Source organism: Pseudomonas sp. G11, from assembly GCF_029457515.1.
Lineage (GTDB): Bacteria > Pseudomonadota > Gammaproteobacteria > Pseudomonadales > Pseudomonadaceae > Aquipseudomonas > Aquipseudomonas gorinensis.
Genome location: NZ_CP120377.1, coordinates 1,029,523 through 1,087,193 on the forward strand (window position 1 = coordinate 1,029,523; position 57,671 = coordinate 1,087,193).

Below are 57,671 nucleotides of genomic sequence, written 5' to 3' on the forward strand. Positions count from 1 at the left end.
GAAAGCGTCTTCGTAGGTTTCGGCTTGTTCTGGGCTGATGGCGAGGCGGACTTGCAGCCAAGGCATGGCGGGCACCTTTGAATAAAAATGAGTGTGCGACGAGCGAGGTCGCGAAAGCGCGCAAGTTTACGCCAGCGAACAGCAGAAGACGACACTACTGACTGCACGCCGGTCAAATGTGGGAGGGGGCTTGCCCCCGATGCAGTGTGTCAGTCTCAGTATCTGTCACTGATCCACCGCTATCGGGGTGCCCCCTCCCACATTTGGACTGTGTACATCTTCAAAGTAGAGGGCCCACAAACAACAAAGCCGCCCGAAGGCGGCTTTGTTGGGTGGAACACTTACTGGTTGGCCAGCTTGTGTTCCAGGTAGTGAATGTTCACACCACCTTCGCAGAAGCCTTCATCGCGAACCAGGTCCCGATGCAGCGGGATGTTGGTCTTGATGCCGTCGACCACGATTTCGTCCAGGGCGTTGCGCATACGGGCCATGGCCTCGTCGCGGGTGGCGCCCCAGGTGATCAGCTTGCCGATCAACGAGTCGTAGTTGGACGGGACCTTGTAGCCGCTGTACAGGTGCGAATCGACGCGAACGCCGTTGCCGCCTGGGGCATGGAAGTGCTTGACCAGGCCTGGGCTCGGGATAAAGGTCTTCGGGTCTTCGGCGTTGATCCGGCACTCCAGGGAGTGGCCGTGGATCTTCACGTCGTCCTGGGTGAAGGACAACACGTTGCCGGCGGCGATGCTCAGCATCTCCTTGACGATGTCGATACCGGTGACCATCTCCGAAACCGGGTGCTCTACCTGCACGCGAGTGTTCATCTCGATGAAGTAGAAGCGACCGTTCTCGTAGAGGAACTCGAAGGTACCGGCGCCACGGTAGTTGATGTCGATGCACGCCTTGACACAGCGCGCCAGGACTTCCTGGCGGGCTTTCTCGTCCAGGCCCGGTGCTGGTGCTTCTTCCAGTACCTTCTGGTGACGACGTTGCAGCGAGCAGTCGCGATCACCCAGGTGGATGGCGTGGCCCTGGCCGTCAGACAGAACCTGCACTTCCACGTGACGTGGGTTGGTCAGGTACTTTTCCAGGTAGACCATCGGGTTGCCGAACCAGGCGGCAGCTTCCGAGCGGGTCTGCTTGGCCGCTTCGATCAGTTCTTCTTCCTTGTGCACCACGCGCATGCCGCGACCACCACCGCCACCGGCGGCCTTGATGATCACCGGGTAACCGACTTCGCGACCAATGCGCAGGGCGGTTGCCTCGTCTTCAGGCAGCGGGCCGTCGGAGCCAGGCACGGTGGGTACGCCGGCGGCGATCATGGCGTCCTTGGCCGAGACCTTGTCGCCCATCAGGCGAATGGTTTCGGCTTTCGGGCCGATGAAGGCAAACCCGGATTTTTCCACCTGTTCGGCGAAATCGGCGTTTTCCGCGAGGAAGCCGTAGCCCGGGTGGATGCCATCAGCGCCGGTCACTTCAGCGGCCGCGATGATGTTCGAGACTTTCAGGTACGAGTTCGTGGCCAGTGGCGGGCCGATGCAGATGCTTTCGTCCGCCAGTTTCACGTGCATCAATTCGGTATCGGCCGTCGAGTAAACAGCGACGGTCTTGATGCCCTCTTCCTTACAGGCGCGCAGGATACGCAGCGCGATCTCGCCGCGGTTGGCGATCAGGACTTTTTGCAGTTTCTTCGCAGGTTTCAACATCGAAGGCGCTCCGCGGTTCAAACGATGGTGAACAGCGGCTGGTCGTACTCAACCGGCTGACCGTTTTCTACCAGGATGGATTCGACGACGCCGGCTTTTTCAGCGGTGATGTGGTTCATCATTTTCATCGCTTCCACGATGCAGATGGTGTCGCCCACTTTCACGGTCTGGCCTACTTCAACGAAGGCTGGCGAGGTCGGTGCCGGGGTGCGGTAGAACGTACCGACCATTGGCGACTTGACCACGAAGCCGTTCAGCGCTGGCGCGGCCGGTGCGGCTGGAGCAGCGGCAGCAGCAGGTGCGGCGGCCGGCGCGGCAGCAGGTGCCGGTGCTTGCATTTGTGGTGCGTAGAACTGTTGGGCCGGGGTCTTGCTGTGACGGCTGATCCGTACGGACTCTTCGCCTTCCTTGATTTCCAGCTCGTCGATACCGGATTCTTCCAGCAGTTCGATCAGTTTCTTAACTTTACGGATATCCATGAATCATCAACTCCCAAGGGTCGGTCAGGGGCGCTTGGCCTGTTCTTCAAGCTGTTCCAGGGCGGCCTCCAGGGCCAGTCGGTAACCGCTGGCGCCAAGGCCGCAGATCACTCCTACCGCTACGTCGGAGAAGTAAGAGTGATGGCGGAAAGGTTCGCGTTTGTGCACGTTGGACAAATGCACTTCGATGAATGGGATGCTCACCGCCAGCAACGCGTCACGTAATGCAACGCTTGTATGCGTAAAAGCGGCGGGATTGATCAGGATAAAGTCCACGCCTTCGCCGCGCGCGGCATGGATGCGATCAATCAATTCGTACTCGGCATTGCTTTGCAGGTAGAGCAAATGGTGGCCGGCATCACGGGCCCGTCGTTCCAGATCGAGGTTGATCTGATCGAGGGTCACTGCCCCGTAGACGCCCGGTTCACGGGTGCCGAGCAGGTTCAGGTTGGGTCCGTGAAGAACCAGTAAGGTCGCCATCGGCTGTTCCTTGTTATTGATGTGGGTACGGCAGAACCCGGCGACTATGCCGCAAAGCCTTTGTGACTGTCCAGTTCTATGCAGTAGGCGGCACGATTAGCGAGGATAGCGCAAAATTTATGACTGAGGCCTGGGATCCGGTCATGGGTAATACCGTCCTGAAACCTGTAGCGATCAGTAGCGATCAAATGTGGGAGGGGGCTTGCCCCCTCCCACATTTGATCTTCATATGATTTTGGATCTTCATGGGGCAGGTCAGACGCGGAACGCCTGGACGGCGGTATTGAGCTGCCCACCCAGCACCAGCAGGTGCTCACCCTGGCTACGTCCCTGGCCGATGCGCAGCAAATTATCCTCACCCAGTTGGTGAATCCGCTCGCTGTTATCGCGAATCTCACTCACCGCGCCACTCTGCTGCGCGGTCACATCGGCGATGCGCACGGCGGTGTCGGAGATGGTCTGGATCGCGCTGACGATTTCATCCAGGGCGCCGTCCGCTGCCTGGGCTTGCTGGGCGGTGGCCTCGGCGTGTTCGACCTGGGCGCGCATGCCCTGCACCGATTGGTGGGCCGCGGTTTGCAGGCCGGTGATCAAGCCCTGGATTTCGGCGGTGGCGCCAGCGGTACGTTGGGCCAGGGTGCGTACTTCGTCGGCGACCACGGCAAAACCGCGCCCGGCCTCACCGGCACGTGCGGCTTCGATGGCGGCGTTGAGTGCCAGCAGGTTGGTCTGGTCGGCAATCGAACGGATCACTGTCAGCACCCCACCGATAGTCGCGGACTCTTCGGCGAGTTTTTCGATCATCTGTGCGTTTTGCTGCACTTCGCCTACCAGCGCATGCAGTCCGGTCAGGCTCAGGCCGATCACCCGCTGGCCTTGCTCGACCGCCTGGCCCGCGCTGCGGCTGGCGCCGGCAGCCTGGCTGGCATCGCCGGCCACCTGCTGGATGGTCGCTTCCAGTTCGCCCAGGGAATCGCGGATCTGCGCGGTATCCCCGGCCTGGCGTTCGGCGCCATCGTGCAGGCCGCTGCTCAACTCGGCCAGGGCCCGGCTGCTGCCGGCCACTTCTTCGGCATTGCCGCGAATGGTGCCCACCAGGTCCACCAGATAGGCGCGCAGCCGGTTCAAGGACGCCTCGATATCGCGCAGTTCGCGGTTGGTCTTGCCCAGGGCAATTGGCTGGCTGAAGTCACCTTCGGCCCATGTCGACAAGGCCGGTGCCAGGTTGGTCAGCACCCTTGCCAAGCGCCGTTGGAGGGTGTCGATCAGCAGCGCGATCAACAGGATCAGGCCAATCATCACCCCTTGCATCAGGCGCACTTCGCCCTGGATCTGCGCATGCTGCGCGCGCACCACCGGTTCCAGGCTGGCGATGGCCTGCTGCACGGCGGTGATTTTCAGGTGGGTGCTGGCGGCCAGGGCGGTGCGTTGCTGGATCTGCTCGCGGGTGCGCTTGAGTTCGGCGGGGTAGCGGGTCAGCAGGCTGTTGAGTTCGCGCTTGAGGTCGACGCCCGTGTCCTGGGCTTCGGTTTTTTCGCTGTTTTCCAGGCCCATCAACGCGGAAAAGTCATCGGTGTTGGACTCGGTGCTGGCCTTGACGCCAAGCAATGGCAATTGCTCCAGCAGGTCTGCCTGGCTGCGGATATTGCCGACTTCACGCTCCACATCATCGGCCAGCTCCGCGCGACCGCTGCTCACCAGCTTGTCGCGGGCCAGGGACAGCTTGCCCAGGTGTTGGGCGGCGGCTAAAAGCGGCGGCAAGTAGCGCGCGGCGTCCGGCGTGTTGACGCCGATGGCGTACCGGCTCAACTGCTCCAGGTTTGCGCCCAGTTCGCGCTCGGCTTGCAGCAACAGGGCTTGTGGGTCGCCGGCCAGTTTGCCAGCGGCGAGCAGGTCGGTTTTGCTGAAGGCATCCAGTTCCACCAGGCTGGGCCGCAGGTTTTGCGCCAGTGCCGTCGGCAGTTCGTCCAGGTGTTTCAGCAGGTTTTCCAGGCTCTGGCTGGCGCTGCTCAAGCGCAGGGCATCGCCACTGGCCAGGTAGTCGTCGATATTGCGCGCGGCCTGGTTCTGGAAGGTCTGCGACAGGCTCAGGTAGCGTTCCATCAGCAAATAGGGCCGCTCAAGCGCTCGTTGCGACCACCACAGCGTCGCCCCAAGGGCCAGGCATACTGCCACCAGCAGGAGGGTATTGAGATTGGTCAGCAGCTTCAGGCGCATGCGTAATTTCAACCGACAGCGAAGATAAGTGCCTGAAGTTATTGCGTTTGCGTTACAGAGTTATGACGGAATCACTGGATTCCGGTGAAAAGATGGCACTTTGCTTTGATGTGCGCGCCGCTTGTACGCGATTGCGCCCGGCGTCCTTGGCGCGGTACAGCGCTTCATCGGCCTGGGCGGCCATCATCAGGCTGTCGGAGCCGTCGCACAGCTCCACCAGCCCGGCGCTGAAGGTGCACCACAAATCCTGTGGCTGGGCCGGGTAGTGAATTTCGGCAAAGCGGCCACGAATTTCATCCAGCACCTTGCAGGCCGATTCCAAGTCGGTGTCGGGCATGACAATCGCAAATTCTTCACCGCCATAGCGGCCGATGTAGTCGGTCTTGCGCAAACGTTGCTTGAGAAACAACGCCAGGCTCTTGATCACCCGGTCGCCCATGGGGTGGCCGTGGCTGTCATTGACTCGCTTGAAGTGGTCGATATCGAGCATGGCGAAGCTCAACGGCTTGTTCTCGCGGCGCGCGCGGAAGCTACAGTCTTCGAGCAATTGCAGGATGTGGGTGTGGTTGTACAGCCCGGTCAGGCTGTCACGCACCATCCGCGCCTTGAGGTTGCGCGCACGGGCGGCGCGGTTGCGCACCGTGGTGATCAGGTGGCGCGGCTTGATCGGCTTGGTGAGGAAGTCGTCGCCGCCTTCGCTCATGGCGTCCAGCTGTTTATCCAAGTCGTCTTCGGCCGACAGGTAGATGATCGGTACGCTGACATAGCGGTCATTGTGGCGAATCACCTTGGCCAGTTCAGTGCCGGTGCAGGCCGGCATATACATGTCGAGGATGATCAGGTCGGGCTGGAAGTCCGCCAGTTCGGCCATGGCCTGGATCGGTTCGATCAAGGTGCGGGTGACGATGCCGGCGCTGTTGAGCAAACGCTCGGTGTGCAGGGCCTGGGCCCGCGAGTCGTCGATGATCAACACTTTATAGGGTTCGTACTGGGCGACGCAGGTCAGCACTTCGATCTTTTCCAGCAGGCTCGAGGCTTCCAGCGTACCGGTGAGGAATTCCTGGCCGCCAGCGCGTACGGCCGCCAGGCGGGTCGGGGTATCGGTTTCGTGCAGGCTGAAAAACAGCAACGGCAGCTTTTGCTCCAGACCTTCCTGGGCTTCGGCGGCCAACTGGAGGCCCAGGCCCGGGCCGCAAAAATCCACGTCCATCACAATCGCCGATGGCAGGCGGTCGGCCATGCATGCGCGGAACGCTGCCACGCTGTCCAGGGACTGGGCGCTCAAACCGAAGAACTCCAGCTGCTTGGCCAGGCGTTCGGCGCGGTCATGATCGGCCAGCATTACGTAGATCGGCTTGCGCATCGGCGGCAGGAAGGTTTGTTCCAGCTGGTCGCCCTGGCGCAGGCCGGTGCGGGACAGACGTTGCATCAAGCGGTTGAGTTCGGTGATCAGTTGGCTGCTCAGGCGGCCGCGATTTTCGTCCACGGCCTTGAGTGACTCGCCGATATGGTGCGCCAGTTGACCGTGCTCCGGCTGTTCGAAGCGCTCGGCGAAGCGCAGCAGGCGCAGGTTGGCTTCGCTGAGTTCGGAAAGGTCGGCGCTGGACCATTCGCTGCGTTGCAGGCGCTGCCAGATCTCAAGAATTTGACGTGCTTGATGAATTACCCGCTGGGCAAAATGGTGCTTGAGGCGCTCACGGCTGGGATCTTCTGGCTCGGTCATATCCTGACTACTAGTTAGGGTGCATGCTGAGGTCGAACTGATGGCTCTATGCTAGCACCTCTTTTCCGTTCGATGAGTGTCATACGTCAATTAACTGCATGTCCCTGGTATTCAGTTACCGACCTATTAGTCGCGCAGCGGAAATGGCGTGCATCCTTTATAGTCGGAAGTTCGCCAACCGCCCGTTTGATTAAAAGCGCCGCACGCGCTGGCACGATGGGGTAGGGTTGTGGTCGTAGTTTTTGAACGCACGCCGTCGATTAGAAGTGCATGAACTCAAGTGATTGAAAGGATATCGCCATGCTGGACTGGAAAAACCGTGAAGGCAGCGCAAAGGGCCCGGCCCCTGCGCCCAAGTCGGCTCGCCGCGGCTACCTGGGTAACCTGTTGATGAGTCGGGCCTTGCTCTCCCTGGTTGGCCTGTATTTGGTCGTGACCGGTGCCCTGGGTTGGTACTGGAGCGAAGAACCGGCCTTGTTTCCGGTCCAGCAAAATGCGCAAATCGCCGCCGAAAAGGATGGCAAGCAGATGGTGGTGGGCTTTACCACCGTCGAAACCCTGAAGACCGTGGTCGGCACCTTGCTCAATAAGCCGGGTGGCTACATCTCCAACGACCGCTTCCCGCCGGGCCTGTGGATGGACAACATGCCCAGTTGGGAATACGGCGTGCTGGTGCAAGTGCGCGACCTGACCCGCGCCCTGCGTAAAGACTTCGCCCGCTCGCAATCGCAGTCGGCCGAAGACAGCGACCTGGCCAAGGCCGAGCCACGCTTCAATTTCGACAACAAGAGCTGGGTGCTGCCCTCCAGCGAGTCGGAATACCAGGAAGGCATCAACTCCCTGAGCCGCTATGAGGCGCGCCTGTCTGACCCGAACCAGAAGGGCGCGTTGTTCTATGCCCGCGCCGATAACTTGAACAACTGGTTGGGCGACGTCGCCACGCGCCTGGGTTCGTTGTCGCAACGCCTGTCGGCCAGTGTCGGCCGCGTCAAGCTGAACACCGCCCTGAAAACCGAAGCCCTGGCGCCCGGTGAAGTGCCGCAGGTTGATGAAGAAGTGGTGGAAACCCCCTGGATGCAGATCGACAACGTGTTCTACGAGGCCCGTGGCCAGGCCTGGGCCCTGTCCCACCTGCTGCGCGCCATCGAAGTCGACTTTGCCGACGTGCTGGCCAAGAAAAACGCCACCGTCAGCGTCCGCCAGATCATTCGTGAGCTGGAGGCGTCGCAGGAGCCGGTGTGGAGCCCCATGATTCTTAACGGCAGTGGCTTTGGCGTATTGGCCAACCACTCGCTGGTCATGGCTAACTACATTTCCCGGGCCAATGCGGCGGTGATCGATCTGCGCCAGTTACTCAACCAGGGTTGATGATGGACGCAACTCAAAAGGAGGCCGCGCACCGTGCGGCCTCTGATGCCGAACTGATCTGCTGGGTTGACGAGCAGGACAATCTGCTCGGCCACCTCGTCAGGTCCGACCTTCGCCAGCGCGGCCTGATCGGCCGTTGCACTTTTATCTTCCTGTTCAATTCGGCCGATGAGTTGTGTGTGCATCGGCGCACCCTGAGCAAAGCCCTGTACCCCGGATTCTGGGACACGGCAGCGGGGGGCATGGTCGCGGCCGGTGAGTCCTATGCATTGTCGGCGGCTCGCGAGCTGGAGGAAGAGTTGGGCGTCAGCGGGGTAGCGTTGACCGAGCACGACCATTTCTACTTCGAAGATGGCGAGAGCCGCCTCTGGTGCAAATCCTACTCCGCCGTGTGGGACGGCCCGCTGCAATTGCAGCCCGAAGAAGTCATGGAAGCACGCTTTTTGCCGATTGAAACGGTCCTGCAGGAAGCGGAACAAAAGCCCTACTGCCCGGACGCCCAGGAGGGCTTGCGCCGCTATCTGGCCCTGCGTCGCTAAAGTTGTATAAATTGGCGCCATTTGGCTCTTAGCAAGTCGGCTTTTTGCCGTTACACTGCGCGACTTTTCACCCGAACCGCCATTGTTTCACCCTGGGATCACTGTAGGAGCGAGCTTGCTCGCGAAAAACTCAAGAGCGCCGCGTGCATTCAGAATGCCCGCGTCATCGTTGACGATTTTCGCGAGCAAGCTCGCTCCTACAGGTGGGGAGCGTGACCTTGGCGGGTCGGTAGCGCTGCCCCTGCCTGAGTGGGGCTTCGCGGTCGGTGGCGCCTGGCGCGCCGATCAGTCTTTGTCCTCCCAAGAGGATTGCCGGTGGCCAAAAAAGCCGCATCCTTCGCCGCCCTTGGTGGCCTGGTATTTTCCACCGACGCAGGTCGACACTGCCCGGACTGTCGTCAGCCCGTGGACGCGTGTACCTGTAAACAGACCCTGATCCCCGAAGGCGACGGCATTGCCCGCGTGCGCCGCGAGAGCAAAGGCCGTGGCGGCAAGACGGTGACCACCATCACCGGCGTGCCCCAGGCTGAAGACGCGCTCAAGGAGCTGGCTACCACGCTGAAGAAGCGTTGTGGAACCGGTGGCGCGTTGAAAGACGGCGTCATCGAAATCCAGGGCGATCACGTCGAGTTGCTGTTGGCCGAGTTGATCAAGCTCGGTTACAAGGCCAAGAAGTCCGGCGGCTGAAAGCCTCTTCGCAACCTGTGTCTAAACTCTGTCCTGCGAGTGGGGTCTACCTCCCTTACAGGCAAATCGTCATTTTCATTCTTTAGACTGCGCCTGCCTCCACGAGGGGCAGCGCCTTCGCCTTCATTTATAGGGGACTTCGATGTCCGTACGACGCACACGCAAAGACGATGGCAGCCAATGGACAGTTGCGGACAGCCGCAGTGTTTACGGGATTCGCCATTGGGGGGCCGGGTATTTCGCGATCAATGAAGCCGGTCGCGTTGAAGTCCGTCCGAACGGCCCGAACAGCACGCCGGTCGACCTGTACGAGCAAGTGGACGAACTGCGCAAAAGCGGCCTGTCGTTGCCGCTGCTGGTGCGTTTCCCCGACATTCTGCAAGATCGCGTGCGCCAGCTGACCGGTGCTTTCGATTCGAACATCGAACGCCTGGAATACCAGAGCAAATACACCGCGCTGTACCCGATCAAGGTCAACCAGCAGGAAGCGGTGATCGAAAACATCATCGCCACCCAGAATGTGTCCATCGGCCTGGAAGCCGGCTCCAAGCCGGAGCTGCTGGCCGTGCTTGCCCTGGCACCGAAGGGCGGCACCATTGTCTGCAACGGCTATAAAGACCGCGAGTTCATTCGCCTGGCGTTGATGGGCCAGAAGCTCGGCCACAACGTGTTCATCGTGATCGAGAAAGAGTCCGAAGTTGAGCTGGTGATCGAAGAAGCCGCCAACCTCAAGGTCAAGCCACAGGTCGGCCTGCGCGTGCGCCTGTCGTCCCTGGCGTCGAGCAAGTGGGCCGACACCGGTGGCGAGAAGTCCAAGTTCGGTTTGTCCGCGGCGCAATTGTTGTCGGTGGTCGAGCGCTTCCGCGTGGCCGGCCTGGACCAGGGCATCCGCCTGCTGCACTTCCACATGGGTTCGCAGATTGCCAACCTGGCCGATTACCAGCACGGCTTCAAGGAAGCCATTCGTTACTACGGCGAACTGCGTAACCTCGGCCTGCCGGTGGACCATATCGACGTGGGCGGTGGCCTGGGCGTGGACTACGACGGTACTCACTCCCGTAACGCCAGCTCCATCAACTACGACATGGACGACTACGCCGGTGTGGTCGTGGGCATGCTCAAGGAATTCTGCGATGCGCAGAGCCTGCCGCACCCGAACATTTTCTCCGAAAGCGGCCGCTCCCTGACCGCTCACCACGCCATGCTGGTGGTGCAAGTCACTGACGTCGAGAAGCACAACGACGATGTACCGGTGATCGAGAACAAGGAAAACCTGCCGGAAACCGTGCAGTGGCTGGTGGACCTGCTCGGCCCGACCGACATCGAGATGGTCACCGAGACTTACTGGCGTGCCACCCACTACATGAGCGACGTGGCCACCCAATACGCCGACGGCAAGCTGACCCTGGCCGAAAAAGCCTTGGCCGAGCAGTGCTACTTCGCCGTGTGCCGCCGCCTGCACAACTCGCTGAAAGCCCGCCAGCGCTCGCATCGCCAGGTACTGGACGAGCTCAACGACAAGCTGGCCGACAAGTACATCTGCAACTTCTCGGTGTTCCAGAGCCTGCCGGACACTTGGGCCATCGGCCAGGTATTGCCGATCCTGCCACTGCACCGTCTTGACGAAGAACCGTTGCGCCGCGCCGTGCTGCAAGACTTGACCTGCGACTCCGATGGCAAGATCAAGCAATACGTCGACGAGCAGAGCATCGAGACCAGCCTGCCGGTGCACGCCTTGAACGATGGCGAGGACTACCTGCTGGGTATCTTCCTGGTCGGCGCCTACCAGGAAATCCTCGGTGACATGCACAACCTGTTCGGTGACACCGACTCGGTGAATATCTACCAGCGTGAAGACGGTTCGGTGTACAGCGCCGGTATCGAGACCCACGACACCATCGAAGACATGCTGCGCTACGTGCATTTGTCGCCGGAGGAACTGATGACGCATTACCGTGACAAGTGCGCGAGTGCGAAGATCAGTGCATCTGAGCGCACGCAGTTCCTCGATGCCTTGCGCCTGGGGCTGACGCGGTCTTCATACCTGTCTTCCTGACACCCATTGGTCTTTAACGGGGGGATTGGCAGCGTCTGCGGCTATCCTCCTAAACCATGTGTGGGGGCTCCTCCACGTCATATCGATCCCGCAGCGGTACGTTCATTTCTGCGCGCAGGGCGTTTTCGTTGAATGGCCAGGGGTTGGTTGTGATGGGAGGGGTCAGCGGGTTGTTGTCGTGATCGAAGGGCTGGCTGTTGGTTGGAAGGCCTACGGCTTGATACTCGCTGTTCTCCACTTGCAACTGCTGGCCCTGGTCCATGGCCGGGCTGCCATCTTTGTTAAATATCAGCGAAGTGCCTGGTATGAACTGCCCGGTGGCGCCGTCATAGGCATGACTCATCTCGTGGTACAGCACAATCAAGGGCGATAGGGTAAAGACCTTTTCGAAGTAATCGGGGTGAAAGGCTATCTTTGCATGTGTGGCGGGCGACCCGGCAACACCATCTTTTATATAGCCAAGCTCAGGCCGGTACTGGAATTTTTCATACTCCCCGTCAGGTATGTTGTCGCTGAACGCATTGGCGAATTGATAAGAGTTCAGCGCGATGAAGTCGGAGAGCATTATGGTCACCGGCCCGCCATTTTTCTCGGCAAGGCGGTCCATTTCCTGAAACATTTTCTGCCCCGCCGGCGACCCCCTGAGTTGCTCGAGATAGTCCTCTACCCGTTCAACGAATTCTGCGGGGCCCTCTATCTTGAAGCCTTGTTTGCCTGCGTTGGTGTATTCGACTGAGGCTGGTGTTACCTGTTCGGGGGCGTGGACCCTATCGGTTTTTTTGGCGTAGATCCGATCCTGAGTGTCGTAGGAGTGGACCGAATCCTGGCCCGCCCCGGTATAGATCGTGGTCTGGCGGTAGCCAACGAGTTTATCGTCGCCAAGTCCACCGTTTAAGATGCTTTTACCCGTCCCCGCATAGAGTTCGTCGTTACCCTGGTCGCCATTGAGGTACACCTGGCGCAGATCTGTCTTTTGTGCGGGGTAGCTGGCGTACAGCTTGTCATTGCCTTTGCCGCCCGATATCACGGCATTGCCGGCGCCTGCGATCATGATGTCGTCGCCGTCACCGCCAAACGCCACGACATGGCCGGTTCCCAAACGTATGTAGTCGTTGCCTGTATCGCCGGTTACGCTGCCCCTACGTCCATTCGCCACAATAAAATCGTCGCCGTCGCCACCGTGTATGTGCATTTCGATGTTGATCTGCTCGTCGACGTTAATACGGTCATTTCCTCCTGCAGTTTTGATTCTCAGCGAGTGCGCATCGTTATTGGCGGTCAGTGGGAGTTTGTAGTCTTTGCCATTTATACGCGCGTTGAGCTGGTGGTCTGCGCCTACGCTGATACTGACAATGTCGGCCTGGTCGTAGGTGGTAATCAGGACCCTGCAGATGTCCAGGACCTGCTCGCCTTTGGCATTCGTTTCATAGGTGGACAGGCTTCGGATCCTGGCGTTTCCATCGTCCGCCAGCACAGCGAAATGCCGAGTCTCGTCCGGTTTCGCCGGTGCTTCGGCGGGGGGAGCAGAGAGGAGGGACGCCGGTGGCGTCGTAAGTATGTTCATTCAGGGGCGACCTTAATTCGGGGGGTTGGATGTCTAGCCACGCAGCTATCAAGTGCTCTGTGGTTTTTGTGTCCCGAAAATGTCAAGCCGCTTTGTAACAATCCAATGATGCCTACTGTGCTCAGGGGGGGCTGAGCCATCGGTCCTGATCGTTAAGTCGCCAGGCGATCGCCCATAACGTGAGGCTGCGCAGCGCCATGAACAGCAGAAACGTGATCCAAAGCCCGTGATTGCCCAACCCCTGCAACGCCCAGGCAACGGGCAACACCAATATCACGGTCAGCAACATCCCGTTGCGCATCTCCCGCGCCCGTGTGGCGCCGATAAACAGGCCATCGAGCAAATAACTCCACACCGCAATCAACGGCAGTAGCGCCAGGTAAGGCAAGTAGATGTCGGCGGTTTCGCGCACGCTGGGAATGTCGGTTTGCATGGCGATAAACAGGTGGCCGGCGAAGGTGAACAGCAGGGCGAAACCGACGCTGGCGATCAGCGACCAGCCACAGGCCACCACCAATGAACGCCGCAACGATTGGCGATCGCGGGCGCCGATGGCGTGGCCGCACAGGGCTTCGACCGCGTGGGCCAGGCCGTCCAACGCATGAGCAGTGAGCAGCAGGCCGTTCAGCAGCAGCGCATTGGCCGCCACCGTGGCATCCCCCAGGCGGGCGCCTTGTACCGTGATCATGAAAAACACCGACTGCAACGCCAGGCTTCGGATAAAGATGTCGCGGTTCACCGCCAGCAGCGGGCGCCAGCTTTGCCACCGCTTGAGCGCGGCCCAGGCAATATGCCCAGGATAGGCACGCAGGGCTTTTTGCGTCAGGGCCAGGCCGAGCAGCGCACCGGTCCATTCGGCGATCACCGAGGCGCGGGCGGAGCCGACCACGCCCCAGTCCAGGCCAAGGACGAACCACAGGTTGAGGGCTATGTTGACCATGTTGGTGGTCAGCAAAATTGCCAACGGCGCCCGCGCGTTCTGCGTGCCGAGGAACCAGCCGACCAGGGCATAGCTGGCCAACGCGGCGGGCAGGCCGAACAGGCGGGTATGGAAGAATTCGCGGGTCAGTTGATTGAGTTCGGGGGAGGGCTGCATCCATTCCAGGGCCAGGTGGCTCAGCGGAATACCCACTGTGCCGAGCAACATCGCCAGGCCCAGCGCCAACAGCAAACCCTGCAACAGGATTTGCCGCAACGCCGCCCCGTCATTGCGCCCGGCGGCCTGGGCGGCGAAACCGGTGGAGCCCATGCGCAGAAAACCCATGGCCCAGGCCAGGAAGGTATACAGGCTGGCCCCGACCGCGACGGCACCCAGTTGGTGGGCATGGGGCAGGTGGCCGATGACCATGCTGTCGACCAGGGCCACCAGCGGTACCGAGATGTTCGACAGAATCATCGGCGCGGCCAGGGCCCAGACCCGGCGATGGGTGGGGCGGTGGCGCCAGTCGGTCAGTAGGGTGGGCATGCAGGCTCCTTGGTGGAGCGGCATTGTAACCGTCCCCTCGACCCGCCGCAGAACCAAACCACCCTCCGTCGGTCAATGTGACCAGCGCCACATCGGCTTGGCCGGCGCTGATATATAGTTCACCCCTCGGTTCCCTCTGACTACGAGTGCCCCATGCTTAACAAAGGACTGTTCCTGGCTTGCGCGCTGGCCCTGCTGAGCGCCTGTGATTCTTCCGATAAACCGGTTGCGCCGAGCGCACCTGCGGCGGCAACCAGCGTGGCGCCGAAACCGGCCAAGGCGGCGGTGGATGTGGCGGCGTTGAAGCAGCGCTATGCCGGTCGCGAGTTGAGCGTGGTGGACGTGTCCGAGGTGCAGTTGGATGGGGCCAGCACCTTGTCGGTGAGCTTTTCCATTCCGTTGGATCCGGAGCAGAAGTTTGCCGACAAACTCCATCTGGTAGACAGCAAGTCCGGCAAGGTCGACGGCGCCTGGGAACTGTCGGATAACCTGATGGAATTGCGCCTGCGCCACTTGGAGCCGCAGCGCAAGTTGGTGCTGACGATTGATCCCGGCGTGCGCGCGGTGAATAACAACCTGCTGCCCGCCGAGTACAGTGCTCGCCTGGAAACACGCGACCTGCAAGCCACTGTCGGCTTCGCCAGCCGCGGCACGTTGTTGCCGACGCGCCTGGCCGAGGGCCTGCCGGTGATCGCGTTGAACGTCGACAAGATCGACGTCGAATTTTTCCGTATCAAGCCCGAATCCCTGCCGTCGTTCCTGGCGCAGTGGGGGCGCAACACCAGCCTGCAAAGCTATGAATCGCGTGAACTGCTGCCGATGGCCGACCTGGTCTACGGTGGGCGTTTCGACCTGAACCCTGCCCGCAATACCCGCGAAACCCTGTTGTTGCCGATTGCCGGTCTCAAGCAATTGCAACAGCCGGGGGTTTACCTGGCGGTCATGCGCGCGTCGGGCACCTACAACTACTCGCAACCGGCCACGCTGTTTACCTTGAGTGATATCGGCTTGTCGGTGCACCGCTACGCCAATCGCCTGGATGTGTTTACCCAGGCTCTGGAAGGCGGCAAGGCACTGGATGGCGTGGACCTCGAGGTGCTCGATGCCGACGGCCGTGTGCTGGGCCAGGGCAAGACCGAGAAGGGCGGCCACGCCGAGTTGCCGTTGCCGAAAAAGGCCCAGGTGCTGCTGGCCAAGCAGGGCGAGCAGACCAGTCTGTTGCGCCTCGACAGCGCGGCGTTGGACCTGGCGGAGTTCGACATTGGCGGCCAACCCGCACACCCGTTGCAATTCTTTGTGTTTGGCCCGCGTGACCTGTATCGCCCCGGCGAAACCGTGTTGCTCAATGCGCTGTTGCGCGACAAGGACGGCAACGCCGTCAAGCCGCAACCGGTGAGCGTCGAAGTGCGCCGCCCGGATGAGCAGGTCAGCCGTAAGTTCGTGTGGGATGCCGACGCCTCCGGCCTGTATCAATACTCACTGCAACTGGCCGGCGAAGCGCCGACCGGGCGCTGGCAATTGGTGTTCGACCTGGGTGACGGCAAGCCGCAGTTGTATGAGTTCCTTGTCGAAGACTTCCTGCCCGAGCGCCTGGCGCTGGAGCTCAAGGGCAGCGACAGCGCGTTGAGCCCGGCCGATAACCCGGTGATCCACGTCAACGGCCGCTATCTGTATGGTGCCCCGGCGTCAGGCAATCGGGTCAGCGGGCAAGTGTATGTACGGCCGCTGCGCGAAGCGGTGAAGTCGCTGCCCGGCTACCAGTTCGGCTCCGTCACCGAAGAGGAGCTGAGCCAGGATTTCGAGCTGGACGAAAGCGTGCTCGACGCCAAGGGCCAGGAAGCCCTGACCCTGGAAAGCAAATGGGCCGAGGCCAAGTCGCCGCTGCAGCTGATCGTGCAAGCCAGCTTGCAGGAGTCGGGCGGGCGGCCGATTACCCGGCGCCTGGTGCAGCCGATCTGGCCGGCCGAGCAACTGCCGGGCCTGCGCGGGCTGTTTGACGGCAAGGAAACCAATGGCGATGGCCCGGTGGAATTCGAGGTGCTGGTGGCCAACCAGGAGGGGCAGAAACTCGCCGCGCAAAACCTCAAGGTGCGCCTGGTACGCGAGCGCCGCGACTATTACTGGAACTACTCGGACAGCGACGGCTGGAGCTATCACTACAACGAAAAATTCCTCAACCTCGACGAACAGACCCTCGACATCAAGGCCGGCGACACCGCCAAGGTCAGCTTCCAGGTGGAGTGGGGCCCGTACCGTGTCGAGGTCGAAGACCCGCAGACCGGGCTGGTCAGCAGCCTGCGCTTCTGGGCCGGCTACCAGGCCCAGGACAACACCGAAGGCGGCGCCGTGCGCCCTGACCAGGTCAAGCTGGCGCTGGATAAGCCGGCCTATGGCGACGGCGATACCGCTAACGTCACCGTGACCCCGCCGGCCGCTGGCAAAGGCTACCTGTTGGTGGAATCCAGCGAAGGGCCGTTGTGGTGGCAGGAAATCGATGTCCCCGCCGAGGGCAAAAGCTTCGCGGTGAAGCTTGACCCGAAATGGTCGCGCCATGATCTGTATGTGAGCGCCCTGGTGATTCGTCCCGGCGAGCGCAAGGCCAATATCACCCCCAAACGCGCGGTGGGCCTGCTTCACCTGCCGCTGGATCGCACCCAGCGCAAACTCGGCCTGACCCTCACCGCCCCGGAAAAAATGCGCCCCAAGCAGGCGCTGACGGTGAAAATCGCCGCCAGGAATGCCGACGGCAGCGTGCCCAAACAGGTGCATGTGCTGCTGGCGGCGGTGGACGTGGGCATTCTCAATATCACCGAATACCCCACGCCCGACCCGTACTCCAGCCTGTTCGGTCGCAAGGCCTATGGTGTGGACCAATTTGACATCTATGGCCAGTTGATCGAAGCCGGCCAGGGCCGTCTGGCCAGCCTGGCGTTCGGGGGTGACGCGGCGTTGGCCAAGGGGGGCAAGCGCCCGGACACCAGTGTGACCATCGTCGCCCTCCAGAGCGCGCCAGTGACGTTGAACGAGCAGGGCGAGGGCGAAGTCAGCGTCAATATCCCCGATTTCAACGGTGAGCTGCGCCTGATGGCCCAGGCCTGGAGCGACGACCGCTACGGCATGGCCGAAGGCAAGACCGTGATCGCTGCACCGCTGATTGCCGAATTGTCGGCCCCGCGTTTCCTCGCCGGGGGAGATGAAACCACCCTGGCGCTGGACCTCTCCAACCTGTCGGGCAAGGCGCAGAAGCTTGATGTGCAACTGACCGCCGAAGGGCAGTTGGAATTGGTCAACGCGGCGGCTCAAACCGTCGAGCTCAAGCAAGGCCAGCGCACCACCTTGCGGATCCCGGTGAAAGCCTGGGGCGGCTTGGGGCAAGGTAAGGTCAAGGTCAGCGTGAATGGCCTGGACCTGCCGGGCGAAAACCTGCCGCCGTTCAGTCGTGAATGGACCTTGGGCGTGCGTCCGGCGTACCCGGCGCTGCTCAAGCATTACCGCGCCGTCCTCAAGGATCAGCCGTGGAGCCTGCCGTCGGGCGCGCTGGATCAGTTCGATGCATCGGGGCGCCAGGCATTGCTCAGCCTGTCGAGCCGACCACCGTTGAACCTCGGCGCGCAGATCAGTGCGCTCAAGGCTTACCCTTATGGTTGCCTCGAACAAACCGCCAGCGGCCTTTACCCATCGCTGTATGCCGACGACGCCTTGCTCAAGCGCCTGGGCGTCAAGGGCGAGCCGGATGCCGCGCGCAAACGCAAGATCGAACTGGGTATCGAACGCCTGCTGGGCATGCAGCGCTACAACGGCAGCTTCGGTTTGTGGGGCGCCGATGGCGAAGAAGAATATTGGCTGACCGCCTATGTCACTGACTTCCTGCTGCGCGCCCGCGACCAGGGTTTTGCCGTGCCACCCGAAGCGCTGAAAAAAGCCAGTGAGCGTCTGCTGCGCTACGTGCAGGAACGCAACCTGATCGAAGTCGACTACAGCGACAACGCCGACCACACCCGCTTTGCCGTGCAGGCATATGCGGGCATGGTCCTGGCGCGCAGCCAACAGGCGCCATTGGGCGCGTTGCGCAGCATCTTCGAGCGGCGCAGCGATGCACGCTCCGGCTTGCCGCTGGTGCAATTGGCCATCGCCTTGCAGAAAATGGGCGACCAGCCGCGTGCCGATCAGGCGCTGCTGGCCGGCTTGGCGGCGCAACGCAATGCCAATGAGTGGCTGGCCGACTACGGCAGCCCGTTGCGTGACCAGGCGATGATCCTGGCCTTGCTGGAAGAAAATGATCTGGCCAAGGGCAAGCGTGAGGAGCGCTTGTTCACCCTGTCGGATCAACTGGCCGCCAGCCCGTACCTGTCGACCCAGGAGCGTAATTCCCTGTTCCTGGCCGGCCGCCTGGGCTTTGCCCAGCCGGAGGCCAACTGGCAGGTATCGCTCACCGGCAGTGGTGGCGTGCATGAGTTGAACAATCAGCAGTCGACGCTTGAGCTGGATGGCAAACAGTTGTCCAGCGACCTGAGCCTGAGCAATCAGGGCCAGGCGCCGGTGTACCAGCAGTTGACGATTTCCGGTTATCCACAGGTGCCACCGGCCGCAGGCGGCGACAACCTGAGCATCCGCCGTGAATACCTGGGCATGAACGGGCAGCCGCTGAACCTGCGCAATGTGAACAGCGGCGATCTGGTGCTGGTGCATGTGGCGGTGAGCGCCAAGCAACGGGTGCCGGATGCGTTGGTCGTGGACTTGCTGCCCGCGGGCCTGGAGCTGGAGAACCAGAACCTCGCGCAGAGTGCGGCGAGCCTGGAGAACGCCAGTAGCCAGGTGAAGGAGTGGCGTGAGTCGATGCAGAACGCGTCGCTCAAACATCAGGAGTTTCGTGATGACCGCTATGTGGCGGCGATCAACCTGGACGGCTCTGGCACCACGCATTTGCTGTATCTGGCGCGGGCGGTGACGCCAGGCACCTACCGCGTGCCGCCGCCGCAGGTGGAGTCGATGTATCGACCGAACTGGCAGGCGGTGGGTGAGACACCGGCGGATCTGGTGATCAAGGGGCGCTGATAGCCCGCTTGGTAAAGGCTTTTTGTAGGAGCGAGCTTGCTCGCGAAAAACTCACAGGCGCCGCGTTCATTCAGGACACACGCGTTATCGTTGACGTTTTTCGCGAGCAAGAACTAGGCGTCCCCCTCGCTCCTACAGAAGCCGATGTACGCTTGCAGGGGAATGGCTGCACGCTCGGGGTTAGTGGACGACCCAGCTGAGCAGCCACAGGCCGAGCATCAACCAGATGACGCCGACGATGATCGAGGCCCGCATAAAGGCGCGCACGGCCGAATACAAAAAGAGCAGGCCGACGATCAGGGTGATGATGCTGATGATTGAGGTGTCCATGCCCAATGCCCGGGACAGGCCTTCGACAAAATCGCCACCGGCGTTGGACAGCATATTGAACAGCCCGCTGAAGAACTCGACGATGTAATGGATGATCAAGCCCAGGGTGTGACCCAGCCATCCGAAAAAGTCTGCTTGCATAGGTGTGTCTCGATGAAGGAGTGGACAAAATTGCCAGGACTGAGCCTTTGGTCGTGCCTGGGGGCGGCTAGTTCCCTGAAGCATAGAGGTTTGCGGGGTTGAATTTGCGATTAATCTCCCATGGGGATGCGCCGACGAATGTGGGAGGGGGCTTGCTCCCGATGGCGGTGGGTCTGTGACCGCTATACCCAATGGCTCGCCGCCCTCGCGAACAAGCCGCCTTAAACGGGTACTGCGGTGGGCGTTGGGCGCTGTATTGCTGCTGGTTGCGCTACTGTGGCTGGCTGATCGCATCTGGCCTTTGCCCTTGCCCAAGGATGACCTGGCGCGCGTGGTGCTGGCTGAGGATGGCACGCCATTGTGGCGGTTTGCCGATGCCAATGGGGTGTGGCGTTATCCGGTGCAGACCAGCGAAGTATCGCCGTATTACCTCGATGCGTTACTCACCTATGAAGACCGTTGGTTCTACCAGCACCCCGGTATCAACCCGCTGGCACTGGCGCGCGCCACCTGGCAGAACCTGACCGGCGCGCGGGTAGTATCGGGCGGCAGCACCTTGTCGATGCAGGTCGCGCGCTTGCTGGACCCGCATTCGCGCACCTTCTACGGCAAGCTGCGCCAGCTATGGCGTACGGCGCAGTTGGAATGGCACCTGTCCAAGGAAGAAATTCTCAACCTGTACCTGAACCGCGCGCCGTTTGGCGGCACCTTGCAGGGCGTGGCGGCGGCCAGTTGGGCGTACCTGGGCAAGTCGCCGGCGCAACTGACCCATGCCGAAGCCGCTTTGCTCGCCGTACTGCCCCAGGCGCCAAGCCGCCTGCGCCCGGACCGTCATCCCCAACGCGCCCAGCACGCGCGGGACAAAGTGCTGCGCCGGCTTGCCGAGTTCCAGGTTTGGCCGCCCTCGGCGGTCGATGAAGCCCTTGAAGAACCGCTGCTGCTGGCGCCCCGCCTGGAGCCGAGCCTGGCCCCCTTGCTCGCCCGCCGCCTGAACCGCCCCGACAGCCCGCCGCTGATCCGCACCACCCTGGACGCCACCCTGCAACGTCGCCTTGAAGACCTGCTGCTGGGCTGGCGCGCACGTTTGCCGGAGCACACCTCGGCCGCGATCCTGGTGGTGGAGGAAGAGACCATGGCCGTGCGCGCCTACCTGGGCTCGGTGGATATCAACGACGCCAGGCGCTTTGGCCATGTGGACATGATCAGCGCGTTGCGATCGCCAGGCTCCACCTTGAAACCGTTCCTGTATGGCATGGCCCTGGATGAAGGGTTGATTCATTCCGAATCCCTGTTGCAAGACGTACCCCGGCGTTATGGCGATTACCGGCCGGGCAACTTCTCGATGGGTTTTACCGGTGCGGTGCCGGCAAGCACGGCGCTGTCCAGTTCGCTGAACCTGCCGGCGGTGCAACTGCTGGAAGCCTACGGGCCCAAGCGCTTTGCCGCGCAGATGCGCATCGGCGGTATACCGTTGGCGTTGCCTGCATTGGCCGAGCCGAACCTGGCGCTGATCCTGGGGGGCGCGGGTAGCCGTCTGGAAGACCTGGTCAGTGGCTACAGCGCGTTCGCCCGGGACGGCAGGAGCGCCACGATCCGCTTGCAGCCGGACGATGTGCTGAGGGAGCGGCCAATGCTATCGCCCGGTGCCGCCTGGATTGTACGGCGCATCCTCAGCGGCCAGGCGCGGCCGGACCGCGACCCGCGCGCCGAGCTGGTGCAACGGCCGGTGCTGGCCTGGAAAACCGGCACCAGCTACGGTTTCCGCGATGCCTGGGCGATCGGTGTGGGCCCGCGTTACTTGATCGGCGTGTGGATCGGCCGACCGGACGGCACCCCGGTGCCTGGCCAGTTCGGCTTGGCATCGGCCGCGCCGTTGATGTTGCAGGTGCACGATGTGCTGACTAACCGCGACAGTCAGCGCGGGATCACTGCGCCGGTTAAGGCGGTGCCGGCCAATGTCGGCGTGGCGGCCATCTGTTGGCCGCTGGGCCAGCCCATGAGCCGCAGTGATCCCAATTGTCGGCGCCAGCGCTTCGCCTGGACCCTGGACAACACCACGCCGCCAACCTTGCAGGCGCTGGATCAACCGCTGAGCGTGGGCTTGAAGGAAACCGTGTGGGTCAACGCCAAGGGCTTGCGGGTCGATGCCCATTGCCCAGGGGCGCTTTCCAAAGACATCGCCCTATGGCCCGCGCCGCTGGAGCCCTGGCTACCCAGGGCCGAGCGACGCGAAGCGCGTATCCCGGCAGCCGACCCGGATTGCCCGCCGCCGGCACTGGCCGCGTCTTCGCCGCTGTCGATTGTCGGTGTGCGCGAGGGCGATCAACTGCGCCTGCCCGCCGCCAGCCAACAGGCCCTGCGCCTGAAAATCTCCGCCTTGGGCGGCAGCGGCCGACGCTGGTGGTTCCTCAATGGCGCGCCGCTGGGCGACAGTGCCAACCAGGACAGCATCAACGCCAGTTTCGAGCAGTTGGGCCGCTACCAGCTCAGCGTGCTTGATGAAGCCGGCCAGACAGCCCGGATCGAGTTCAGTGTCGTCGACTAGGCGCTTATTGGGGGCAAGTGCCCCCGATGGCGTCTTTAAGAACACCCCCCGCTATTCACTTGCCTTCAAGGCCCATCCCCCCGAAGCTATACCCCTTCAGGAGCCTTTCATGAATATCGAACACCTCACCGAACGCTTGCACCGCATCCGCGATACCAATGCCTGGAAGCCGTTCCACAGCCCGAAAAACCTGGCCATGGCGGCCAGCGTCGAAATGGCCGAACTGGTGGAAATCTTCCAGTGGCTCACCGAAGACCAATCCCGTCAGTTGCCAGCCGACAAGCTTGCCCATGCCGGGCAGGAAGTCGGCGATATCGTCCTGTACCTGTTGTTGCTGTGCAGCGAACTGGGCCTGGACATGGACCAGGTCGTACGCGCCAAACTGGCCGACAGCGAACGGCGGTTCGCCCATGACTGATCGTCATTTCGACCAGTTGGCCACGCGCTTCGCCGAGAAGATCTACGGCGGTGCCAAGGGCGCGATTCGCCTTGCCGTATTGCAGGCCGACCTCAGCGAAGCCTTGCCGGACCGGCCCCTGCGCGTGCTGGATATCGGCGCCGGCCTGGGGCATATGTCGCTGTGGCTGGCCGAACGCGGCCACCAGGTGACCCTGGCCGAGCCCGCCGAACCCATGCTCGAGGGCGCGCGCCAACGCTTTGCCGACGCGGGGCAGAGCGCGACCTTTATCCAGGCACCCTGGCAAGACCTGCTCGGCCAACTCACCGAGTCCTATGACCTGGTGCTCTGCCACGCTGTGCTGGAGTGGCTGGCCGAACCCCATGCGATCCTGCCGGTGCTGCACCAGCTGACCGCGCCCGATGGCCTGTTGTCGCTGGCGTTCTATAACCGCGATGCGCTGATTTATCGCAACCTGCTCAAAGGCCACTTCCGCAAGATGCGCAAGAACGACATGGCCGGCGAAAAGCAGAGCCTTACGCCCCAGCAACCCCTGGATCCAAGGGCGTTAGCGGCGCAACTCGAAGGGCTTTGGCGGGTCGAAAGCCAAAGTGGTGTGCGGGTGTTCCACGACTATATGCCGGTGGAATTCCAGGCCCGTGCGGATTTGCAGGACTTGCTGGAAATGGAACTTGCTCACCGTCGTCACCCAAGCTTTGCCGGACTTGGGCGTTATTTGCACTGGATTTGCCGTCCGGTTTAAGCGGCCCAGTCTGCGGAGGTCGAAATGCGTCGTCTCTGTTTAATCGTGTTGTCACTCGGGTTGGGCGCTTGCTCCAGCCCCAATCCCTATGTCGCTGCGTCGGCCCCGATGCCACCGGCGCCGGCCCAGGCGGCGAACACCTTCGATGCCAGCGCTTATCCGGCGCCGGTGCGCGACTACGGCGCCTACCGCAACTGGGCGTGGCGCAACGGCCAGTTGCCGGCGGGGACGGCCTGGGCGGACTCGGCACAGGTGGCCGAGGCGGTCAGTGGAGCGTTGGACCAGCGCGGCTTGCGGCCCCTGCATGACAATCGCCCGCCGGACCTGCTGGTCAGCGCCGATGTGCACCTGGAGAAGCGCCTCAAGCAAGTCCAGGATGACTATGGCTACGGTTACGGTGGTTATAACCGTTATGGCAATGGCTACGGCATGTACAACTCGGTGCCGATCGTGCGCACCTACGAGGTGCAGGTCGTGGTGGTCCGGGTCAATCTGTTCGACGCCCGCAGCGGCCAGCCGGTATGGAGCGCCAGCGCGGAAACGGGCAGCCAGGGCAGCCTCAGCGAGCGGGGAGACGCGTTGCGCCAGGCCGTGCAAAAGGCAATGAGCGCCTATCCGCCCAGTTAACAGCTATTCTCATTAAAGTGCAGGTCGCGCCTTGGAGAACCACCATGTTCCGTCGTATCGCTACGCTCGCTGTTGTACTGCTGCTGGGCGGTTGCCAGACCAACCAGGTCAATCACGATTTTGACGCCAGTCGAGACTTCGGTGCCTATCGCAACTGGGCCTGGAAAGACCCGGCCCTGCAGTACCGCCCCGATGATCCACGGATCAAAAGTGATCTGACTGAACAACGTATCCGCCAGGCGGTGGGCGAACAACTTGACCAGCGCGGCTTGCGCCCCGCCGCACCAGGCACCAAGGCTGACCTGAACGTACAGGCATACCTGATCGTCGAAGACCGTCAGCAACAGGTCACCACCAACTACGGTGGGGCCTGGGGCGGTCCATGGAACGGTTACTGGGGCGGCCCGATGTATAACGAAACGCGCAACATCACCTACAAGGTGGCGACGATCCAGATCGACCTGCTCGATGGCAAGGACGGCAAGCTTGTGTGGCGGGGCAGTGACGAACAGATGATGGCCAACTCGCCTGAACCCCAGGATCGCAGCAACGCCATCCGCACCACCGTCACCAAGATCCTCTCCAACTACCCCCCGCACTGACCGATCCGGCGCCGGCACATGTCTTCAGGCAATCGGTCGCCACGTGCCGACCATATGTTCAATATCGCCCGCGCCTTTGAGTAACAACTCGCCACTGGAACCGGCAGCGCTGGCATACAAACGCACTTCACTGGGCAGGCGCACCGGTTTCTTGAACTCGACCTGGATGTCGATATTGGCGGCGGGCAGGTGTTCGGTGAGGGCGGCGAGGGTGCGTGCCTTGTTCCACAGCCCATGTGCAATGGCTTGGGGGAAGCCGAAGAGTTTGGCGGTCAGGGCACTCAAGTGGATCGGGTTGTAGTCGCCGGAAACCCGCGCATAGCGCCGTCCGATATCGGCAGGGGCTTTCCAGTGCGTCAGCTCACTGACTTGGCTGGGCGCTGGCAAGGTGTCGTCTGCCGCTTCGCCTTCGAGTTTTACACCGCGGCAGAGCATGCGGCTTTCCGCTTCCCAGAGCAGGCCGAGGGCGTCTTCGATGCGGGTGACCAGGTCAAAGGTTGCGCCCTTGGCGTGGGGTTTGAGGTTCTGGGTGTGCACGCTGAGGGTCAGGTCACTGATGGCGCCCAGGGGCCGATGGATGCGGATGCGATTGCTCAGGTGGATCAAACCCAGCAGTGGGAACGGAAATGCCTTGTCCGTCAGCAGTTGCATCTGCAGGCCGAACGCCAGGATGTGCGGATACGTCGCCGGCAGGATGGGGCTGTCGGCAAAACCGCACACCGTGCGATACGCCGCCACGTGCTGGGGATTGACGTTCACCCGGCAGCGCAAGCCCTGCTCGGGCAAGCGACTGCCGCTGATCTTGCGCTTGAGTGCCGCGCGCCAGTACAGCGGTGGAAGAAACGGCGTGTTGCCCAAGGTTCGCCATTGCATGCTTATGCTCCCAGAAGACTTTGCCCGCACACCCGCAGTGCCTGGCCGCTGACTGCTCCGGAACCCGGCTGGCCGAGCCACGCCACCGCTTCGGCGACGTCCTGGGGCAAGCCACCCTGGCCCAGCGAGCTCATGCGCCGTCCGGCCTCGCGCAGGGCGAAGGGGATATGCGCGGTCATCTGGGTTTCGATAAAGCCCGGTGCCACGGCATTGATGCTGATCCCGCGTTCCTTCAGCAGCGGCGCCCACGCTTCGGCCAGCCCGATCAGCCCGGCCTTGCTCGCGGCATAATTGGTTTGCCCACGGTTGCCGGCGATACCGCTGATGGAGGCCAGCAGCACCACGCGAGCGTTGTCGTGCAGGGTGCCGCTGTCGAGCAAGGCCTTGGTCAGCACCTGCGGCGCATTGAGGTTGACCGCCAGCACGGCGTCCCAGTACTCCGGGGTCATGTTGGCCAGGGTTTTGTCGCGGGTGATACCGGCGTTGTGCACCAGGATGTCGAGGCCCGCCGGCAGGTGTTCGATCAATTGGGCGGCGGCATCTTCGGCGCAGATATCCAGCACGAGGGTGCGCGCACCCAGGCGCGCGGCCAGGGCTTCGAGGTCGGCTTTCGCCTGGGGAACGTCGAGCAGGATCACTTCGGCGCCATCGCGGGCCAGGGTTTCGGCGATGGAAGCGCCAATGCCCCGGGCGGCGCCGGTGACCAGTGCCTTGCGCCCGGCCAGCGGGCGCGTCCAGTCCTCCACCGGTGTGGCGCAGGCTTGCAGGCGAATCACCTGGCCGCAGATATAGGCGCTCTTGGGCGAGAGGAAGAACCGCAGGGCGCCTTCGAGCTGGTCTTCGGCACCGTCGCCGACGTACAGCAACTGCAACACGCCGCCGTTGCGCAGTTCCTTGGCCAGAGAGCGGCTGAAGCCTTCCACGGCACGCTGTGCGCTGGCGGCGAATGGGTCGCTGAGGCTTTCCGGGGCGCGGCCGAGGATCACCAGGTGGGCGCTGTGATCGAGGTTTTTCAGCAATGGCTGGAAGAACTCGCGCAGTTGCTTGAGCTGGTCGGTGTGCTGCAAGTCGCTGGCATCGAACACCACGGCTTTGATTTTGGGGCCATGCCCGGGAATCCAGGTCGTTGCTTCCAGCGGCTCGGGGCCATAGTGGTAGGTGGCATCGGTGAGTTTGTTGGCAAATGCCAGCACCTTGGCCGCCAGCGCGCCGCCGCCCAGCAACAGTGCGCCTTCGACCGGGCGCAGGCGCCCGGCTTGCCAGCGCTCCAGACGTACCGGTGACGGCAAGCCAATGGCGGCGACCAGGCGATGGCCGAGGCTTGAGTTGGCGAAGTCGATATAACGGTCAGACATGGAACGCTCTCCGAAGGCTGGGGTTCAAAGGGTTGACCACCCCGGGGCGGCAGTCGTTCGATTGAGCCTAGGCTAGTCTGAGAGACTTACCCCACAACCGACAGGGAGCTTTCCATGACTCAATTGCGCCGTGTAGCGATCATTGGCGGTAATCGCATTCCTTTCGCCCGCTCCAATGGCCCTTATGCCACGGCGAGCAACCAGGCGATGCTGACCGCGGCCCTGGAGGGCCTGATCGAACGCTACAACCTGCACGGCCTGCGCTTGGGCGAGGTGGCCGCCGGGGCGGTGCTCAAGCATTCCCGTGACTTCAACCTGACCCGCGAATGCGTGCTCGGTTCGCGCCTGTCGCCGCAAACCCCGGCCTACGACATCCAGCAGGCCTGCGGCACCGGGCTTGAAGCCGCGTTGCTGGTGGCCAACAAGATCGCTTTGGGCCAGATCGAGTGCGGGATTGCCGGCGGGGTGGACACCACGTCCGATGCTCCCATCGGTGTGAATGAAGGGCTGCGCCAGATTCTGCTGCAAGCCAATCGCAGCAAAACCTTGGCGGATAGACTAAAAGTCCTGTTACAACTTCGTCCCCATCACCTCAAGCCGGAACTGCCGCGCAATGGCGAACCACGCACCGGTTTGTCCATGGGCCAACACTGCGAGTTGATGGCGCAAACCTGGCAGATTCCCCGTGCAGAACAGGACCTGCTGGCCCTGGAAAGCCACCAGAAAATGGCTGCGGCCTATGCCGAGGGCTGGCACAACGATTTGCTGACACCGTTTCTCGGCCTGACCCGTGACAACAATCTGCGCCCCGACTTGACCCTGGAAAAACTCGCTGCGCTCAAGCCTGCGTTCGAACGCAGCGAGAAAGGTACGCTCACTGCCGGCAATTCCACGCCGCTGACCGACGGCGCCTCCCTGGTGCTGCTCGGCAGCGAAGCCTGGGCGCGGGAGCGCGGTTTGCCGATCCTGGCGTACCTGCGCGATGGCGAAGCGGCGGCGGTGGATTTCGTCAACGGTGCCGAGGGCCTGTTGATGGCGCCGGTGTACGCCGTGCCGCGTTTGCTGGCGAGGAACGGCCTGACGCTGCAGGACTTCGATTACTACGAGATTCACGAAGCGTTCGCGGCCCAGGTGTTATGCACGCTCAAGGCGTGGGAGGATGCGGACTACTGCAAGACGCGCCTCGGGCTGGATGCGCCGCTGGGGTCTATCGACCGCAGTCGGCTCAACGTCAAGGGCAGTTCGCTGGCAGCCGGGCACCCGTTTGCTGCCACGGGTGGGCGTATCGTCGCCAACCTGGCCAAGCTGCTGGATGCCGCGGGCAAGGGACGCGGGCTGATTTCGATCTGCGCCGCCGGTGGGCAAGGTGTGACGGCAATCATCGAACGTTGATTGCGCCGGAAATTGGCATATTGGATGCATTCTTAAACGGTCAAAGGTCGGTAGCCCCTCCCCGAGGCGAGTGGATTGCCGTATAACGAGTGCCATACGCGTGTTTGGTAATAAAGGACCCACAATAAAAGCTGATGAAGACTCCTAAACGCATTGAACCCCTGATCGAAGACGGTCTGGTCGACGAAGTGCTGCGCCCACTCATGAGTGGTAAAGAAGCAGCTGTTTATGTGGTGCGCTGCGGCAACGAATTGCGTTGCGCCAAGGTTTACAAGGAGGCGAATAAACGAAGTTTTCGTCAGGCGTCCGAATACCAGGAAGGCCGCAAGGTCCGCAACAGCCGGCAGGCCCGGGCCATGGCCAAGGGTTCCAAGTTCGGTAAGAAAGAAACCGAGGACGCCTGGCAGAACGCTGAAGTCGCGGCGTTGTTCCGCCTGGCCGGTGCCGGCGTTCGCGTGCCCAAGCCCTACGACTTCCTCGAAGGCGTGCTGTTGATGGAACTGGTGGCCGACGAGTACGGCGATGCGGCGCCGCGTCTGAATGATGTGGTGCTGGAGCCGGACCAGGCGCGCGAATACCACGCCTTCCTGATTTCCCAGATCGTGCTGATGCTGTGTACCGGCCTGGTGCACGGTGACCTGTCCGAGTTCAACGTACTGCTCACACCTACGGGGCCGGTGATCATCGACCTGCCCCAGGCGGTGGATGCGGCGGGCAACAACCACGCGTTCAACATGCTGGAGCGGGATGTGGGCAACATGGCGTCCTACTTCGGGCGTTTTGCGCCGGAGTTGAAGAAGACCAAGTACGCCAAGGAAATGTGGGCGTTGTATGAAGCCGGCACTTTGCACCCGGCCAGCATCTTGACCGGCGAGTTCGACGAACCGGAAGAGCTGGCGGATATCGGCGGCGTGATCCGCGAAATCGAAGCAGCACGGCTGGATGAAGAGCGACGCCAGGCGATTCGGGCGGCGGATGATGCACCGCCAGGCAAAGCGTCGGAAGAGCCTCCGCCGCCGCCTTGGATGCAGTGATCCCCACGCTGTTGTCGATCTAAAAGTGAGGAAGTGATCTTCAAGCAATTGGAGATCTAAAAATGTGGGAGGGGGCTTGCCCCCGATGGCGCCGTGTCAGTCGATACTTGTATTGACTGGTCCACTGCTATCGGGGGCAAGCCCCCTCCCACATTGGTTTTGTGTACACCTTTTACTCCTTCAGGCGCAGCAACTGCCCGACGCCAACTCCTTGAGAATCGGACAATCCGGCCGGTGATCCCCCTGGCAGTGCTCCACCAGGTCCTGCAACGTATCGCGCAGTTGCCCCAGCTCGCGAATCTTCTGGTTCAACTCCTCGATATGCTGGCGCGCCAAGGCTTTCACGTCGGCGCTGGCCCGGTGCCGGTCTTGCCACAGGGCCAGCAACTTGCCGACTTCCTCCAGGGAAAATCCCAGGTCCCGCGAACGCTTGATAAACGCCAGGGTGTGCAACTCGTCGGGGCCGTACACGCGGTAGCCGCTGTCGGTGCGATGGGCGGCTTTCAGCAGGCCGATGGATTCGTAGTAGCGAATCATCTTCGCGCTCAAGCCACTTGAGCGCGCCGCTTGGCCGATGTTCATGCTCATGGGTGCGGGTCCTCCAGATCCTTGGGTTTCCAGGTTTTCAACAGCAGGGCATTGCTTACCACGCTGACGCTGGACAGCGCCATCGCCGCGCCGGCCAATACCGGGTTGAGCAGACCGAACGCCGCCAGGGGAATGCCGATCAAGTTATACACAAAGGCCCAGAACAGGTTCTGGCGGATTTTCGCGTAGGTCTTGCGGCTGATCTCCAGCGCGGCCGGTACCAGGCGTGGATCGCCGCGCATCAGGGTGATGCCGGCTGCGTGCATGGCCACGTCGGTGCCGCCCCCCATGGCGATACCGATATCGGCGGCGGCCAGCGCCGGGGCGTCGTTGATGCCATCACCGACCATCGCCACCACGCCGGTTTTCTTCAGTTCGGCCACGGTGGCGGCTTTATCGGCGGGGAGCACTTCGGCATGCACATCGTCGATGCCCAGCGCTTGGGCGACCACCTGGGCACTGCCGCGATTGTCGCCGGTGAGCAAATGGCTGCTGATGTGTCGCGCCTTGAGTTGTGTCACCGCCTCCAGCGCGCCGGGCTTGAGGGTGTCACCGAAGGCGAAGAGCCCCAGTACACGCGGTTGCGCGCCTTGTTCGATCAACCAGGACAAGGTACGGCCTTCGGCTTCCCAATGCTTGGCGGAGGCGGCCAGGTCGCCTGCCTCCAAACCGCTTTCCTCCAGCAGGCGCCGGTTGCCCAGGGCCAGTAACCGGCCGTCGAGGGTGCCGGCAATGCCGCGCCCGGTCAGGGATTGGCTGGCGCTGACATCCTCGACCTTCAAGCCTTGCTCGTTGCACGCATCCAGCACGGCCTTGGCCAGGGGGTGTTCGCTGCCGCGTTGCAGGGCGCCGGCCTGTTGCAGCAACAGGGATTGGTTGCCGTCGACCGCCGCCAGGTGCGCGATTTTTGGCGTACCGGAGGTGAGGGTGCCGGTCTTGTCGAATACCACGGCGCTCACGGCATGGGCACGCTCCAAGGCTTCGGCGTCCTTGATCAGGATGCCGTGGCGCGCGGCGACGCCGGTGCCCGCCATGATCGCGGTCGGTGTGGCCAGGCCCAGGGCGCACGGGCAGGCGATCACCAGCACCGCGACCGCATTGATGATCGCTGTCTCCAGTGAGGCGCCATACAGCCACCAGCCCAGCAGCGTGATCAACGCCAGTACCAGCACGGTCGGGACGAAGACCTGGCTGACTTTATCCACCAGTTTCTGGATCGGAGCCTTGGCGGCCTGGGCGTCCTCCACCAGGCGGATGATCCGCGCCAGTACGCTCTCTGCGCCGAGGGCCAGGGTACGTACCAGCAAGCGTCCTTCGCCGTTGATGGCGCCGCCGGTGACCTTGTCCCCCGGTTGTTTTGGCACCGGCAGGCTTTCGCCGCTGATCAGGGCTTCATCGGCGTGGCTCTGGCCCTCCACCACTTCACCGTCCACCGGGAAGCGTTCGCCGGGTTTGACCAGCACCAGGTCATTGAGGGTCAGCGCGCTGATGGCGACGTCTTCTTCCTGGCCCTCACGCACCCGGATCGCCCGCTCCGGGCGCAGGGCTTCGAGCGCACGGATGGCGCTGGCGGTCTGGCGTTTGGCGCGGCTTTCCAGGTATTTGCCGAGCAGCACCAGGGCGATCACCACCGCCGAGGCTTCGAAATACAGATGGGGCATGCTGCCGGCCGGGGCAGTGAGCCACTCATACAGGCTCAGGCCGTAACCGGCGCTGGTGCCGATGGCCACCAACAGGTCCATATTGCCGGCGCCGGCACGCACGGCTTTCCACGCGGCGATATAAAAACGTGCACCAAAGATGAACTGCACCGGCGTGGCCAGGGCGAACTGCACCCAGGCCGGGAGCATCCAGTGCAGGCCGAAGGGTTGCACCAGCATCGGCACCACCAGGGGCAACGCCAGCACAATAGCCAGCGTCAGCGACCAGCGTTCGCGGTGCAGGCGCTGGGCCTGATCGGCGTCGGTCTTGGTTTCGGTTTGCGGCAGGGAGGCGGTGTAGCCGGCCTTGTCGACGGCGGCGATCAACACGGCGGGGTCCATCTGGCCGAGTACTTCGATATGAGCGCGCTCGTTGGCCAGGTTGACGCTGACACGTTGCACTCCCGGCACCTTGCCCAACGCGCGCTCGACACGCCCAGCGCAGCTGGCGCAGGTCATGCCACCGATGGGCAGGTCAAACGTGGTGGATCCATTCATGGGGCAGTCCTCCTAAGACGTTGCCCCTAGGATCAACCTTGACCTGTGGGGAAGGTCAAGCGCCTTTAATACTCCAATGCCGCGGGCTTGAGGTACATGCCTTCGGGGCCTTGGGCGATGCGCAGCTTGCGCACGTCACCGGCCTTCAGCGTGATGTTCTGCGCGGGTGGCGCCAGCAGGCCAGGCAGGCAACCGGGCGATTGGCCCGGCAGCAACTTCAGGCGCAACGACACATTGCCGGCGGGCAGGTTGAATGAGGTGGACTGTTCCTGAAACAAGCGCCCGGCCAACTGGTCCTGGATGTACAGGCCGATCTCGCAGTTGGTCGGTACTTCCAGGCGTTCGCGGGAAATGATCAGCACTGCATAGTCTTCGGCGGCACTGGCCATGGGCGCAGCGGCAGACAGGCTCATCAGGCCGGCAAGGGCAAAAAACGACCAGCGCATGGCGAATGCTCCGTGGTTCACATCAAAGATAAGTGAAGCTTGGCCGAGGCCGCGCCCGAATACCAGCCCGGCTGATATTTTCAAAACTTGACCTTGCTATCGTGGCAAGGTTGAGACTGGGTCCAACCTCATTCAAGGAGTCATGTCATGCAAATATTCAACGTTCAAGGAATGACCTGCGGCCATTGCGTTCGGGCGGTGACCCAGGCGGTGCAGGGTCAAGACCCGGCGGCCAGTGTGAAGGTCGATCTGGCGGCCAAGAAGGTTGAGGTTGAAAGCCGCCTGCCTGCCGAGCAGATCATCAGCCTGATCGGCGAAGAGGGTTACACGGCCACGCTCGCCTGATTTTCTGATAGTTAGCGAGCTAACGTAATGTTCAAGGCACTCAAGCGCGGCTAGACTGTCGGGCTGCCGACTCACTTGGGTGCCCGATGAACCTGCGAATAATCCTGATTTTGGGTGCCTTGAGCGCCTTTGCGCCGCTGGCGATCGATTTCTACCTGCCCGGTTTTCCGGCGATGGCCACAGCTTTCGCCACCGATGAAAAACATATCCAGCTGACCCTGGCGGTGTATTTCGGGGGGCTGGCGATCGGTCAATTGATCTATGGTCCGCTGGCGGACCGCTTTGGCCGACGTGTGCCGTTGCTCAGCGGCGTGACCCTGTTCACCCTGGCATCCTTTGCCTGTGCCTATGCACCCTCCCTTGAATGGCTGATCGGCGCACGTTTCGTGCAGGCCCTCGGCGGATGTGCGGGCATGGTGATTTCGCGAGCGGTGGTCAGCGATAAATGTGATGCCGTGGGCTCGGCCAAGGTGTATTCGCAATTGATGCTGGTGACCGGCCTGGCGCCGATTCTCGCGCCGTTGGCGGGTGGGGTGATGGTGGGGGTGTGGGGTTGGCAGTCGATTTTCCTGGCCCTGTCGGTGTTCAGCGTGATGGCGGCCATCGCTGTGGCGTTCGGCCTGCCGGAAACCTTCCCGGCTCATCAGCCGCGCCAGCCTTTGTCCGGGTCGCTGCGCCGTTATGGCGCGCTGCTGTCAGACCCGGTTTACCTGGGTTACGCGTTGACCGGGGGGATTTCGATTGCCGGCATGTTTGCCTATATCGCCGGATCGCCGTTCGTATTCATCAAACTCTATGGCGTGCCTGCCGAGCATTACGGCTGGCTGTTCGGCTCCAACGCCGCGGGCTTCATCCTGGTTGCCCAGGTTAACGCGCGCTTGCTGGCCAAGCGCGGCCCGGCGTTTTTGTTGTCGCGCACGGTGTGGGTCTACGTCCTGGCCGCGTTGACCTTGCTCGGTATTGCCGCGTTGCGTACGCAGGCCTTGTGGCCATTGCTGGTGCCGCTGTTTATCTGCATCGCTAGCCTGGGCTGTATTTTGCCCAACACCTCGGCGTGTGCGATGAGCGGGCAGGGCGCTCGGGCGGGGAGCGCCTCGGCGTTGCTCGGCTGCATTCAGTTCGGTGTGGCAGCGGGTGCCGCTTCGTTGGTGGGCGTGCTGCATGACGGCACGGCAATGCCGATGGCCATGGTCATCAGCTTGTGCGGTGTATTGGCCGTGACGATTGCGATGTCGACCCAGCGCCTGCAACGGGCCAGGGCCGTGCAGGCGCAGGACTGAGGTACGGATCAGCCAGCGGCGGAGCGTTGCTGGCCGAGCGGAAAGCGATGGGGGGCCTGGATGCGGGCTTGCAGGGTGTCGGCAAAGGCGCGGGCCTCGGCTTCACTGCGGAAGGTGAAAGCGTCGCCGTCGAGACGGACCTGCCATTTATTGCCCGGGGATTTTGCTAACGCTTTTATCAGGATCTTCATTGCTGACTTCCTCACGTAAAAGAATCGTGGCAAAGGCGGCCAATATAAACCCGAACACGTTCACAAATATGACAAAAGTCAACTCTCTGACTAGCGGTGTCGTCCGTTCCTCGCAGGAAGAACGGGCGACACCGACAGACCGGTCTTAGAACCCTTCCAGCACGATCTTGCCCTTGGCCTTGCCGCTTTCCAGCAGCGCATGGGCGCGGCGCAGGTTCTCGGCATTGATCACACCGAAGTGCTCGCCCACCGTGGTTTTCAGGGTGCCGTCATCGATCAGCGCGGCCACGCGGTTGAGCAGGTTGTGCTGCTCGATCATGTCCGGCGTCTCGAACATCGAGCGGGTGTACATGAATTCCCAGTGCAGCGACAGGCTCTTGCGCTTGAGCTTGCTCACGTCCAGCGCCTTGGGGTCGTCGATCAGTGCCAGCTTGCCCTGGGGCTGCAAGGCTTCCACCAGTTGATCCAGGTGATGGTCGGTCTGGGTCAGGCTGGCGACGTGGGTGACTTGCGGGTGGCCGGCGGCTTCCAGCGCTTCGCTCAGGGGTTGGCTATGGTCGATCACCAGGTCGGCGCCGAGGGCCTTGGTCCACGCTTGGGTTTGCGGGCGTGACGCGGTGCCGATGACTTTCAATGCGGTGAGCTGGCTGGCCAACTGAGTCAGGATCGAACCTACGCCGCCGGCCGCGCCGACGATCAGCAGGCTCTGGCCTTCGTCTTCTTTACCTTCACGCACTTGCAGGCGTTCGAACAACAGTTCCCAGGCGGTGATGGCGGTCAGCGGCAGCGCAGCAGCCTCGGCATAACCCAGGCTCTTGGGCATATGGCCGACGATGCGCTCGTCCACGGTGTGCAGCTCGCTGTTGCCGCCCGGGCGAACCAGGGAGCCGGCGTAGAACACCTTGTCGCCGGCCTTGAACAGCGTCACGTCGCTGCCGACCGCCTTGACCACGCCGGCCACGTCCCAACCGAGCACTTTGGCGGCGCCGTTTTCCGGGGCGACGTTCTGGCGCACCTTGGTGTCCACCGGGTTGACCGAGATGGCTTTGACCTCCACCAGCAGCTCGCGCGGGCCGGCGATGGGCGCCGGCAGCTCGATGTCTTGCAGGGACTTGGGGTCGTTGATTGGCAGTGAGGCGTAGTAGGCAATGGCTTTCATGGGGGGCTCCAGAAGTTGGGGATTGACTGTAGGAGTGAGCCTGCTCGGGGAAAACGCATAGGCGCCGTGCTGAACCAGAAGCGCTGCGTCATCGTTTACGATTTTCGCGAGCACGCTCGCTCCTACAAAAAAAGCAGAGTGATCAGGCGAGAAATTTCAGGCGCTTGAGTTCGAAGTGCTCGAGCACATCAGCGGCCTTGGCGCGGAAGCTCTGGATATGGGCGCTTTGGTCGTGGGCGGCGAGCGCTGCATCGTTGCTCCAGCGTTCGAGCATGTAGAAGGTCTCGGGGTGTTGCAGGTCCTGATGCAGGTCGTACTGCTCGCACCCGGCTTCCAGGCGGGTCGGTTCCAACAGGCCGCGCAGCAGGGGTTCCAGGGTGTCTTGTTGGCCGGGTTTGGCGATCAGCGTGGCGATGACGTTAAAGGCAGCGGACATATTCGACTCCTGACACGGGATGAATGAGATGCATCGATCATTGGCTATTTCAGGCGAAGATAAAAGCGGCTAAAACAGCAGTCTGTTTCAATAATATTTTGATAATGGATGGGTTGAATGCTGCGTTTCGATGATTTGCAGTTGTTTGTTCGGGCGGCGGACTTGGGCAGTTTGTCGGCGGCGGCGCGGGTCATGGACCTGTCGCCCGCGGTGGCCAGTGCCGCCTTGAAGCGAATTGAACAACAACTGGGCGCGCGGTTGCTGGCGCGCTCCACCCGCAGCCTGCGCCTGACCGCCGAAGGGGAAGGTTTCCTGGAATATGCACGTGCGGCGCTGGGGGCGTTGGATGAGGGGCGCCGCTTGCTCGCCAGCGGCCAGGACCATGTCAGCGGAGTGTTGCAGCTGTCAGCCCCGTCGGATTTTGGTCGCAACCAGCTGTTGCCGTGGCTCGACGAGTTCCAGCGTGAGTACCCGCAGTTGACGGTGCGCCTGTTGCTGGGCGATCGGATCGCCGACCTGTTCCGTCAACCGGTGGACATCGCCCTGCGCTACGGCGAGCCGGAGGACTCCAGCCTGATCGCGTTGCCTGTCGCACCGGACAATCTGCGTGTGTTGTGTGCTGCGCCCAGCTACCTCGCGCGGATGGGGGCGCCGCGTCACCTGGAGCAACTGGCCCAGCACAATTGCCTGTTGTACATGCTCGGCAGTCGCGTCCATGACCATTGGAGTTTCCACGACGGCAAACGCGAAGTCAGCCTGACGGTCAGCGGTGACCGCTTCAGTGATGACGCTGATGTGGTGCGACGTTGGGCGGTGGCGGGTGTAGGCATTGCCTACAAGTCCTGGCTGGATGTGAGCACCGATGTACTGGCTGGGCGCTTGCGCGTGATCCTGCCGGAGCTGCGCGGCGAACGTACGCCGCTCAATCTGCTGTGCGCGCACCGCGCGCAGTTGAGCAAGCCCATCAACCTGCTGCGGGAAATGCTCGTGTCCCGCTGTGCGAAATTGACAGCACAAAGGTTGGAGCTATTGACCTCTGGGTAATTGCCTCCAGCAAAGCAGGAAACTTCACTCAGGTCCTGTCCTGTTCTGAGCTGTCGGACGCCGCGGAACCGGCTGTTTGCGCACCTATACTTTGGCGCCAACCGCAGCAGACATATGATTTAACAGGGAGTGAAACGATGGAACAGGCACCTTGCATCAGCCAGATCGCCAGCTTGCTCGCCGAGCCCAAACGCACCGCAATGCTCTGGGCGTTGATGGACGGATCGACCAAGTCTGCGGATGAGTTGGCGACACTCGCCGGGCTGTCACCGGCGTCGGCCAATGCGCACCTGGCGCGCCTGGCCGGCAGCGGCTTGCTGCGGGTCGAGGCGCGTCGCGGCAAACGGCTGTTTCGCGTGGCCGCCGCCGATGTCACCACCGCCATCGATGCCCTGGCCAGTACCACCATGGCCAGTGCGGTGCGTACTACGCCGAATGCATTACCGGTGGCACTGGTGGCGCCACCGCTGTTGCGCCGCGCACGGTTGTGCCATGGCCACCTGGGCGGTGAACTGGCGGCGGCGTTGTATCAACGGATGCTGGCGGCAGGGTGGATCGAGCGTCACGAGCAGCGTATCGAGGTGACCGTTAAAGGCGCGCAGCACCTGGCGGGCCTGGGCATTTTCACCCAGGCCTTGGCGTCTCCGCTGGTCTGCGACTGTTTCGACTGGAGCCAGCAGCAACCCCACCTTGGGGGCGCGTTGGGGGCGGGGCTGTTGCAACTGTTCATGCAGTCGAACTGGATCAACGCGCTCAATGATTCCCTGACGTTGCTGGTGAGCGATACCGGCTTGGTGGAAATCACCCGTTTGGCTGCCTCCCATGGGCACTAGTTTCGGTTTGCGCGGTAGCAGGGTCGTTCAGAGTTTCGGTCAGGTCGCATCCAGCAATAATCGGGAAAAACGATGCCGCACACTCGCTGAGGGGATTTCCACACAGGGGGTGCGGTATGGGTAAGCAAGGCTATAGCGCGGCAGAGCGATTGGAACGGTTGCCCATCAGTGGCTACCACCGAGTCATCTTTATCATCATCGCCCTGGCGTTTTTCTTCGACTCCATGGACCTGGCGATGATGACTTTCCTTCTAGGCTCGATCAAAGCCGAGTTCGGCCTGAGCACGGCACAGGCCGGCTTGCTCGCCAGTTCGAGTTTCTTCGGCATGGTGGTGGGCGCTTCGTTGTCCGGGATGCTTGCGGATCGTTTCGGGCGCAAGCCGGTATTCCAGTGGAGCATCGTGTTGTGGGGCATTGCCAGCTACCTGTGTTCCACCGCGCAGACGGTGGAGACGCTGACGTTGTTTCGCATCCTGCTGGGCATAGGCATGGGCATGGAGTTTCCCATCGCGCAGTCGATGCTCTCGGAGCTGATTCCGGCCAAACGGCGCGGGCGCTATATCGCCTTGATGGATGGGTTCTGGCCGTTGGGCTTTGTGGCGGCGGGCGTGCTGAGTTATTTCTTGTTGCCGGTGATTGGCTGGCGCGACATCTTCCTGGTGCTGGCCGTGCCGGCGGTCTTCGTGTTGGCGATCCGGTTTTTTATCCCGGAGTCACCGCGCTGGCTGGAGCAGGCCGGGCGAACTGAGGCGGCAGACAAGGTGCTGTTGGGCATCGAGCAAAAGGTGCGTGACTCCCTGGGCCGTGCTGACTTGCCGCAGCCCATCCGCCTGCCACGGGTGGAGAGCGCGCCGGGGAATTTTTTCTCGGCGTTTCAGCAATTGTGGTCGGCGCAGTACCGCCAACGCACGATGATGATCTGGAGCGTGTGGTTCTTTGCCTTGCTCGGCTTCTACGGGTTGACCTCGTGGTTGAGTGCGCTGTTGCAGCAGTCGGGTTTTGCCGTGACCCAGTCGGTGTACTACACCGTGATCATTTCCCTGGGCGGGATCCCCGGCTTCTTGATGGCGGCTTGGCTGGTGGAGCGTTGGGGGCGCAAGCCGGTGTGCGTCGTGACGTTGCTGGGCGGCGGGGTGATGGCGTTCCTGTATGGGCAGAGCGCAGTGTTTGGCGGCAACGTTGGCCTGCTGATTACGTCAGGACTGTTGATGCAGTTCTTCCTGTTTGGCATGTGGGCGGTGTTGTACACCTACACGCCGGAACTGTATCCCACCTCGGCGCGCGCGACGGGCTCCGGGTTTGCATCGGCAATTGGCCGGGTCGGGTCGTTGCTGGGGCCGTTGGTGACGGGGTTGGTATTCCCGATCACCGGCCAGGGCGGGGTGTTTGCCTTGGGGGCGCTGTGTTTTGCGGTGGCCGCGCTGGTGGTATGGGTGTTCGGGATGGAAACGAAGGGCAAGACGCTTGAGGAACTCGCCGAAATCTAAAGCGCAACACGCAACCACTGTGGGAGGAGCGGTGCCCCTCCCACATCCAGCCTGCATTCATCCAGTGAGTGCGGGTTACGGTTTGACCAGCCGCGCATCCAGGCTGTTTTGCGCCAGGCGTTTGGCCTGGTCCTGGGTCATGCCCAGGGAGGTGTACAGCGCGTGGAAGTTCTCGGTGACATAGCCGCCGAAGTACGCCGGGTCGTCCGAGTTCACCGTCACCTTCACGCCACGTTCGAGCATCTCGAGGATGTTGTGCTGGGCCATGTCGTCGAACACGCAGAGCTTGGTGTTGGACAGCGGGCATACGGTCAGCGGGATCTGCTCGTCGATGATGCGCTGCATCAGGCGTTCGTCTTCGATGGCGCGCACGCCATGGTCGATGCGCTGGATTTTCAGCAAGTCGATGGCTTCCCAGATGTACTCCGGCGGGCCTTCTTCGCCGGCGTGGGCCACCGTGAGGAAGCCTTCGTGGCGAGCGCGGTCGAACACGCGCTGGAACTTGCTCGGCGGGTGGCCCATTTCCGAACTGTCCAGGCCGACGGCCACGAACGCATCGCGGAACGGCAGGGCCTGGTCGAGGGTTTTCTCGGCTTCGGCTTCGCTCAAGTGGCGCAGGAAGCTGAGGATCAAACCACTGGTGATGCCCAATTGTTGCTCGCCATCTTTAAGCGCCGCGGCGATGCCGTTGAGCACCACTTCGAACGGCACACCACGGTCGGTATGGGTCTGCGGGTCGAAGAAAGGTTCGGTGTGAATCACGTTCTGCGCCTTGCAACGCAGCAGGTAGGCCCAGGTCAGGTCGTAGAAATCCTGGGACGTGCGCAACACGTCGGCGCCCTTGTAATACAGGTCGAGAAACTCTTGCAGATTGTTGAAGGCATAGGCCTTGCGCAGGGTTTCGACGTCGTTCCACGGCAGCGCAATCTTGTTGCGTTCGGCCAGGGCGAACAGCAACTCCGGCTCCAGCGAGCCTTCCAGGTGCAGGTGCAATTCAGCCTTGGGCAGGGCGTTGAGCCAATCGTACATTTCTAAAATCTCATCAGGTGCAATGGCGGCATTCTACAGGCCATGGCTGAAATAATCGGCAAAACCTGACCAGCAGGAGAGTATTGGTTTGATTCACGCAAGGGCGACGTGAACTAAGGTGTAACGAAACGTTAGCGGCTTGGCGCAGTCTGTACCCCATCAATGACTGATCTGCCGCACTAAAAGGCCCGGAATGCTCACATCCCTCAAGCAAGAAAAATTCATGCTGCTGGCGCTGATTGCCGCCATCGCCGCCTATCCGCTGGAGCACTGGATGCTCCACAGCGGGCAAATGGTCGCGCTGCTGGCCGGCCTGGTGCTGATCGGCTTTATCGTGGTCGCCTCCATGCGTGTTGCCCACCATGCCGAGCAACTGGCGGAAAAGGTGGGCGACCCCTACGGCACCATGATCCTGACCCTGGCCGCCGTGCTGGTGGAAGTGGTGATCCTGGCGATCATGATGAGTAACGAACCGTCTCCCACGCTGGTGCGCGACACCATCTATTCGGCGGTGATGCTCGACATCAACGGCATCCTCGGCCTGGCCGCGCTGATGGGCGGGATCAAGCACGGCGAACAGTCCTACAACGATGATTCGGCGCGGACCTACAGCGTGATGATCCTCACTGCCATGGGCGTGTCGATGGTGGTGCCGGAGTTTATCCCTGAGGCGGACTGGAAAATTTACTCTGCATTCACCATCGGCGCGATGGTGGTACTGTACACCTTGTTCCTGCGCATGCAGGTGGGCCCGCACAGTTACTTCTTCAGCTACAGCTACCCGGAAAAGCGTCGCAAGCAATTGCCGGAGGAAGAGGCGCCGCCGGTGAACCTGGCGTTCTCCATCGGCACCCTGGTGTTTGGCGTGATTGTGATCGGTGCGCTGGCCGAGGTGATGTCCAAGACGCTCGACCTCGGCCTGGAAGGCACGGGCGCTCCGCCGGTGGTCACGGCGATCGTGGTCGCCGCTATCTCGGCGGCACCGGAAATTCTGACGGCGTTGCGGGCCGCGTTGGCCAACCGCATGCAGTCGGTGGTGAATATTGCGCTGGGGGCATCGTTGTCGACGGTGATCCTGACGGTGCCCGTGATGGAGGCCATGGCGCTCTACACCGGGCAGCCGTTCCAGATGGCGATGACGCCGGTGCAAACGGTGATGGTGCTGATCACGCTGATCGTCAGCGCGATCAACCTCAACGATGGCGAAACCAACGCCATCGAAGGGATGACCCATTTTGTGTTGTTTGCGACGTTTATCATGTTGTCGATGTTGGGCTTGTAAGCACCCAATGTGGGAGGGAGCTTGCTCCCGATAGCGGTGGATCAGCCAGTACATGTGCCGACTGAAACACCACCATCGGGAGCAAGCTCCCTCCCACATTCTGACCCGTGTTTGACTTAGGTTCCGGCGATTAGCCGCCGCGCCGCCTGGCTGTGATCGGCGATCAAGCCTTTCAGGTCCAGGCCTTCGACCTGTCCGTCGATCACCCGCCATTTGCCGGCGATCATTACCCGGTCCGCGCGGTCGGCGCCGCACAACAGCAGCGCTGAAATCGGATCGTGGCTGCCGGAGAAGCGCAGCTCATCCAGTTTGAACAGCGCGAGGTCGGCCTGTTTGCCCACGGCCAATTCACCGATGTCCGTACGGCCCAGCAGGTGTGCCGACCCTTTGGTTGCCCAGCCCAGCACGCCCTCGGGTGTGATTTTTTGCGCGCCGTATCGCAGGCGCTGGATGTACAGCGCCTGGCGAGTTTCGAGGATCATGTTCGAGGCATCGTTGGAGGCCGAGCCGTCCACGCCCAGGCCGATGGGCACGCCGACCGCGAGCAGGTCGAGGGTCGGGCAAATACCGGAAGCCAGGCGCATGTTCGAACTTGGGCAGTGGCAGACCCCGGTGCCGGCGGCACCCAGGCGCGCGATTTCGTCCGGGTTGAAATGAATGCCATGTGCCAGCCACGTGCGCGGCCCGAGCCAGCCGACGCTGTCGAGGTAATCCACGGTGCGCAGGCCGAAGCGCTGCAGGCAGAAATCTTCCTCGTCGAGGGTTTCCGCCAGGTGAGTGTGCAGGCGTACATCGAGGCTCTCGGCCAGTTCGGCGCTGGCGCGCATGATTTCCGGGGTGACGGAAAACGGTGAGCAGGGCGCGAGGGCGATCTGGATCTGCGCGCCCTCGCCGCGTTCGTGGTACTGGCGGATCAGGCGTTGGCTGTCGTCCAGGATGACAGAGCCTTCTTGCACCGTCTGTTGCGGCGGCAGGCCACCGTCGGCTTCGCCCAGGCTCATGGAACCGCGGGTGAGCATGGCGCGCATACCCAGTTCGCGCACCGTTTCGACTTGCACGTCGATGGCATTTTCCAGGCCGTCGGGGAACAGGTAGTGGTGGTCAGCCGCCGTGGTGCAGCCTGAAAGCAGTAACTCCGCCAGCGCAACTTTGGACGCGAGGGCGAGCTTTTCCGGGGTCAGTCGCGCCCATACCGGATACAAGGTCTTCAGCCATGGAAACAGCGGCTGGTTGACCACCGGCGCCCAGGCACGGGTCAGGGTTTGATAGAAGTGATGATGGGTGTTGATCAACCCTGGAAGAACCACATGCTCGCGGGCATCGAATACTTGTGCACAGGGCTGCGCAGGTGCTTGCCCTATGCCCAGCACTTCGGTGATCACACCGTCTTGCAGCACCAGGCCGCCACGGGCATCGAGGCCATTGGCAGTGAAAATCGCGCGGGGGTTTTTTAACCAGGTACGGGTCGCAGGCATTGGCCGGCTCCTCTGAATGATGGGTTCAGGTTTGCCAGCTCAGTGTTGCCCTGTCTGCTGATCCAGGGTCGCCGGGGAGGGCGAGGTGGGTAGATTACGTGTAGTTCTGGATCTGGTCTAGCTGTAGGAAAGCGCGGCTTTCGAGTTCATCGCGAGCCAGCGCGCTCCCACCTTTGATCGCGGCTTACCAAGGAATGGTGTGGCCCCGGTAGTCCACAAAGTGATGGCCGCCTTTGCCGGTGTAGGCATTCACCTGATCGACCAGGCCACGTACGCTGGTGGCGACATCGATGTGCGCGTTTTCGCCGCCCATGTCGGTTTTTACCCAGCCTGGGTGCAGGGACAGCACGGTCAATTTTTGATCGCCGAGTTGGGTGATAAAGCTGTTGGTCATCGAGTTGAGTGCGGCCTTGCTGGCTTTGTACAACGCCAGGTCTGAACCATCGGGAATGGTGACGCTGCCCAGCACCGAACTCATGAAGGCCAGCACGCCACTGTCCTTGCGGATCTGTCCGACAAAGCGCTGGGCCAGGTTGATCGGCGCCACGGCGTTGGTGAAAAACAGCTGGCCGACTTCCGCCAGGGTGGCGTGGCCGGGCTCCTGGTTGGCGGGGCCCTTGACGCCGGCGTTGACGAACAGCAGGTCGAAGGTGCGGTCCTTGAGGCGCTGGCTCAGGGCAATCACGGCTTGCTGATCGTCCATGTCGAGTTTCTCGATCTCAACCGGGCCAACGGCTTTCAGTGCATCGGCCTTGTTCGGGTCACGCACGGTGGCGGTCACGTCCCAGCCGTCCTGGAGCAGTTGCTGGACCAGGCCAAGACCCAGCCCGCGAGAGGCGCCGATGATCAGTGCGGTTTTTGGCGTAGACATGAAGAGCTTCCTTTTCAGACGCGATTCAGGGAATTCAGCGCACCACCTTACCGCAGGCGTCGAAAAAAAGGAGCGGGCCTTGCTGATCAAAAAACGTACAGTTTGCGCCGAGCATTGCACGGCGTGCGACCTGTGTACTCTTGCACGGGTTATCCACAGCTTGCTCCACAGTTATTGTGCGCAAGCCACGGCTGTGGATATAAGCGCTGCGCTCCTTTGTTCTAAAGGCCATAAGCAGCCTAACTGACTGTTTTGGAGTGAGATTGGCTTGGACCGGCTAGCTTGAACAAAAACTGATCAATGCCCGCAAACCCTTGTGACAGAGGGGTTACAGACGAATGTGCTCAGCTTATCCACAGGCAGGTGCACAGTAGATGTGGGCAGTTTCAGCGTTGCAGCAGGATGCGCCCACGGCTTAAGTCGGCGAGCTGGATTTGCAGGGTCTCGATCTGCAGTTCGCCCAGGGCCAGTTGTAATTCCACGCCATTGGCGGTGAAGGTTTCCTCCACGACCAAGCCGCCGAGTTCGGCGACGCGCAGCTTGACCAGGTTCAGTTCGGAGAATCCGCAGGCGCAACTGAGCGGTACCCGGCTGATCAATTCAATACGTTCGGCCGTTTGCAGGCATTTATTCGCGCCGCCGCCGTAGGCACGGGCCAATCCACCAGTGCCCAACTGGATGCCGCCATACCAACGAATCACCAGCACCACGACCTGATCAAAACCTTGGGCTTCAATCGCCGCCAGGATCGGCCGGCCCGCCGTACCGCCGGGTTCGCCGTCGTCGTTGCTGCGGTACTGATCGGCCAGCTTCCAGGCCCAGCAGTTGTGTGTGGCGTTCAGGTCGCTGTGCTGCTCGATAAACCCTTGGGCTTCTTGTGGGCTGGTGATCGGTGCTGCGAGTGTGATGAAGCGGCTTTTGCGTATTTCTTCACGAAATTCGCAAAGGCCGGTAAGCGTGAAAGGCATAAGTTTCGTCGTCTAGAAGGCAGGCTTGATGCCACAGCCTTTGAGAATGATGTGGATCAGGTTGGTGCCGGCGTCTTCCATATCCTGCTTGGTCAGTTTGGTGCGACCGGTGACGCGGCAGATCTGGGTGGCGAAGTCGGCGTAGTGCTGGGTGCTGCCCCACAGCAGGAAGATCAGGTGCACGGGGTCGATGGGGTCCATCTTGCCGGCGTCGATCCAGGCCTGGAATACCGCGGCCCGGCCGCTGAACCAGGCGCGGTAGTCCTGGCTGAAATATTCGGTCAGGCATTCGCCGCCGCTGATGATCTCCATGGCGAAGATGCGTGAGGCCTGCGGCTGGCGCCGCGAGAATTCCATCTTGGTGCGGATGTAGCGCGTGAGTGCCACCGCAGGGTCGTCCTCGGCGGTCAGCGCGTTGAAGGTGCTGTCCCACAGTTCGAGGATATTGCTGAGCACCGCGATATACAGGCCCAGCTTGTTGGTGAAGTAGTAGTGCAAGTTGGCTTTCGGCAACCCGGCACTGGCAGCAATGGTGTTCATGCTGGTGCCCTTGTAGCCATGGCGCGCGAATTCATCTTCAGCCGCTTGAAGAATCGCTTGTTCGTTCTTTTGCCGAATACGGCTGGCGGGCTTCCCGGCGGGGTTGCTGTGGGCAGGAACTTCGAGGCTCATGGAGGTTTCCGTGCTGATCGATAGAGACGACGTGTGCACAGATAACCCACCCTCAAGCCTCAGACAAGTCCTGATGCAATAAAAGCGTCAAAGCGGTTCCAGAGTGTCGCTTTCTGGCCCGTGGTTTGCGGCAGCGGTGCCCGCCTTGGCTTCCGGCAGCAGCAGGCACAACACGATGGCCGTCAGCCCGCCGCTGGTGATGGCCGAGTCGAACAGGTTTTGCACCAGGGTTGGCATCAAGTGCAGCAGGTTGGGTTGGGCGGCAATGCCCAGGCCCACGCCAAAGGAGGTGGCGATGATCAGCATGCTGCGTCGGTCCAGCGGTGCCTGCGCCAGGATGCGCACGCCGGCCGCTGCCACGCTGCCAAACATCACCAGGGTTGCACCACCCAATACCGGCTTGGGGATCTGCTGCAGTACCGCGCCGATCAGCGGAAACAGGCCGAGGCAAAACAACACGACACCGATGTATAAGCCAACGTAACGGCTGGCGACGCCGGTGAGTTGGATCACGCCATTGTTCTGGGCGAAGGTCGTGTTGGGGAACGCACTGAACGTCGCGGCGATCATGCAACTGACGCCGTCCCCCAGCACGCCACCTTTGAGCCGGCCTATATAGGAAGGCCCGCTGATGGGCTGGCGGGCGATCATGCAATTGGCGGTAAGGTCGCCCACGGTTTCGATGCTGCTGATCAGATAAATCAGCGCGATCGGCAGGAAGGCGCTCCAGTCGAAGTTGAAACCGAAACGGAACGGCATCGGCACGCTGATCAAGGGCAGGTCGGGCAGGGCTTGGGGCACCAGCTTGCCGCTGAACCAGGCGGCTATGCTGCCAAGGGCCAGGCCGATGATGATCGCCGAGAGGCGCACCCATGGGGTATTCGAGCGGTTGAGCAGGATAATGGTCAATACCACGAACAGGCCCAGCGCCAGGTTGGTGGGCGCGCCGAAATCGGGGGCGTTGAAGCCGCCGCCCAGGTCGGTGATCCCAACCTTGATCAGGCTGATGCCGATCAGGGTGATGACAATCCCGGTGACCAGCGGCGTGATTACTCGACGCAATTGACCGATAAATCGGCTCAGTACGATCTGGACGGCTGCGCCGAAAAAGCACACACCGAAGATCATCGCCATGATGTCTTCCGGGCTACCGCCGCGTTGCTTCACGAGGAACCCGGCCGACAACACCGCGCCCAGAAACGCAAAGCTGGTGCCTTGCAGGCAGATCATGCCGGCGCCGATGCCAAATGGCCTGCGTGCCTGGATGAATGTGCCGACACCGGACACCATCAGCGCCATGCTGATCAGGTAGGGCAGGTGGGCGGTGAGGCCCAGGGTGGAGCCGATGATCAGCGGCGGAGTGATGATACCGACGAAGGCCGCCAGTACATGTTGCAGGGCGGCCAATATCGCCGCTAAGGGTTTTGGGCGGTCATTGAGGCCGTAGATCAGGTCACTGGGGCTGGAAGATTCTGGTGGCATGGCGGGCAAACTCGAGGCGGACGGTTCTAGGTCCCAGTGCCCTTGCAAAAAGCTGTCCAGTTGCTCAGCTTTTTGTGTGGAGCCCGAATTACCGTGTTGCCGCCAGACTTTCCAGGAAGCTTTCCAGCACCAAATGGGGGCGACGGCCTTTGCGCGTGACCGAAGCCAGGCTCAAATCGTAAAAGCGTGTAGCCGATTTCAACGCGCGTAGTCGGCCTTGTTGCACCCAGAGGCTGGCGTAGTGGTCGGGCAGGTAGCCGATATAGCGGCCGGTCAGGATCAGGAACGCCATGCCTTCGCGGTCCGAAGCGCTGGCAGTGCAATTGAGTGCCTGGTAGTGGGCCTGGATCTCGGCGGGCAGGCGAAAGGTGGGGGCGATGGCGTCCTGGGTGTTGATACGTTCGTCGTCCAGTTGCTTGTCGTCGGCATAAAACAGGGGATGGCCAACCGCGCAGTAGAGCAGTGAGCGTTCGCTGTACAGCGGTTGGTATTCCAGGCCGGACAATGCACTGGCCTGGGGCACCACACCGACATGCAGGCGCCCGTCGAGTACGCCTTGTTCCACTTCATTGGGCGCGATCATGCGGATCTGGATTTGCACGTCCGGACCGCGCTCCTTCAACTGCGCCAGGGCGTGAGTGATGCGCATGTGGGGCAGGGTGACCAGGTTGTCGGTGAGGCCAATGATCAACTCGCCGCGCAAATGCTGGTGCAGGCCGTTGACCTCGGTGCGAAAGCTTTCCAGGGCACTTAACAGTTGCAGGGCCGATTGGTAGACCTCGCGGCCTTCTTCGGTCAGGGAGAAACCGGCGCGCCCGCGTTGGCACAGCCTTAACCCGAGGCGTTGCTCCAGGTCGCTCATTTGCTGGCTGATGGCCGAGCGCCCGATGCCCAGCACGGTTTCCGCCGCCGAGAAGCCACCGCATTCCACCACGCTGCGGAAGATACGCAGCAGGCGAATATCGAAGTCACTGACTTGAGCCAGGGGATCGGGTCGGCGACTGCTCATAGTTTAGTGAATCCCTGACTGAAGGTTAGAAGAGTTGAATTTCACCGACTTTATCCCCGTGGCAATTTAGCTGCAACAACGCTTTTTCAATCCCGACGCTGCCTGTTGCCCTGCGAGGTTTTGCTGATGAACATGCCCGAAAACGCCCCATCGTCCCTGGCCAGCCAACTGAAGTTGGACGCGCACTGGATGCCTTACACCGCCAACCGTAACTTCCAGCGCGACCCGCGCCTGATCGTGGCCGCCGAAGGCAGCTGGTTGACCGATGACAAGGGGCGCAAGGTTTACGATTCGTTGTCGGGGCTGTGGACCTGCGGCGCCGGGCATACGCGCAAGGAGATCCAGGAAGCCGTCGCCAAGCAACTGGGTACCCTGGATTACTCGCCGGGCTTTCAATACGGTCATCCGTTGTCCTTCCAATTGGCGGAAAAGATCACCGACCTGACCCCAGGCAACCTGAACCACGTGTTCTTCACTGACTCCGGCTCCGAGTGCGCCGACACGGCGGTGAAAATGGTGCGCGCCTATTGGCGCCTGAAAGGCCAGGCGACCAAGACCAAGATGATTGGGCGTGCCCGTGGTTATCACGGTGTGAACATCGCCGGTACCAGCCTGGGCGGCGTCAACGGCAACCGTAAGCTGTTTGGCCAGGCGATGATGGATGTCGACCATCTGCCTCACACCTTGCTGGCCAGCAATGCCTTTTCCCGCGGCATGCCGGAGCAGGGCGGTATCGCCTTGGCCGATGAGCTGCTCAAGCTGATCGAATTGCATGACGCGTCGAACATCGCGGCAGTGTTTGTCGAGCCGATGGCCGGTTCCGCTGGCGTGCTGGTGCCGCCACAGGGTTATCTCAAGCGCCTGCGTGAAATCTGCGACCAGCACAACATCCTGTTGGTGTTCGATGAAGTGATCACCGGTTTTGGTCGTACCGGCTCGATGTTCGGTGCGGACAGCTTCGGCGTGACCCCGGACTTGATGTGCATCGCCAAGCAAGTCACCAACGGCGCGATCCCGATGGGCGCAGTGATTGCCAGCAGCGAGATCTACCAGACCTTCATGAACCAGGCGACGCCGGAGTACGCAGTGGAGTTCCCCCACGGCTACACCTATTCGGCGCACCCGGTGGCCTGTGCCGCTGGCTTGGCGGCACTGGATCTGCTGCAGAAGGAAAACCTGGTGCAGAGCGTGGCTGAAGTCGCGCCACACTTTGAGAATGCGCTGCACGGCTTGAAGGGCAGCAAGAACGTAATCGACATTCGTAACTATGGCCTGGCCGGTGCGATCCAGATTGCCCCGCGTGATGGTGATGCGATCGTGCGTCCATTCGAGGCCGGCATGGCTTTGTGGAAAGCCGGCTTCTACGTGCGCTTTGGTGGGGACACCCTGCAGTTTGGGCCAACCTTCAACAGCAAGCCGCAGGACCTGGATCGTCTGTTTGATGCGGTCGGCGAAGTGCTGAACAAGATCGACTGATTTCTCCTTCTATATAGAACAACTTTTCAGGAGCCCTGCATGAGCCTTATCCAGCATTTGATCAATGGCCAGTTGGTCAGCGAGACCGGTCGCACTGCCGATGTGTACAACCCGTCCACTGGCCAGGTGATTCACCAGGTGCCGTTGGCCAGCCGCGAGACTATTCAGAGCGCAATCGATTCGGCCAAGGCAGCATTTCCGGCCTGGAGGAATACGCCAGCGGCCAAGCGTGCCCAGGTGATGTTTCGTTTCAAGCAATTGCTGGAGCAGAACGAAGCACGTATCTCGCAGTTGATCAGCGAAGAGCATGGCAAGACGCTGGAAGACGCCGCCGGTGAGTTGAAGCGTGGGATCGAGAACGTGGAGTACGCGTGCTCGGCGCCGGAGATTCTCAAGGGCGAGTACAGCCGCAATGTCGGGCCGAACATTGATGCCTGGTCGGATTTCCAGCCGTTGGGCGTGGTGGCAGGCATTACACCGTTCAACTTCCCGGCGATGGTGCCACTGTGGATGTATCCGCTGGCGATCGTTTGCGGCAACTGCTTCATCCTCAAGCCGTCGGAGCGTGATCCAAGCTCGACGTTGCTGATCGCGCAACTGTTGCAGGAGGCTGGCCTGCCTAAAGGTGTGCTGAGCGTGGTGCACGGTGACAAGGGCGCGGTGGATGCGTTGATCGAGGCGCCGGAAGTCAAGGCGCTGAGCTTCGTCGGCTCGACACCGATTGCCGAGTACATCTATGCCGAAGCGACCAAACGTGGCAAACGCGTGCAGGCACTGGGCGGGGCGAAGAACCATGCGGTGCTGATGCCGGATGCGGACCTGGATAATGCGGTCAGTGCCTTGATGGGGGCGGCCTATGGTTCGTGCGGTGAACGTTGCATGGCGATCTCGGTGGCCGTGTGCGTGGGTGACCAGGTGGCGGATGCATTGATCGCCAAGCTGGTGCCGCAGGTCAAGGCGCTGAAGATCGGTGCGGGCACCTCCTGCGGGCTGGATATGGGGCCGCTGGTGACAGGGCAGGCGCGGGATAAGGTCAGTGGCTATATAGAAGACGGTGTGGCTGCGGGCGCTGAACTGGTAGTTGATGGTCGTGGCTTGAGTGTTGCCGGGCATGAAGAGGGGTTCTTCCTGGGCGGCAGTTTGTTCGATCGCGTGACGCCCGAGATGCGTATCTATAAAGAAGAGATCTTCGGGCCGGTGCTGTGCGTGGTTCGGGTGAATAGCCTGGAAGCTGCGATGCAGCTGATTAACGATCACGAGTACGGCAACGGTACCTGCATCTTCACCCGTGATGGGGAGGCGGCGCGTCTGTTCTGTGACGAGATTGAAGTGGGGATGGTCGGCGTGAACGTGCCACTGCCGGTGCCGGTGGCGTATCACAGCTTTGGTGGTTGGAAGCGTTCGCTGTTCGGTGACTTGCATGCTTATGGTCCGGATGGGGTGCGTTTCTACACACGTCGCAAGGCGATTACCCAGCGTTGGCCGCAACGGGCCAGTCATGAAGCGTCGCAGTTTGCGTTTCCTAGCTTGTAATAAGCGTTGAAAGCCGGCCCCTTGGGGCCGGCTTTCGTGTATTTGAGGCTTTTTTGATCGATATGACAGAAATATGAAAATAGGTGTTGACGGCAGATTCTGGAAGTCTATAATTCGCCCCACTTCCGGCGCAGTCGAAACGGAAAACTCCTTGGTAAACAAAGAGTTACGCAAGATTCGACAGCGGCCTGCTTCAGTTCATCGAAGCCCAGAAGGAGTTGGTAGAGCAGTGTCGTTTGGCTCTATTAACGTTTCGATCCTCTCGGTCGAAAGCGGAGAAAAAGAGGTGTTGACAGCAGCGTGTAACGCTGTAGAATTCGCCTCCCGCTAACGAGAGATCGGAAGCGCAAGTGGTTGAAGTTACAAAGGAAACTTTGAAAACTTCTGAAAATAATCACTTGACAGCAAATGAGGCTGCTGTAGAATGCGCGCCTCGGTTGAGACGAAAGATCTTAACCAACCGCTCTTTAACAACTGAATCAAGCAATTCGTGTGGGTGCTTGTGGAGTCAGACTGATAGTCAACAAGATTATCAGCATCACAAGTTACTCCGCGAGAAATCAAAGATGTAACCAACGATTGCTGAGCCAAGTTTAGGGTTTCTTAAAAACCCAAAGATGTTTGAACTGAAGAGTTTGATCATGGCTCAGATTGAACGCTGGCGGCAGGCCTAACACATGCAAGTCGAGCGGTAGAGAGAAGCTTGCTTCTCTTGAGAGCGGCGGACGGGTGAGTAATGCCTAGGAATCTGCCTGGTAGTGGGGGATAACGTTCGGAAACGGACGCTAATACCGCATACGTCCTACGGGAGAAAGCAGGGGACCTTCGGGCCTTGCGCTATCAGATGAGCCTAGGTCGGATTAGCTAGTTGGTGAGGTAATGGCTCACCAAGGCGACGATCCGTAACTGGTCTGAGAGGATGATCAGTCACACTGGAACTGAGACACGGTCCAGACTCCTACGGGAGGCAGCAGTGGGGAATATTGGACAATGGGCGAAAGCCTGATCCAGCCATGCCGCGTGTGTGAAGAAGGTCTTCGGATTGTAAAGCACTTTAAGTTGGGAGGAAGGGCAGTTACCTAATACGTGATTGTTTTGACGTTACCGACAGAATAAGCACCGGCTAACTCTGTGCCAGCAGCCGCGGTAATACAGAGGGTGCAAGCGTTAATCGGAATTACTGGGCGTAAAGCGCGCGTAGGTGGTTAGTTAAGTTGGATGTGAAATCCCCGGGCTCAACCTGGGAACTGCATTCAAAACTGACTGACTAGAGTATGGTAGAGGGTGGTGGAATTTCCTGTGTAGCGGTGAAATGCGTAGATATAGGAAGGAACACCAGTGGCGAAGGCGACCACCTGGACTGATACTGACACTGAGGTGCGAAAGCGTGGGGAGCAAACAGGATTAGATACCCTGGTAGTCCACGCCGTAAACGATGTCAACTAGCCGTTGGGAGCCTTGAGCTCTTAGTGGCGCAGCTAACGCATTAAGTTGACCGCCTGGGGAGTACGGCCGCAAGGTTAAAACTCAAATGAATTGACGGGGGCCCGCACAAGCGGTGGAGCATGTGGTTTAATTCGAAGCAACGCGAAGAACCTTACCAGGCCTTGACATCCAATGAACTTTCTAGAGATAGATTGGTGCCTTCGGGAACATTGAGACAGGTGCTGCATGGCTGTCGTCAGCTCGTGTCGTGAGATGTTGGGTTAAGTCCCGTAACGAGCGCAACCCTTGTCCTTAGTTACCAGCACGTTATGGTGGGCACTCTAAGGAGACTGCCGGTGACAAACCGGAGGAAGGTGGGGATGACGTCAAGTCATCATGGCCCTTACGGCCTGGGCTACACACGTGCTACAATGGTCGGTACAGAGGGTTGCCAAGCCGCGAGGTGGAGCTAATCCCATAAAACCGATCGTAGTCCGGATCGCAGTCTGCAACTCGACTGCGTGAAGTCGGAATCGCTAGTAATCGCGAATCAGAATGTCGCGGTGAATACGTTCCCGGGCCTTGTACACACCGCCCGTCACACCATGGGAGTGGGTTGCACCAGAAGTAGCTAGTCTAACCTTCGGGGGGACGGTTACCACGGTGTGATTCATGACTGGGGTGAAGTCGTAACAAGGTAGCCGTAGGGGAACCTGCGGCTGGATCACCTCCTTAATCGACGACATCAGCTGCTCCATAAGTTCCCACACGAATTGCTTGATTCATTGAAGAAGACGATAAAGAAGCAGCCCGAAATTGGGTCTGTAGCTCAGTTGGTTAGAGCGCACCCCTGATAAGGGTGAGGTCGGCAGTTCGAATCTGCCCAGACCCACCAATTTTGTGTGGGAAACGCCTGTAGAAATACGGGGCCATAGCTCAGCTGGGAGAGCGCCTGCCTTGCACGCAGGAGGTCAACGGTTCGATCCCGTTTGGCTCCACCACTACTGCTTCTAGACGTTGAAAGCTTAGAAATGAGCATTCCATCACTGCGATGGTGAATGTTGATTTCTAGTCTTTGATTAGATCGTTCTTTAAAAATTTGGGTATGTGATAGAAAGATAGACTGAACGTTACTTTCACTGGTAACGGATCAGGCTAAGGTAAAATTTGTGAGTTCTCTTAGTTGAGAAATTCGAATTTTCGGCGAATGTCGTCTTCACAGTATAACCAGATTGCTTGGGGTTATATGGTCAAGTGAAGAAGCGCATACGGTGGATGCCTTGGCAGTCAGAGGCGATGAAAGACGTGGTAGCCTGCGAAAAGCTTCGGGGAGTCGGCAAACAGACTTTGATCCGGAGATGTCTGAATGGGGGAACCCAGCCATCATAAGATGGTTACCTTACACTGAATACATAGGTGTAAGGGGCGAACCAGGGGAACTGAAACATCTAAGTACCCTGAGGAAAAGAAATCAACCGAGATTCCCTTAGTAGTGGCGAGCGAACGGGGACTAGCCCTTAAGTGGCTTTGAGATTAGCGGAACGCTCTGGAAAGTGCGGCCATAGTGGGTGATAGCCCTGTACGCGAAAATCTCTTAGTCATGAAATCGAGTAGGACGGAGCACGAGAAACTTTGTCTGAATATGGGGGGACCATCCTCCAAGGCTAAATACTACTGACTGACCGATAGTGAACTAGTACCGTGAGGGAAAGGCGAAAAGAACCCCGGAGAGGGGAGTGAAATAGATCCTGAAACCGTATGCGTACAAGCAGTGGGAGCCCACTTTGTTGGGTGACTGCGTACCTTTTGTATAATGGGTCAGCGACTTATTTTCAGTGGCGAGCTTAACCGAATAGGGGAGGCGTAGCGAAAGCGAGTCTTAATAGGGCGTCTAGTCGCTGGGAATAGACCCGAAACCGGGCGATCTATCCATGGGCAGGTTGAAGGTTGGGTAACACTAACTGGAGGACCGAACCGACTACCGTTGAAAAGTTAGCGGATGACCTGTGGATCGGAGTGAAAGGCTAATCAAGCTCGGAGATAGCTGGTTCTCCTCGAAAGCTATTTAGGTAGCGCCTCATGTATCACTGTAGGGGGTAGAGCACTGTTTCGGCTAGGGGGTCATCCCGACTTACCAAACCGATGCAAACTCCGAATACCTACAAGTGCCGAGCATGGGAGACACACGGCGGGTGCTAACGTCCGTCGTGAAAAGGGAAACAACCCAGACCGTCAGCTAAGGTCCCAAAGTTATGGTTAAGTGGGAAACGATGTGGGAAGGCTTAGACAGCTAGGAGGTTGGCTTAGAAGCAGCCACCCTTTAAAGAAAGCGTAATAGCTCACTAGTCGAGTCGGCCTGCGCGGAAGATGTAACGGGGCTCAAACCATACACCGAAGCTACGGGTATCACGTAAGTGATGCGGTAGAGGAGCGTTCTGTAAGCCTGTGAAGGTGAGTTGAGAAGCTTGCTGGAGGTATCAGAAGTGCGAATGCTGACATGAGTAACGACAATGGGTGTGAAAAACACCCACGCCGAAAGACCAAGGTTTCCTGCGCAACGTTAATCGACGCAGGGTTAGTCGGTCCCTAAGGCGAGGCTGAAAAGCGTAGTCGATGGAAAACAGGTTAATATTCCTGTACTTCTGGTTATTGCGATGGAGGGACGGAGAAGGCTAGGCCAGCTTGGCGTTGGTTGTCCAAGTTTAAGGTGGTAGGCTGAGATCTTAGGTAAATCCGGGATCTTAAGGCCGAGAGCTGATGACGAGTTATCTTTTAGATGACGAAGTGGTTGATGCCATGCTTCCAAGAAAAGCTTCTAAGCTTCAGGTAACCAGGAACCGTACCCCAAACCGACACAGGTGGTTGGGTAGAGAATACCAAGGCGCTTGAGAGAACTCGGGTGAAGGAACTAGGCAAAATGGCACCGTAACTTCGGGAGAAGGTGCGCCGGTGAGGGTGAAGGACTTGCTCCGTAAGCCCATGCCGGTCGAAGATACCAGGCCGCTGCGACTGTTTATTAAAAACACAGCACTCTGCAAACACGAAAGTGGACGTATAGGGTGTGACGCCTGCCCGGTGCCGGAAGGTTAATTGATGGGGTTAGCTAACGCGAAGCTCTTGATCGAAGCCCCGGTAAACGGCGGCCGTAACTATAACGGTCCTAAGGTAGCGAAATTCCTTGTCGGGTAAGTTCCGACCTGCACGAATGGCGTAACGATGGCGGCGCTGTCTCCACCCGAGACTCAGTGAAATTGAAATCGCTGTGAAGATGCAGTGTATCCGCGGCTAGACGGAAAGACCCCGTGAACCTTTACTATAGCTTTGCACTGGACTTTGAATTTGCTTGTGTAGGATAGGTGGGAGGCTTTGAAGCGTGGACGCCAGTTCGCGTGGAGCCAACCTTGAAATACCACCCTGGCAACTTTGAGGTTCTAACTCAGGTCCGTTATCCGGATCGAGGACAGTGTATGGTGGGTAGTTTGACTGGGGCGGTCTCCTCCTAAAGAGTAACGGAGGAGTACGAAGGTGCGCTCAGACCGGTCGGAAATCGGTCGTAGAGTATAAAGGCAAAAGCGCGCTTGACTGCGAGACAGACACGTCGAGCAGGTACGAAAGTAGGTCTTAGTGATCCGGTGGTTCTGTATGGAAGGGCCATCGCTCAACGGATAAAAGGTACTCCGGGGATAACAGGCTGATACCGCCCAAGAGTTCATATCGACGGCGGTGTTTGGCACCTCGATGTCGGCTCATCACATCCTGGGGCTGAAGCCGGTCCCAAGGGTATGGCTGTTCGCCATTTAAAGTGGTACGCGAGCTGGGTTTAGAACGTCGTGAGACAGTTCGGTCCCTATCTGCCGTGGACGTTTGAGATTTGAGAGGGGCTGCTCCTAGTACGAGAGGACCGGAGTGGACGAACCTCTGGTGTTCCGGTTGTCACGCCAGTGGCATTGCCGGGTAGCTATGTTCGGAATAGATAACCGCTGAAAGCATCTAAGCGGGAAACTAGCCTCAAGATGAGATCTCACTGGGACCTTGAGTCCCCTGAAGGGCCGTCGAAGACTACGACGTTGATAGGTTGGGTGTGTAAGCGCTGTGAGGCGTTGAGCTAACCAATACTAATTGCCCGTGAGGCTTGACCATATAACACCCAAGCAATTTGCTGACCTGAAAAGGCACCAGATTGCGGTGTGTGAAGACGAAACGAACCGAAAGTTCGAAGTTCACAAAACACCGAAAGCTATCACATACCCAATTTGCTGAAGCGAGGCCAACTGGCCACGACTCAGTACCCGAATTTCTTGACGACCATAGAGCATTGGAACCACCTGATCCCATCCCGAACTCAGTAGTGAAACGATGCATCGCCGATGGTAGTGTGGGGTTTCCCCATGTGAGAGTAGGTCATCGTCAAGATTAAATTCCGAAACCCCATTTGCGAAAGCAGATGGGGTTTTGTTTTGGGCGATCGAAAAGCGCAGGCGCAAGCGTGCTCATGCAGCACGATAACGCTGACGCGCACCGTCGGGCACACCGCCTCCGGCTCCAATTCCTATACTTGCCCCCAATCGCCCGACAAATTTGCACAGTTATTTCTGAACCAGACCACTAGAATAGGCACCTAACCTTTTTTAGAGTCAGAGCCCTATCTATGCCCGACCCGGTTGATACCCTCAAGGTGTCGGATTTACCACTGGACGACCTGGTTGCATGTCATGAGTGCGACTTGCTGATGCGCAAACCAACGCTTGCCCTTGGCGAAAAGGCCCAATGCCCGCGTTGCGGATACGAGCTTTACGCTCACCGCCACAATGTCGTTGAGCGCAGCCTTGCCCTCGTGCTCGCCGCGCTGTTGCTGTACATCCCCGCGAACTTTTTACCCATCATGCAGCTCAATCTACTCGGGCAATCCTCTGAGGACACCGTGTGGAGTGGTGTTGTCGGTTTGTTCGATACCGGCATGCAAGGCGTTGCCGCCGTGGTGTTCCTGTGCAGCATGGGTATTCCCTTGCTCAAGCTGCTTTGCCAACTGGCAGTGTTGCTCAGCATT

Annotated in this window: 45 protein-coding genes, 2 tRNA genes, 3 rRNA genes and 1 pseudogene (2 of these 51 only partly in view); 26 read left to right on the forward strand and 25 right to left on the reverse strand. The window is 60.6% G+C overall.

What is annotated here, in order from left to right; translation table 11 throughout:
- The 6 genes from prmA to P2T68_RS04600 form a co-directional block, all read right to left on the reverse strand.
- Nucleotides 1–66, reverse strand: the start of a protein-coding gene (prmA, locus tag P2T68_RS04575; protein WP_024073168.1) for a 50S ribosomal protein L11 methyltransferase. The gene continues 813 nt to the left of window position 1, outside the view; only the first 66 of its 879 coding nucleotides appear in the window; its start codon is at nt 64–66; its stop codon lies beyond the left edge, outside the window.
- A gap of 275 nt (nt 67–341) precedes the next feature.
- Nucleotides 342–1,703 carry an acetyl-CoA carboxylase biotin carboxylase subunit gene (gene accC / locus P2T68_RS04580; RefSeq protein WP_024073169.1) on the reverse strand — a complete coding sequence of 454 codons (1,362 nt, stop codon included), beginning with the start codon at nt 1,701–1,703 and terminating at the stop codon, nt 342–344.
- A 17-nt stretch (nt 1,704–1,720) separates the two neighbouring features.
- Nucleotides 1,721–2,182: an acetyl-CoA carboxylase biotin carboxyl carrier protein gene (accB, locus tag P2T68_RS04585; protein ID WP_024073170.1), complete on the reverse strand. Its 462-nt coding sequence runs from the start codon at nt 2,180–2,182 to the stop codon at nt 1,721–1,723.
- Nucleotides 2,183–2,206: 24 nt separating this feature from the next.
- The gene (gene aroQ, locus P2T68_RS04590) at nt 2,207–2,662 is read right to left on the reverse strand and encodes a type II 3-dehydroquinate dehydratase (RefSeq protein WP_024073171.1); all 456 of its coding nucleotides are present in this window, start codon (nt 2,660–2,662) and stop codon (nt 2,207–2,209) included.
- A gap of 255 nt (nt 2,663–2,917) precedes the next feature.
- On the reverse strand, nt 2,918–4,879 hold the full coding sequence (locus P2T68_RS04595) for a methyl-accepting chemotaxis protein (RefSeq protein WP_277379100.1): 1,962 nt from the start codon (nt 4,877–4,879) through the stop codon (nt 2,918–2,920).
- Between the two features lie 52 nt (nt 4,880–4,931).
- On the reverse strand, nt 4,932–6,602 hold the full coding sequence (locus tag P2T68_RS04600; RefSeq protein WP_024073173.1) for a PleD family two-component system response regulator: 1,671 nt from the start codon (nt 6,600–6,602) through the stop codon (nt 4,932–4,934).
- 300 nt (nt 6,603–6,902) lie between these two features.
- Here P2T68_RS04600 and P2T68_RS04605 point away from each other — a divergent pair, with 300 nt between their 5' ends.
- Nucleotides 6,903–7,970 carry a DUF2333 family protein gene (locus P2T68_RS04605; RefSeq protein WP_024073174.1) on the forward strand — a complete coding sequence of 356 codons (1,068 nt, stop codon included), beginning with the start codon at nt 6,903–6,905 and terminating at the stop codon, nt 7,968–7,970.
- A gap of 2 nt (nt 7,971–7,972) precedes the next feature.
- Entirely contained in the window at nt 7,973–8,509 is a 537-nt protein-coding gene (locus P2T68_RS04610) for an NUDIX domain-containing protein (RefSeq protein ID WP_041160831.1), read from the forward strand.
- Between the two features lie 99 nt (nt 8,510–8,608).
- Here P2T68_RS04610 and P2T68_RS35155 read toward each other — a convergent pair.
- Nucleotides 8,609–8,698 (reverse strand): annotated as a pseudogene (locus P2T68_RS35155) (outer membrane lipoprotein carrier protein LolA); the annotation flags it as partial.
- 126 nt (nt 8,699–8,824) lie between these two features.
- Between P2T68_RS35155 and P2T68_RS04615 the strand changes: the two are divergent.
- Nucleotides 8,825–9,196 (forward strand): translation initiation factor Sui1, encoded by a 372-nt coding sequence (locus P2T68_RS04615; RefSeq protein ID WP_277379101.1) that lies wholly within the window; start codon nt 8,825–8,827, stop codon nt 9,194–9,196.
- A gap of 142 nt (nt 9,197–9,338) precedes the next feature.
- Entirely contained in the window at nt 9,339–11,252 is a 1,914-nt protein-coding gene (gene speA / locus P2T68_RS04620; protein ID WP_102625555.1) for an arginine decarboxylase, read from the forward strand.
- A gap of 49 nt (nt 11,253–11,301) precedes the next feature.
- On the opposite strand, the gene P2T68_RS04625 is transcribed toward speA, so the two are convergent.
- Together P2T68_RS04625 and P2T68_RS04630 are read right to left on the reverse strand one after the other, a co-directional pair.
- Complete coding sequence (locus P2T68_RS04625; RefSeq protein WP_277379102.1) at nt 11,302–12,816, reverse strand: M91 family zinc metallopeptidase; 1,515 nt, start codon at nt 12,814–12,816, stop codon at nt 11,302–11,304.
- 121 nt (nt 12,817–12,937) lie between these two features.
- The gene (locus tag P2T68_RS04630; protein WP_277379103.1) at nt 12,938–14,281 is read right to left on the reverse strand and encodes an MATE family efflux transporter; all 1,344 of its coding nucleotides are present in this window, start codon (nt 14,279–14,281) and stop codon (nt 12,938–12,940) included.
- A gap of 153 nt (nt 14,282–14,434) precedes the next feature.
- Here P2T68_RS04630 and P2T68_RS04635 point away from each other — a divergent pair, with 153 nt between their 5' ends.
- Nucleotides 14,435–19,336: an alpha-2-macroglobulin gene (locus P2T68_RS04635; RefSeq protein ID WP_277379104.1), complete on the forward strand. Its 4,902-nt coding sequence runs from the start codon at nt 14,435–14,437 to the stop codon at nt 19,334–19,336.
- A 180-nt stretch (nt 19,337–19,516) separates the two neighbouring features.
- Here P2T68_RS04635 and P2T68_RS04640 read toward each other — a convergent pair whose 3' ends face one another.
- Entirely contained in the window at nt 19,517–19,807 is a 291-nt protein-coding gene (locus tag P2T68_RS04640; RefSeq protein WP_024073180.1) for a hypothetical protein, read from the reverse strand.
- Between the two features lie 184 nt (nt 19,808–19,991).
- Between P2T68_RS04640 and pbpC the strand changes: the two genes are divergently transcribed.
- The 5 genes from pbpC (at nt 19,992) to P2T68_RS04665 (ending at nt 24,741) form a co-directional block, all read left to right on the forward strand.
- Nucleotides 19,992–22,352 (forward strand): peptidoglycan glycosyltransferase PbpC, encoded by a 2,361-nt coding sequence (gene pbpC, locus P2T68_RS04645; protein ID WP_277379733.1) that lies wholly within the window; start codon nt 19,992–19,994, stop codon nt 22,350–22,352.
- Nucleotides 22,353–22,461: 109 nt separating this feature from the next.
- Nucleotides 22,462–22,770 carry a MazG-like family protein gene (locus tag P2T68_RS04650; RefSeq protein ID WP_024073182.1) on the forward strand — a complete coding sequence of 103 codons (309 nt, stop codon included), beginning with the start codon at nt 22,462–22,464 and terminating at the stop codon, nt 22,768–22,770.
- Complete coding sequence (locus tag P2T68_RS04655; protein WP_277379105.1) at nt 22,763–23,512, forward strand: methyltransferase domain-containing protein; 750 nt, start codon at nt 22,763–22,765, stop codon at nt 23,510–23,512. The genes P2T68_RS04650 and P2T68_RS04655 overlap by 8 nt, the downstream gene beginning before the upstream one ends.
- 24 nt (nt 23,513–23,536) lie before the next feature.
- Nucleotides 23,537–24,139, forward strand: a complete 603-nt coding sequence (locus P2T68_RS04660; RefSeq protein WP_069075183.1) for a DUF4136 domain-containing protein — start codon at nt 23,537–23,539, stop codon at nt 24,137–24,139.
- Between the two features lie 44 nt (nt 24,140–24,183).
- Entirely contained in the window at nt 24,184–24,741 is a 558-nt protein-coding gene (locus P2T68_RS04665; RefSeq protein ID WP_277379106.1) for a DUF4136 domain-containing protein, read from the forward strand.
- Nucleotides 24,742–24,765: 24 nt separating this feature from the next.
- Here P2T68_RS04665 and P2T68_RS04670 read toward each other — a convergent pair whose 3' ends face one another.
- Complete coding sequence (locus P2T68_RS04670; RefSeq protein ID WP_069075182.1) at nt 24,766–25,614, reverse strand: MaoC/PaaZ C-terminal domain-containing protein; 849 nt, start codon at nt 25,612–25,614, stop codon at nt 24,766–24,768.
- Between the two features lie 2 nt (nt 25,615–25,616).
- Nucleotides 25,617–26,969: a 3-oxoacyl-ACP reductase gene (locus P2T68_RS04675; protein WP_024073187.1), complete on the reverse strand. Its 1,353-nt coding sequence runs from the start codon at nt 26,967–26,969 to the stop codon at nt 25,617–25,619.
- Between the two features lie 114 nt (nt 26,970–27,083).
- Between P2T68_RS04675 and P2T68_RS04680 the strand changes: the two genes are divergently transcribed.
- On the forward strand, nt 27,084–28,361 hold the full coding sequence (locus tag P2T68_RS04680; RefSeq protein WP_277379107.1) for an acetyl-CoA C-acetyltransferase: 1,278 nt from the start codon (nt 27,084–27,086) through the stop codon (nt 28,359–28,361).
- A gap of 134 nt (nt 28,362–28,495) precedes the next feature.
- On the forward strand, nt 28,496–29,395 hold the full coding sequence (locus P2T68_RS04685; protein ID WP_277379108.1) for a PA4780 family RIO1-like protein kinase: 900 nt from the start codon (nt 28,496–28,498) through the stop codon (nt 29,393–29,395).
- A gap of 180 nt (nt 29,396–29,575) precedes the next feature.
- On the opposite strand, the gene cueR is transcribed toward P2T68_RS04685, so the two are convergent.
- From cueR to P2T68_RS04700, 3 genes are all read right to left on the reverse strand, one after another.
- The gene (cueR, locus tag P2T68_RS04690; RefSeq protein ID WP_069077361.1) at nt 29,576–29,977 is read right to left on the reverse strand and encodes a Cu(I)-responsive transcriptional regulator; all 402 of its coding nucleotides are present in this window, start codon (nt 29,975–29,977) and stop codon (nt 29,576–29,578) included.
- Nucleotides 29,978–29,979: 2 nt separating this feature from the next.
- The gene (locus P2T68_RS04695) at nt 29,980–32,181 is read right to left on the reverse strand and encodes a heavy metal translocating P-type ATPase (protein ID WP_024073191.1); all 2,202 of its coding nucleotides are present in this window, start codon (nt 32,179–32,181) and stop codon (nt 29,980–29,982) included.
- Between the two features lie 65 nt (nt 32,182–32,246).
- Nucleotides 32,247–32,627: a hypothetical protein gene (locus P2T68_RS04700; protein ID WP_024073192.1), complete on the reverse strand. Its 381-nt coding sequence runs from the start codon at nt 32,625–32,627 to the stop codon at nt 32,247–32,249.
- A 147-nt stretch (nt 32,628–32,774) separates the two neighbouring features.
- Between P2T68_RS04700 and P2T68_RS04705 the strand changes: the two genes are divergently transcribed.
- A complete protein-coding gene (locus tag P2T68_RS04705; protein WP_069075180.1) occupies nt 32,775–32,972 on the forward strand; it encodes a cation transporter in 198 nt (65 codons plus the stop codon).
- 86 nt (nt 32,973–33,058) lie between these two features.
- Complete coding sequence (locus P2T68_RS04710; protein WP_024073194.1) at nt 33,059–34,252, forward strand: multidrug effflux MFS transporter; 1,194 nt, start codon at nt 33,059–33,061, stop codon at nt 34,250–34,252.
- Between the two features lie 8 nt (nt 34,253–34,260).
- On the opposite strand, the gene P2T68_RS04715 is transcribed toward P2T68_RS04710, so the two are convergent.
- The 3 genes from P2T68_RS04715 to P2T68_RS04725 form a co-directional block, all read right to left on the reverse strand.
- Nucleotides 34,261–34,443: a hypothetical protein gene (locus tag P2T68_RS04715; RefSeq protein ID WP_024073195.1), complete on the reverse strand. Its 183-nt coding sequence runs from the start codon at nt 34,441–34,443 to the stop codon at nt 34,261–34,263.
- Nucleotides 34,444–34,588: 145 nt separating this feature from the next.
- Nucleotides 34,589–35,602: a zinc-binding alcohol dehydrogenase family protein gene (locus P2T68_RS04720; RefSeq protein WP_277379109.1), complete on the reverse strand. Its 1,014-nt coding sequence runs from the start codon at nt 35,600–35,602 to the stop codon at nt 34,589–34,591.
- A gap of 142 nt (nt 35,603–35,744) precedes the next feature.
- Complete coding sequence (locus P2T68_RS04725) at nt 35,745–36,038, reverse strand: putative quinol monooxygenase (protein ID WP_069075178.1); 294 nt, start codon at nt 36,036–36,038, stop codon at nt 35,745–35,747.
- Between the two features lie 117 nt (nt 36,039–36,155).
- On the opposite strand from P2T68_RS04725, the gene P2T68_RS04730 reads away from it, so the two are divergent.
- From P2T68_RS04730 to P2T68_RS04740, 3 genes are all read left to right on the forward strand, one after another.
- Nucleotides 36,156–37,082, forward strand: a complete 927-nt coding sequence (locus tag P2T68_RS04730; protein ID WP_102625491.1) for a LysR family transcriptional regulator — start codon at nt 36,156–36,158, stop codon at nt 37,080–37,082.
- A 137-nt stretch (nt 37,083–37,219) separates the two neighbouring features.
- Complete coding sequence (locus P2T68_RS04735; protein WP_024073199.1) at nt 37,220–37,915, forward strand: helix-turn-helix transcriptional regulator; 696 nt, start codon at nt 37,220–37,222, stop codon at nt 37,913–37,915.
- A 116-nt stretch (nt 37,916–38,031) separates the two neighbouring features.
- Nucleotides 38,032–39,402, forward strand: coding sequence for an MFS transporter (locus P2T68_RS04740; RefSeq protein ID WP_024073200.1), 1,371 nt, complete (start codon nt 38,032–38,034; stop codon nt 39,400–39,402).
- A 75-nt stretch (nt 39,403–39,477) separates the two neighbouring features.
- On the opposite strand, the gene P2T68_RS04745 is transcribed toward P2T68_RS04740, so the two are convergent.
- Entirely contained in the window at nt 39,478–40,431 is a 954-nt protein-coding gene (locus tag P2T68_RS04745) for an adenosine deaminase (RefSeq protein ID WP_024073201.1), read from the reverse strand.
- Between the two features lie 193 nt (nt 40,432–40,624).
- Between P2T68_RS04745 and P2T68_RS04750 the strand changes: the two genes are divergently transcribed.
- Nucleotides 40,625–41,713 carry a calcium:proton antiporter gene (locus P2T68_RS04750; protein WP_024073202.1) on the forward strand — a complete coding sequence of 363 codons (1,089 nt, stop codon included), beginning with the start codon at nt 40,625–40,627 and terminating at the stop codon, nt 41,711–41,713.
- A gap of 116 nt (nt 41,714–41,829) precedes the next feature.
- Here the strand turns inward: P2T68_RS04750 and P2T68_RS04755 are convergent, their stop codons facing one another.
- The 6 genes from P2T68_RS04755 to P2T68_RS04780 form a co-directional block, all read right to left on the reverse strand.
- Nucleotides 41,830–43,188, reverse strand: a complete 1,359-nt coding sequence (locus P2T68_RS04755; RefSeq protein WP_277379110.1) for an 8-oxoguanine deaminase — start codon at nt 43,186–43,188, stop codon at nt 41,830–41,832.
- 184 nt (nt 43,189–43,372) lie between these two features.
- Nucleotides 43,373–44,059, reverse strand: a complete 687-nt coding sequence (locus tag P2T68_RS04760; RefSeq protein ID WP_277379111.1) for an SDR family oxidoreductase — start codon at nt 44,057–44,059, stop codon at nt 43,373–43,375.
- A gap of 386 nt (nt 44,060–44,445) precedes the next feature.
- Nucleotides 44,446–45,027 (reverse strand): YigZ family protein, encoded by a 582-nt coding sequence (locus P2T68_RS04765; protein WP_024073205.1) that lies wholly within the window; start codon nt 45,025–45,027, stop codon nt 44,446–44,448.
- Nucleotides 45,028–45,039: 12 nt separating this feature from the next.
- Nucleotides 45,040–45,699 carry a TetR/AcrR family transcriptional regulator gene (locus P2T68_RS04770; protein WP_024073206.1) on the reverse strand — a complete coding sequence of 220 codons (660 nt, stop codon included), beginning with the start codon at nt 45,697–45,699 and terminating at the stop codon, nt 45,040–45,042.
- 87 nt (nt 45,700–45,786) lie between these two features.
- Nucleotides 45,787–47,181, reverse strand: coding sequence for a nucleobase:cation symporter-2 family protein (locus tag P2T68_RS04775; RefSeq protein WP_024073207.1), 1,395 nt, complete (start codon nt 47,179–47,181; stop codon nt 45,787–45,789).
- Between the two features lie 88 nt (nt 47,182–47,269).
- Entirely contained in the window at nt 47,270–48,190 is a 921-nt protein-coding gene (locus P2T68_RS04780; RefSeq protein WP_024073208.1) for a LysR family transcriptional regulator, read from the reverse strand.
- Between the two features lie 126 nt (nt 48,191–48,316).
- On the opposite strand from P2T68_RS04780, the gene P2T68_RS04785 reads away from it, so the two are divergent.
- The 8 genes from P2T68_RS04785 to P2T68_RS04820 all read left to right on the forward strand — a co-directional run.
- Nucleotides 48,317–49,666, forward strand: coding sequence for an aspartate aminotransferase family protein (locus P2T68_RS04785; RefSeq protein ID WP_003188272.1), 1,350 nt, complete (start codon nt 48,317–48,319; stop codon nt 49,664–49,666).
- Between the two features lie 39 nt (nt 49,667–49,705).
- Nucleotides 49,706–51,199, forward strand: coding sequence for a CoA-acylating methylmalonate-semialdehyde dehydrogenase (locus tag P2T68_RS04790; protein ID WP_069075173.1), 1,494 nt, complete (start codon nt 49,706–49,708; stop codon nt 51,197–51,199).
- Between the two features lie 623 nt (nt 51,200–51,822).
- Nucleotides 51,823–53,359 (forward strand): 16S ribosomal RNA (locus P2T68_RS04795).
- Nucleotides 53,360–53,442: 83 nt separating this feature from the next.
- Nucleotides 53,443–53,519: transfer RNA gene (locus P2T68_RS04800), tRNA-Ile, on the forward strand.
- Nucleotides 53,520–53,549: 30 nt separating this feature from the next.
- Nucleotides 53,550–53,625 (forward strand) — tRNA-Ala (locus tag P2T68_RS04805).
- 247 nt (nt 53,626–53,872) lie between these two features.
- Nucleotides 53,873–56,764, forward strand: a 23S ribosomal RNA gene (locus P2T68_RS04810).
- A 157-nt stretch (nt 56,765–56,921) separates the two neighbouring features.
- Nucleotides 56,922–57,037: ribosomal RNA gene (gene rrf / locus P2T68_RS04815) — 5S ribosomal RNA — on the forward strand.
- Together the 16S, 23S and 5S rRNA genes with 2 tRNA genes alongside form the textbook arrangement of a ribosomal RNA operon.
- A gap of 235 nt (nt 57,038–57,272) precedes the next feature.
- Nucleotides 57,273–57,671: the 5' portion of a paraquat-inducible protein A gene (locus tag P2T68_RS04820; protein WP_069075247.1), read on the forward strand. It continues 261 nt past the right edge of the window; the window shows 399 of its 660 coding nt (coding positions 1–399); its start codon is at nt 57,273–57,275; its stop codon lies beyond the right edge, outside the window.

Coding starts and splice junctions, on each gene's coding strand:
- P2T68_RS04725 (WP_069075178.1), bottom strand. CDS start 36,038: ATGTCCGCTGCCTTTAACGTCATCGCCACGCTGATCGCCAAACCCGGC.
- P2T68_RS04720 (WP_277379109.1), bottom strand. CDS start 35,602: ATGAAAGCCATTGCCTACTACGCCTCACTGCCAATCAACGACCCCAAG.
- accB (WP_024073170.1), bottom strand. CDS start 2,182: ATGGATATCCGTAAAGTTAAGAAACTGATCGAACTGCTGGAAGAATCC.
- accC (WP_024073169.1), bottom strand. CDS start 1,703: ATGTTGAAACCTGCGAAGAAACTGCAAAAAGTCCTGATCGCCAACCGC.
- P2T68_RS04735 (WP_024073199.1), top strand. CDS start 37,220: ATGGAACAGGCACCTTGCATCAGCCAGATCGCCAGCTTGCTCGCCGAG.
- P2T68_RS04630 (WP_277379103.1), bottom strand. CDS start 14,281: ATGCCCACCCTACTGACCGACTGGCGCCACCGCCCCACCCATCGCCGG.
- P2T68_RS04665 (WP_277379106.1), top strand. CDS start 24,184: ATGTTCCGTCGTATCGCTACGCTCGCTGTTGTACTGCTGCTGGGCGGT.
- P2T68_RS04775 (WP_024073207.1), bottom strand. CDS start 47,181: ATGCCACCAGAATCTTCCAGCCCCAGTGACCTGATCTACGGCCTCAAT.
- P2T68_RS04605 (WP_024073174.1), top strand. CDS start 6,903: ATGCTGGACTGGAAAAACCGTGAAGGCAGCGCAAAGGGCCCGGCCCCT.
- P2T68_RS04675 (WP_024073187.1), bottom strand. CDS start 26,969: ATGTCTGACCGTTATATCGACTTCGCCAACTCAAGCCTCGGCCATCGC.
- P2T68_RS04705 (WP_069075180.1), top strand. CDS start 32,775: ATGCAAATATTCAACGTTCAAGGAATGACCTGCGGCCATTGCGTTCGG.
- P2T68_RS04640 (WP_024073180.1), bottom strand. CDS start 19,807: ATGCAAGCAGACTTTTTCGGATGGCTGGGTCACACCCTGGGCTTGATC.
- P2T68_RS04650 (WP_024073182.1), top strand. CDS start 22,462: ATGAATATCGAACACCTCACCGAACGCTTGCACCGCATCCGCGATACC.
- P2T68_RS04710 (WP_024073194.1), top strand. CDS start 33,059: ATGAACCTGCGAATAATCCTGATTTTGGGTGCCTTGAGCGCCTTTGCG.
- P2T68_RS04660 (WP_069075183.1), top strand. CDS start 23,537: ATGCGTCGTCTCTGTTTAATCGTGTTGTCACTCGGGTTGGGCGCTTGC.
- speA (WP_102625555.1), top strand. CDS start 9,339: ATGTCCGTACGACGCACACGCAAAGACGATGGCAGCCAATGGACAGTT.
- P2T68_RS04770 (WP_024073206.1), bottom strand. CDS start 45,699: ATGAGCCTCGAAGTTCCTGCCCACAGCAACCCCGCCGGGAAGCCCGCC.
- P2T68_RS04790 (WP_069075173.1), top strand. CDS start 49,706: ATGAGCCTTATCCAGCATTTGATCAATGGCCAGTTGGTCAGCGAGACC.
- P2T68_RS04750 (WP_024073202.1), top strand. CDS start 40,625: ATGCTCACATCCCTCAAGCAAGAAAAATTCATGCTGCTGGCGCTGATT.
- P2T68_RS04765 (WP_024073205.1), bottom strand. CDS start 45,027: ATGCCTTTCACGCTTACCGGCCTTTGCGAATTTCGTGAAGAAATACGC.
- P2T68_RS04610 (WP_041160831.1), top strand. CDS start 7,973: ATGGACGCAACTCAAAAGGAGGCCGCGCACCGTGCGGCCTCTGATGCC.
- P2T68_RS04780 (WP_024073208.1), bottom strand. CDS start 48,190: ATGAGCAGTCGCCGACCCGATCCCCTGGCTCAAGTCAGTGACTTCGAT.
- P2T68_RS04695 (WP_024073191.1), bottom strand. CDS start 32,181: ATGAATGGATCCACCACGTTTGACCTGCCCATCGGTGGCATGACCTGC.
- P2T68_RS04715 (WP_024073195.1), bottom strand. CDS start 34,443: ATGAAGATCCTGATAAAAGCGTTAGCAAAATCCCCGGGCAATAAATGG.
- P2T68_RS04740 (WP_024073200.1), top strand. CDS start 38,032: ATGGGTAAGCAAGGCTATAGCGCGGCAGAGCGATTGGAACGGTTGCCC.
- P2T68_RS04755 (WP_277379110.1), bottom strand. CDS start 43,188: ATGCCTGCGACCCGTACCTGGTTAAAAAACCCCCGCGCGATTTTCACT.
- P2T68_RS04595 (WP_277379100.1), bottom strand. CDS start 4,879: ATGCGCCTGAAGCTGCTGACCAATCTCAATACCCTCCTGCTGGTGGCA.
- P2T68_RS04785 (WP_003188272.1), top strand. CDS start 48,317: ATGAACATGCCCGAAAACGCCCCATCGTCCCTGGCCAGCCAACTGAAG.
- P2T68_RS04600 (WP_024073173.1), bottom strand. CDS start 6,602: ATGACCGAGCCAGAAGATCCCAGCCGTGAGCGCCTCAAGCACCATTTT.
- P2T68_RS04655 (WP_277379105.1), top strand. CDS start 22,763: ATGACTGATCGTCATTTCGACCAGTTGGCCACGCGCTTCGCCGAGAAG.
- P2T68_RS04670 (WP_069075182.1), bottom strand. CDS start 25,614: ATGCAATGGCGAACCTTGGGCAACACGCCGTTTCTTCCACCGCTGTAC.
- P2T68_RS04745 (WP_024073201.1), bottom strand. CDS start 40,431: ATGTACGATTGGCTCAACGCCCTGCCCAAGGCTGAATTGCACCTGCAC.
- P2T68_RS04730 (WP_102625491.1), top strand. CDS start 36,156: ATGCTGCGTTTCGATGATTTGCAGTTGTTTGTTCGGGCGGCGGACTTG.
- P2T68_RS04680 (WP_277379107.1), top strand. CDS start 27,084: ATGACTCAATTGCGCCGTGTAGCGATCATTGGCGGTAATCGCATTCCT.
- P2T68_RS04635 (WP_277379104.1), top strand. CDS start 14,435: ATGCTTAACAAAGGACTGTTCCTGGCTTGCGCGCTGGCCCTGCTGAGC.
- P2T68_RS04625 (WP_277379102.1), bottom strand. CDS start 12,816: ATGAACATACTTACGACGCCACCGGCGTCCCTCCTCTCTGCTCCCCCC.
- P2T68_RS04700 (WP_024073192.1), bottom strand. CDS start 32,627: ATGCGCTGGTCGTTTTTTGCCCTTGCCGGCCTGATGAGCCTGTCTGCC.
- cueR (WP_069077361.1), bottom strand. CDS start 29,977: ATGAACATCGGCCAAGCGGCGCGCTCAAGTGGCTTGAGCGCGAAGATG.
- P2T68_RS04685 (WP_277379108.1), top strand. CDS start 28,496: ATGAAGACTCCTAAACGCATTGAACCCCTGATCGAAGACGGTCTGGTC.
- P2T68_RS04760 (WP_277379111.1), bottom strand. CDS start 44,059: ATGTCTACGCCAAAAACCGCACTGATCATCGGCGCCTCTCGCGGGCTG.
- aroQ (WP_024073171.1), bottom strand. CDS start 2,662: ATGGCGACCTTACTGGTTCTTCACGGACCCAACCTGAACCTGCTCGGC.